The sequence below is a fragment of the Algiphilus sp. genome (assembly GCF_965216485.1).
GTDB lineage: Bacteria > Pseudomonadota > Gammaproteobacteria > Nevskiales > Nevskiaceae > Algiphilus.
The window spans coordinates 170,968-227,486 of sequence record NZ_OZ244162.1 but is presented as its reverse complement, the minus strand read 5'-3'; the positions used below and the strand labels follow the sequence as shown (position 1 = coordinate 227,486).

Sequence of the window (56,519 nt, the reverse complement as noted above, 5' to 3'; positions counted from 1 at the left end):
GACGATGTCCGAGTATTCGAATTCGTTGCCCTTTTCCTTGCCCACGTCCTCGAAGCCGATGGAATAGGTGCGCAGATTGGCGCCGGCTTCGGCCATCAGGCCGACGATCAGGCTGGAATCGACGCCGCCGGACAGCAGTGCACCCACCGGCTCGTCCGAGACCAGGCGGCGATGTACCGAGGTGCGCAGCGACGCCAAAACCTGATCGCGCCAATCCTCGAAGCTGCGCTCGCCGTCGGCGTCATCGCGTTCGAAGGACAGGTCCCAGTAGGCCTTCTCATAGCTCTTGCCGTCCGCCTCGACCACCATCATCGTGGCCGGCGGCAGCTTGCGGATGCCCTTGAGCATGGTATGCGGCGCCGGTACCACCGCGTGGAAATGCATGTAGTAGTGCAGCGCCACCGGGTCGATGTCGCGATTGATGTCCGGCGCCTGCAGCAGCGCCGGCAGGCTGGAGGCAAAGCGCAGCGCGCCGCCATCCCGGCTGTAGTAGAGCGGCTTGATCCCCAGACGGTCGCGCGCCAGGACGATACGACCCGAGTCGCGCTCGAAGAGCGCAAAGGCAAACATGCCTTGCAGGTGATGGACGAAATCCAGTCCCCAGCAGGCGTAGGCCTTCATGATGACTTCGGTATCGCCTTCCGAATAGAAGCGGAAGCCGCGCCGTGACAGCTCCTCGCGCAGCTCCGGGTGGTTGTAGACGGCGCCGTTGAAGACGATGCCCAGACCTAGCTCGGAATCGATCATCGGCTGCTGCGCGCGCTCGGACAGATCCATGATCTTCAGCCGGCGCTGCCCCACGGCCAGCGGCCCCTGGGCGAAGACGCCAGCGCCATCCGGGCCGCGCGGCGCCTGACAGTCGTTCATGCGCGCAATGAGGCCGATGTCGGCCATCTGGCCATCGAAGCGTCGTTCCCCGGCGATACCACACATAAATGCTCTCCTGTTGGCGTATTCAGGCGGTCTGGCGGCCGCCGCGCGCACGGTTTTCCAGCGCGTGGAAAGGCCGTTGCGCCTTAGTTGTCGATTACAAAGTCTACGCCGGTCAGTGCAAGGGACCGTTGCCAGAGCTGGCGTGCGCGCTCTGGATCCTGCGCCATGCGGCGGCTTTGCACGGTGGTGGGATAGCCGCGCATCTGCTGGATGCCGTCCGGCCCGATGAAGTCACCGCCTGCAACCGCGGGCGCTGTCGCCGCGTACAAGCTGGGCAGGGCGCCCATCTGCCCGCTCTGCGCCAGCAAGGTATTTCCGACATGCATGAACATGGCTTCGACACGCGACTGCTTCTGCTCGGCAGCGACGAACTGCAGATGCGTGGCCGCATAGCCCGGATGTGCCGCCACCGCCGTGCAGTTGCGTCCCGCCTGCGTCAGCCGGCGGTGAAGTTCGTTGTGGAACAGCAGATTCGCCAGCTTGCTGTCGCCGTAGGCCTGCCACGGTCTGTAGCGGCGCCGTTCCCAGTTGAGGTCGTCGAGGTCGATGCCGGGTGTGAGCCGATGGGCCTGACTGGAAACCGTCACCACGCGGGCTCCCGCGCGCAGCCGCGGCAGCAGTTGCCCTGTGAGCGCAAAGTGGCCCAGATGATTGGTGCCGATCTGCATCTCGAAGCCATCGGCCGTGCGCGACAGCGGCACCGCCATGACGCCAGCGTTATTGAGCAGGATGTCAATGCCCTCGCCCCGCTCGGTCAGCGTCCGGGCGCAGGTCGCGACCGATCCAAGGTCGGCGAGATCGAGCGCCTGCAGCTCCAGTTCGGCATCCGGCAGTTCGGCCTGGATCGTTTGCCGAGCCTCGGCCCCTTTGTCGAGATTGCGGCAGGCCATGATGACGTGCGCCCCGGCGGCCGCCAGTGCGCGGCTGCAATGCAGGCCGAGGCCGCTGCTTGCGCCGGTGATGACAGCGGTCTTGCCATGCAGATCGCCAATATCCCGTGCGGTCCATCCCTTGGCCATGGCACTCCCCTTCGTGCGAATGGTTCGGGCAGCATAGCGTCCGTGCCGGCCGGGAGTGTGTGCGGTGCGGCGCAGACAGAGGCGGGGAGTGCATGAAGACGATGGTGACCGGGGTGTTGGTGCTTGTTCTGGTAGGCCTTGCCGCGCTGGCCGGGTGGAGTCAGTGGGGCAAGTGGCGGGTGGAGCAGCGTTATCCGCCAGTGGGGGATTTCCTGACCGTTGACGGCCTGCGGCTGCACTACCGCCTGCTGGGCAAGGGCAGTGGCACACCCCTGGTGCTGCTGCACGGCGCCAGTTCCAATCTGCGTGATTTCAGCCGGCTGCAGCCCATGCTGGCCCAGGGGCGTCCCGTGCTGGCTATCGATCGTCCGGGCTACGGCTACAGCCAGCGGCCCGAGCAATGGCCGACCCCGGCGCGCATTGCCGAGCTGGCGCTGGACGCCGCCGAAGCCCTCGGCCTTGAGCGGCCCTTGCTGGTCGGACATTCCTGGGCCGGCAGTGTGGTCATGGCTGGTCTGGTGCATCACGGCGACCGCATGGCCGGCGGCGTGCTGCTGGCTGGCGCAGCCGGGCATTGGGCGGGCTCGGTGGACTGGACCTACCAGGTGGGCGGCGCGCCGCTGATCGGTTCGCTGTTCGCGCACACCGTGGTGTACCCGGCGGGGCAGGCCATGCTGCCGACGGTGGTGGAGCGCGTGCTCGCCCCCAACCCGGTGCCGGAGGATTATGTCGAGGGCATTGGTGCGCCGCTGGCGCTGCGACCCACGACCTTTCTGCATAACGTCGAGGACATGAATCGCCTCAGCGAGTATCTGCAGTCACTGAGCCCGCAGTACGCGCAGATCGAGCAGCCCCTGCTGCTGATCCATGGCAAGGCCGACGAGCTCGTGCCTTTCTGGAATCACGGCGCTCGCCTGTTGCCGGTGGTGCCGCAGGCGCAGACGGTGATGCTGGAGGGGGTCGGCCATGCCCCCCATCACGCCGCGCCGGAGGCGGTGGCGGAGGCCATCGACCGCTTCGCGCTGCAGCAGACGGCGCAGGCGCAGCGCTAGCGGTGCGTGCGGCCACGCACTAGCCCAGCAGCGGCTGCATCCAGGCCGAGATGTCCTGGATTTCCTCAAGACAGACCTGATGCTGCATCGGATAGTCCCGCCACTGCGGCGCATAGCCCCATTGCCGCAATGCCTCGCAGCTGTGCTGGCCGAGCTGGATGGGCAGCATCGGGTCCTGACTGCCGTGGCAGAGCAGAATCGGTACGTCCCGATTCGCGGTGCTGATTTCCTCGGCCAGGCGCTGCTCCAGCGGCAGGTAAGTGGACAGACCGAGCACCCCGGCCAGCCGCTGCGGATGGCGCAGGCCGGTGTGCAGCGCGATGGCGCCGCCCTGCGAGAAGCCCGCCACGATGATCTTGTCACTGGCAATGCCGGCCTCGACCTGCTCGGCGATCAGGGCATCAATGCGCTCCGCGGAGGCGCGTACCCCCTTTTCGTCCTGCGGGCCGTTGCGGTCCAGCGAAATGATGTCGTACCAGGCGCGCATCGCCATGCCACCGTTGAGCGTGACCGGTCGAACCTCGGCGTGCGGAAAGATGAAGCGTACGGCGAGTGCGTCGGGCAGCTTCAGTTCGGGGACGATGGGGACAAAATCATTGCCGTCGGCGCCCAGGCCGTGCAGCCAGATGACGGCGGCGCGCGCCGGATTCGCGGGTTCCAGGGTGACGCCCTGTTCGTTCTCACTGCGGTGGTAGCTCATGGCCTGTCTGCCGATTGATCAGCGCGCGATTGTCAATGCCGAAGCGCCCGTGGGCAAGCGCGCTACACTTTGCCGCCATTTCGTTCTCGCTGATGCCCATGGCACGTCATTGGCCGCTCTTGCTCGTCCTCCTGCTCGCCGGCTGCGGGCAGTCCGGTGATCTCTATCTGCCCGGTTCGGATGACGCGCCCCAGCGCATTAGCGACCTGAACGCGCGCGCCGAGGCGGAGGCGGCCGGCGGTGACGACAATGATGCCGACGACAAGGACCAGGATGACGACGCCGAATCACCGCGCGATGCACGCTGACGACTTCTTTCCGGTGCGCGAAGGCGCACTCTGCGTGGAGGGTGTGCCTTGCGAAGCCCTGGCGCGCGATTTCGGGACGCCGCTGTACGTCTATTCGCGGGCCGCGCTGGAGGACCGCTATCGGGCCTATGACGAGGCTTTTGGCGCGCTGCCGCACCGTGTCTGCTTTGCGGTCAAGGCCAACTCCAACCTGGCGGTGCTGCAGACCCTGGCACGGTTGGGCAGCGGTTTCGACATCGTCTCCGGAGGCGAGCTGACGCGCGTGCTGCGCGCGGGTGGCGATCCGGCCCGAGTCGTCTTCTCCGGCGTCGGCAAGACCGCTGCGGAAATCCGACAGGCGCTGGCGGCCGGGATCGGCTGCTTCAACGTGGAGTCGGTGTCCGAACTGCAGTTGATCGACCGCATCGCGCGGGAGGAGGACCGTTGCGCGCCCATTGCGCTGCGCGTCAATCCGGATGTGGACGCCGGGACGCATCCCTACATCTCCACCGGTCTGCGTGAGAACAAGTTCGGCATCGCCATCGAGGACGCGCCTGCGCTGTACCGGGAGGCCGCGCAGCGCCCGGGTCTGCGGGTGGTGGGGCTGGCCTGCCACATCGGCTCGCAGTTGCTCGACCTCGACCCCATCGAGGATGCGCTCGACCGTCTGCTGGCCTTGGTTGAACGGTTACGTGGGGACGGTCTCAGCCTGGACCACCTCGACATCGGCGGCGGGCTGGGCGTGCGCTATGCCGACGAGTTGCCGCCGGCGCCGGCGGAATACGTTGCCCGGCTGCGCCCCAAGCTGGAGGCCTGCGGGCTGGAGATTCACATCGAACCCGGCCGCAGCATTGCCGCCAATGCCGGCTTGCTGATCACGCGGGCTCTGGCGCTGAAGCCGACGGAGGCGCGCGCCTTTGCGATCGTGGACGCGGCGATGAACGATCTGCTGCGCCCGGCGCTCTACGATGCCTGGCAGGCCATCGAGGCCGTGTCGCCACGCATCGATGAGCCGCAGCAGCACTACGACGTTGTCGGTCCGGTCTGCGAGAGCGGGGATTTCCTCGGCAAGCAACGCGCGCTGGCCATCCGCGAGGGCGATCTGCTGGCGGTGCGCGGCGCGGGGGCCTATGGTTTCGTCATGGCCTCGAACTACAACAGCCGTCCTCGTCCGGCCGAGATTCTGGTGGACGGGGCGCATGCCCACGTCGCCCGTGAGCGCGAAACGGTGGACGACCTGATGCGCGGCGAACACCTGCTGGACTCCGTGGAGACGCCGCGTGGCTAGCGGTCCGCTGATCCTCATCGACGGCTCGTCGTGGCTGTACCGCGCCTTTCACGCGCTGCCACCGCTGACCGCGCCGGACGGCAGTCCGACCGGGGCGATCTACGGCATGGCCAATATGCTGCGCAAGCTGTTCGCCGACTACGGGTGCGAGCGCATCGTGGTCATCTTCGATCCGCGCGGCGCCACCTTCCGCAACGAAATGTACGCGGACTACAAGGCCAACCGGCCGCCGGTACCAGAGGATCTGGAATCGCAGTTCGCCCCCATGCGCGAACTGATCCAGGCGCTAGGCGTTCCGTTGATGCAGATTGACGGCTTCGAGGCGGACGATGTCATCGCCACCCTGGCGCGGCAGGCCGAGGCCGACGGTGCAGAGGTGTTGATCGTCAGTGGCGACAAGGACCTGGCCCAGCTGGTGAGCGACCGCGTCAGGCTGCTCGATACCATGAAGGGGGTGACCTTCGACCCGGCCGCGGTACGCGACAAGTACGGCGTGCCGCCCGAGCAGATCGTCGACTGGCTGGCCCTGATGGGCGATACCTCGGACAACATCCCGGGCGTGCCCGGCGTCGGGCCGAAGACCGCCGCCAAGTGGCTGGATCAATACGGCGATCTCGATCGCCTGCTGGCCGAGCGCGATAGCGTCAAGGGCAAGGCCGGCGAGAATCTGCGCGCCGCTGCGGAGCAGCTCCCGCTGTCGCGCGAACTGGCGACGGTGCGCGATGACGTCCGCCTCGAACAGCGCTGGGATCGCCTCACGCGCAGCGAGCCCGATACCGAAACCCTGGCCGGGCTGTACGAGCAGCTCGGCTTTCGCCGCTGGCTGGAGGCGCTGCGCGAGACGCAGGACGAGGGCGACGATGGACAGACCACCGCCGATACGCCGAAAGCGGCGATCGCGGTCACCACCGTGCTCGACGAGGACGCGCTGGAGGCGCTGCGCAAGGCCTTGGAGACAGCAGAGCTGATCTGTGTCGATACCGAAACCGACAGTCTGGATGCGGTGCGTGCGCGGCTGGTGGGCTTGTCCTTCGCGGTGGAAGCCGGGCAGGCATGGTATGTGCCGCTGGCCCATCGTGGCCTCGACGCCCCCGAGCAGTTGCCCTGGGAACAGGTGCGCGAGAAGCTGGCGCCGCTGCTTGAGGACGCGGAGCGCCCCAAGGTCGGGCAGAACCTGAAATACGACATCAATGTGCTGGCGGGCGCCGGTGTCACGCTGCGCGGTGTGGTGCACGACACCATGCTGCAGTCCTACGTGCTGGACGCCACCGCGCGCCACGACATGGACACCCTGGCCGAAACCCATCTTGGCCACCGCACCATCGCCTACAGCGACATCACCGGCAAGGGCAAGAAGCAGATCGGTTTCGACGAGGTCGCGGTCGACAAGGCGGCCGAGTACGCCGGCGAGGACGCCGACGTCACGTTGCGTCTGCATCAGAGCCTGTATCCGCGGGTGCGCGACGACGACAAGCTGGCCTCGGTCTACCGCGATATCGAGATGCCGCTGGTGCCGATCCTCGCCGCCATGGAGGCGACCGGCGTCTATGTCGACGCCGACGTGTTGGGCGGCATCAGCCGCGAGTTGGGCGAGCGCATGGAGGCCCTGCAGGCGCAGTGCTGGGAGCTGGCTGGCGAGCAGTTCAATCTTGGCTCGGCCCAGCAGCTGCAGCACATTCTGTTCGACAAGCTCGGGCTGCCGGTGTCCGCCAAGACCCCCAAAGGGGCGCCGTCCACCAACGAAGAAGCCCTCGATGCGCTGGCCGATCAGCACGCCCTGCCGGCACGCATCCTCGAGTGGCGCGGCATGTCCAAGCTGCGCAGCACCTATGCCGACGCGCTGCCCAAGAAGATCAATCCCGCGACCGGGCGCATCCATACCCACTACCACCAGGCCGCCACGGCCACTGGCCGGCTGTCGTCCTCCGAGCCGAATCTGCAGAACATCCCGATCCGCACCGAAGCCGGGCGGCGGATCCGCGATGCCTTCGTCGCGCCCGATGAACGCTGCCTGATGGCCATCGACTATTCCCAGATCGAACTGCGCCTGATGGCGCATTTTTCTGAAGATGAGCGCCTGATCGCGGCATTTCGCGACGATCAGGACATCCACCGCGCGACTGCCTCGGAGGTCTTCGAGCTGCCGCTGTCCAAGGTCACCAGCGAACAGCGCCGCGCCGCCAAGGCCATCAATTTCGGGCTGATCTACGGCATTTCCGCCTATGGGCTGGCGCGTAACCTGGGCATCGGCCGCGACGAAGCGGCGGATACCATCGACCGCTTCTTCGCCCGCTATCCGGGCGTGCGCGCCTACATGGACGGCCAGCGCGAGCGGGCGCGCAGCCAAGGCTATGTCGAAACGCTTTTCGGCCGCCGCCTGTATCTGCCCAACATCCGCGCGCGCAACGCCAACATGCGCCAGTACGCGGAGCGCACGGCGATCAATGCGCCGCTGCAGGGCACGGCGGCGGACCTCATCAAACTGGCCATGATTGACGTCTTCCACTGGGCGCGGAAGCACGCCCCGGAGGTGCACATGATCATGCAGGTGCACGATGAGCTGGTCTTCGAAGGCCCCGAGCAGGCGCTACGCGATATGGCGGCGCAGGTCACCGAGCGCATGTGCAACGTTACCGAGCTGCGCGTGCCGCTGGTGGCGGAACCGGGTTTCGGGCGCAACTGGAATCAGGCGCACGCCTGAGGGGCGTCCCGGCTAGCGCCCTTTGAACACGGCCTCGCGCCGCTCCACGAAGGACTGCAGGCCCTCGGCAGCGTCTTCGCTCTCCATCACCGGCACCAGGTCGCGGAACATCTGGTCGATGGCCTCGGCTTCGGGGTGGTGCTGGGCGAAACGGGTGGCCTTGAGGACCCCTTGCACCGCCAGCGGCGCCGCGCGGGCGATGCCTTCGGCGAGCCGCATGGCTGCCTCGCGCTGTGTCCCCGGCGCGACCACTTCCTGCACCAGACCGGTGCGATGTGCTTCCTCGGCGGACCAACGATCACCGGTCAGCAGGTAGCGCTGCGCGTTGGCCCAGCCCATCTGCTGCGGTAGGCGCAGAGTGGCGCCGCCACAGGGGTACAGACCGCGCTGCACTTCGAGCATCGCGAACTGGGTGTCTTCCGCTGCGACGCGCACCTCGGTGGCCAGCAGCATTTCCACACCCCAGGTGAAGCAATAGCCCTGCACCGCCATGACCACCGGCTTGCACCGTCGTGGTCCCGCCAGGCCGAACAGGTCGATTTCTCCCGCAGCGAGCGGAAAGCCTTCGCCCGAGCGGAAGTAGGGCGCCCACTGGTCCAGCTCGACCCCGGCCGTGAAGTGCTTGCCCTCCGCGCAGACCACCGCCACGCGCAGTGCGTCGTCCCGCTCCAGCTCCGCCAACGCACGCCCGATGTCGTGGTACATGGCCACGCTCAACGCATTCAGCTTTTCCGGTCGCTGGATGCGGATTTCGAGAATGGCGCCGTGGCGCTGACAAAGGATGTGAGTCATGGGGAACTCCGCTGCACAAGGGTTGCGGTCGGCGGCGGCTCCCGAGGCCGAAACCAGGCCACAAATCGGGCCAGGCCACGGTGCCGTGCCCAACTAAATATCTTTCAAAAACAAACACTTAATTTCGATTTGCGCGAAATCATCCCGTTCCGGGCAAATTTTCGCGCGGAGTCGGGAACCCAATCCGCTACTCCCTGTCCTATCCAGTGAGCGTTACCCCCTTGACGCTCCTCTGTCTCCACTCCCTGGACAGAGTCCGGCATCCCCCAAAGCCGGAACCGCTGCCGGGCGATTTCCCCCGAGTCGCCCGGCACTTTTTTGTGCGCTTCGGAAAATTTGTGCGTTCGACTATACGCCCGCATCCGAGCGCAGCCAAGCGCCGAGGGTCGCTTGCGCCTCTTCCACGCCGATGCCGCGCAGCGCCGAGAACAGCTGGCAGCTCGCCCGATCGCCCAGGCTGCGCTGTACCTGAAGCTGTACGTTGCGCGCCTTGCCGAACGAGAGCTTGTCAGCTTTGGTGAGCAGCACATGCAATTGCCGCCCGGCCGATTCGGCCCATGCCAGCATCTGCTGGTCATAGTCGGTGAGCGGGTGCCGGATATCCATGATCAGAACCACGCCAATCAGCGGCCCGCGCTTGCCGACATAATCGCCGACGAGCCGGCCCCAGTCGCGGCGCACCCGCTCCGGCACATTGGCGTAGCCGTACCCAGGCAGATCCACCAGGTAGCCGTTGGGCACCGCGAAGACGTTCAGTAGCTGGGTACGGCCGGGTGTCTTGCTGGTGCGTGCCAGGTTGCGACGCTGACACAATTTGTTCAGCGCACTGGATTTTCCGGCGTTGGAGCGACCCGCGAAGGCCAATTCAGGAAGGCCGTCATCCGGAAGCTGATGGTGTTGTGCACATGACCGCAAAAATTCGGCCTTGAGGAAGGGGTTGTCGCTCACGTCCTGCCGCATCGGGTATATTTAGGCGTTGCAACCATACTCGTTTCCGCGCCCGGCGACCCATCGCCAAAGGGGTGCGAACTGTCATCGGAGTCTTGAATGAAGCGCGCCCTGTTTGCCTGCTGTGCCCTTTTTGTGGGCATCGCGCAGGCCGAAGAGCCCTTTACCGGGGGTGACCCCGAAGCCGGAAAGGCGAAATCCGCGACCTGCGCGGCCTGTCACGGGCCGGATGGCAACAGCAGCAATCCGGAATGGCCGGTTCTCGCGGGCCAGCATGCCACCTACATCGTGGAGCAGCTGAAGGCCTACAAGAGCGGAGCGCGCCAGAATGCGTTGATGATGGGGCAGGCCGCCGGTCTGTCGGAAACCGACATGCGCAATCTCGGCGCCTACTACGCGCAGCAGCAGGCCAAGCCGCGCACCGCCAGCGAGGAAGCGGTGGCCATTGCAGAGCCGCTGTGGCGCGGTGGTGACGCCGAGCGCGGCATTCCATCGTGCACCGGCTGCCATGGGCCGGCCGGTCTGGGGAATGCGGGTGCTGCCTATCCGCGCATTGCCAACCAGCACGCCACCTACACCGCCATGCAGCTGCGTGCCTATCGTTCCGGTGAACGCGGCGTGGGCGTTCCGGGTCAGATGATGCAGACCGTTGCCGCCAAGCTCACCGACGAGGAAATCGACGCGCTGGCTTCCTACGCAGCAGGTCTGCAGCCGCGCCGCTGATCGCTCGGCGGAGCCTTGATCCAAAGCCGTTTTCCGTGGGGATAGATATGCGTCGTTTTTTGAGCCGCCTTGCCGCGGTTGCCCTCCTTGTCAGCCCATTGGCTTGCACCGCCCAGCCCGAGACTTATGTCGAGGGCGAGCACTACAAGGAAGTGCGCAACGTCGAAACCTCGGAGCCTGGTGCGATCGCCGTAACCGAGGTGTTCTGGTACGGCTGCCGGCATTGCTACAACTTCGAGCCGCACATCAACGAGTGGAAGCGCACCAAGGCTGAGGATGTGACCTTCGAGCGCCTTCCCACCGCGCTCGGTCGAAGTGCCGGTCGTCTGCATGTCCGCGCCTTCTACACGGCGCAGGAGCTTGAGGTCACGGACGAGGTGCATGGCCGCATCTTCAACGCCATCCACCAGCAGGGACGAAGCCTCGCCTCCGAAGACACGCTGGCCGGTATCTTCTCGCAGGCCGGTATCGAGGTGGACACGTTCCGCAAGACCTTCAACAGCTTCACGGTCGAGAACCGCACGCGACGTTCGGAGCAGCGCATTGCCGACTTTGGCATCGCCAGTGTCCCGACGGTGGTGGTTGATGGTCGTTGGCAGGTCAGCGCGGGGCAGGCCGGAAGCTTCGAGGAAATGATCAGCATCATCAATTTCCTCGTCGACAAGGCGCGCTCGAACAAGGGCTGATCCGGCATGCGGGCCGGTATACCCGCATGTCTCCTCTCTGGTCTCCTTGTCTTGGTGGTGGCCACCGCCGCCTGGTCTGCGGCGCGTGCCCACTCCGTGGAGTCGATCCCCCTTGCCAACGTCGAGCGAAGCTGCGCGCGCATCGAGGCCCGGCTGGCATCCGTGCATCCGGAGCATTGCGCGCTTCCCGCGCTGAAGGCCTCCGGGGTCGCTTCCGTGGAAGGCTGGCCGCTGCTGTATGCCGATTTTCCGCCCAATGGCGCGACGGCGGATGGCCGCCCGGCACTGCGCGTGCTCCTGTTCGGCGGTATCCACGGCGACGAGTTGTCGTCCGTCAGCGTGGTGTTCCAGTACATGGCGGAGCTCGACCAGCGTACCGACCGCACCCAGTATTGGCGCGTGATCCCGGCCCTGAATCCGGATGGTTTATTGCGGCGGCCGGCCACACGCGAGAATGCCAACGGTGTGGATCTGAATCGCAATTTCCCCTCGCCGGACTGGCAGCGGGCGGCTTTGCCGCACTGGCGCACGCAGACGGGCAGCGATCCGCGCCGCTACCCCGGTCCGGACGCCCTGTCAGAGCCGGAAAGCCAATGGCTGGCCGAGCAGATCATCCGCTTTGCCCCCGATGTGGTGGTCGCCATGCACGCGCCGCTGGGGCTGCTGGATTTCGACGGCAGGCGCCATGAGGCCCCCGAGCGTCTGGGCTTCCTGCAGCTGGATCAGCTGGGCACCTACCCCGGCTCGCTGGGACGCTGGGCCGGGGAATATCTGGGCATTCCTGTGGTGACGCCGGAATTGCCGCACGCCGGCATCATGCCGACCGCGCGGCAGGCGGCCGACATGTGGCGCGATCTCGAGCAGTGGATGGTCGAGCATGTGGTTCCGGGTCTGCCGGTCTCTCGGCAGCTCGCGGACAGCGGTCCGGAACAGGTGACGCCGTGGCTGACGCAGCCGCCGCTCCCGGTGCAACTCAGGGGCGTGCTTCCGCACTGATGGCGGTGGGCGTGATCTCGCGTTCCTCCAGCTCGACCTCGCGCTCGATGCGCCAGCTTCCGTCTTCCTGCAGCCGCCAGTACTGGCGCTTGTGCGAAACCGACTGGTAGCTGTCGCTGCGGTATTCCTGTTCGAAGCTGACCAGACGCAGGCCCGGCTCGCCAGGGTAGTCGAAGATCGCAATATCGCGCAGTTCCACCTCGATCCAGCTCTTGCCCGCGTTGACGGCACGTTTGTGCGCGGCAAAGTGTGGGCGTGCGTGCTGTTCGGTCGTGAAGTTGTCGGCGTAGAAGCTCAGATAGTGGTCGGTGTCGCGCTGCGCCCAGGCGTTGCGCCAGGCGTCGATGCGAGCCTGGAATCGCGTTCGCTCGCTCGCCACGGCCTCCCGTGTCGCCCATTGCAGTGACTCCGCCAGCACGACGCGTGTTTCGCCGATGTCGATGTAGTCCTGCAGCCAGGCCATTGCGTCGTTGGACAGGGTCACGCAGCCCTCCGAAGAGCGTGGCACGCGTGCATAGGTGTCCCGCGGTACGCCGTGCAGCCAGATTCCGTAGCCGGTACGGCGGCGGTGGCGATCCCAGTCGTTGGGGTAGTCCACCGGGAAGGCGCCGTGGCCGTAGAGTTCCGGCAGCGAGGCGTCGTCTTTCCACTCGGTGATGCGGTAAATCCCCAGCGGGGTGCGGTTGTCGCCCTCCCGCTCCTTGCCAAAACCGGCGCTGCCCATGGCGGCATAACGGTCGGCGATCAGGCGCAGGCCTTCGGTGCTGTTCTCCAGCACGTAGAGGCGCGCTGCGGACAGGTCCACCGTCAGCAGATAGCGCAGATGATCGGGCAGGGCCAATACGGCGCTGGGCTGCATGTGCCGGGCGTCGTCGAGATGGCTGCGCGCGATACGCAAGTCCAGTTCTTCAGCTAGTGCCTGCAATGCCTCACCGTGTTCGGGCATCAGGCTGGCGGCGGGCACCCCAGCCAATGCACCGAAGATGCGCCCGCGCAGATAGTGGGCGGCGCGGAAGGTGGGTTCGTCTTCGATCAGTGCATCCACTCGATCCAGGGCAAGGCGCGCCTGACCGTTGTCAAAGGCATGCGCTGCTTCGATCAGACGGTCCTCGGGGGATCCAGGAGGGGCCGGTGCGGCGGGTGCATCGAGCAGCAACGGCGGGCTGACCAGCCGCGCCTCGACGTCATGGCTTGCAGCCAGCAGCGCCACGGCGAGCAACCCGGCCGCGCGGACCATGCCGTACTGTTGCGACTGGCAGGCACCAGCCCTCCCGTGCACGCGCGACGGCGCCATTCTCATCGCATGGCGCCCTGGTGGCGGTTGAGCAGGGCTGCACCGCGGGCGCGAGATGCTGCGGCACGATGGTCGCGTCAGATCGACCTTTAGGCTGCAGGGTGATTGTTCAGGCGCATGCGGCGCCCCACGCGACAATGGCATGTCGGCAATCAACGGGCATCAGCGCGTGGTTTCGCGCAGGATGAGCCAGCGGTCATCCACCCGACGCAGGTCAAGCACCTTGGTCGTGACGTCGCTGTAGTTGTCGGATTCGTATTCCTGCTGGAAGGTGACGCGGGCCCGGTCCGGGCTGACAATCTGAATGTCCGGATCGCGTACCCGCACGACGATGCGGTTCGGGCTGCTCACCCGATCGCGCCGCTGCGCCTCCCAGGCCGAGCGGCTGAGACCGCCGGCGGGATCGAAGTCCGGCGCATAGGCATCGAGATAGGCCTCCACCTCCTGCTTCTGCCAGGCCTGCGCCCAGTCGTAGACGGCTGCGGAGATGCGCTCGCGCGTCGCGCGCTCCGCCGTGGAGCTGGGCGCGGCTGCCGCGGGCGTGGCAGCGGCGGGCGGCGCGGCGCGGTCGACGGCCGGGGATGATGCATCCGAGGCGGAGGAAACGGACGATGCGGCAGCGGCGTCGCTGCTGCCGGCAGGGGAGGTTGCAGCGGTCGCAGGCTGCTCGGCGGGGGCGCTGAGGTTGGGGCGCGTGGCCGGCAGACTGGCGCCGAGGCGCTCCATCAATTTCAGCTTCTGTCGCGCGGTGGGATTGCTTTCATCGAGCATCAGCGCGCGGTTGTAGGAAGCCGAGGCGAGTGCCGCATAGATATCGCCCAGATTCTCGTGCGCCGTGGCGTAGCTGGGGTGGGTGGCCAGCGCCGCCTCCAGGGCGTCGCGCGCCTTCTCATAGTCACCCTGCTGGGCATAGATGACGGCAAGGTTGTTGTACGGCTCGGGTAGCTGCGGATAGTCGCGGGTCAGGTTGGCGAAGACCTCGATGGCCTGATCGCGCCGGCCGGTACGTGACAGTGCGAGTCCGCGCAGGAATCGCGCCTCAGCGTCCTGCGGACTGCCTTCGAGATGCGTTTCCAGCACATTCAGTGCCTGCGCGGCGCGCCCCTCGTTGAGCAGGCGACGGGCCTCTTCGGTCGCGGCGAAGGCAAGGGAAGAACAGAGCGCGGCGGCCACAGCCACCACCGTCGGAATCAGGGGAAATCGAGTGACCATGAAGGGGGTCCGGGTAAGCGGAGGGACATTGACGTCGGGCATCCATAGTACCCAACACCTTGGGGATGGCGCAGGCCGCCGAGACTACCTGCGCTTGGGATAGACCGACGGCATGCCGGGTGGCCGAATCTTGAAGCGACGGTGGATCCAGAAGTAATCCGGCAGCGCCATGCGTACGCCGTCTTCCAGGGCGGCGTTGACGCGCCGCGCGTCCTTCGCGACATCGTCACTGGGGAAGTCATCCCAGGCGGGTGCGATGCGGACAACGAGATCGCGGCCCTCACGCCGGGGGTAGAAGGGCACGACGCGGGCGCGGCCATACTCGGCAAGCTTGCTGGTGGCCGACAGCGTGGGGGTTGGAACACCGAAGAAGTCGACAAAGAGCGTGCCCTGCGGCAGGGCCTGGTCCGGTCCGTACCAGATGGCGTCGCCCTGGCGCAGTGCCCGTACCAGAGGGCGCAGCTGTTCGCGCTGCAGCGCGGGCCGACCGCTGTGGCGGCTGCGCAGTGCCTGCATGACGCGCTCGAACACCGGATCGTTGTGGCGGCGATACATGGCGTGGAAGGTCACGCCCGCCTCGCACAGCGCGCGCGCCGCCAGTTCGAGGGTGGTGAAGTGGCCGGTGAGCAGGATGACGCCACCCTCGCGTTTGGCGGCTTCCAAATGCTCCAGGCCTTCCACGCGCAATCGCGGTGCCAACACGCGCGACGGCTTCCACCACGCCGACAGGGTTTCGAAGAAGCCGACTCCTACCGATTCGAAATGGGCACGCACCAGGGACTCGATCTCGTCCGGCCCTTTGTCGGGAAAACACAGCGAAAGATTGATGCGCGTGATGTCGCGGCGCCGTCTGAGCAGTCGGTAACTCAGCCGGCCAAGCTGCCGTCCCAGTCCTCGCTGAATCGACAGCGGCAGCCAGGCGAGGGCGCGCAGCAGCCCCACCAGCAACCAGTGCGGCCAGTAGCGCGGGTGATAGACAGACGAAGGCTTGCGGGAGGACGGCATAGGGGCATGCAGGCGCAGAGCGCACAATGCGCCATGACGCGAAACAGATAGACTGCGAGTGTAAACGCTCCGTTACCCCGCTCCCCAACGCCGACATGCCGAATCATTCCGCGGCCGCGCGCACCGAGCTTTTCGAGGACGGCAAGTTCGCCCTTGTGTGCGACACCCAACGCGTGGCCGAACCGGGTGCCTGGCTCTTTGACCCAGCGCATTACCGCCAGCATTGTCAGGTGCGCGAGCATGTCGCGGGCCGCGGCAGCGTGCTCTTCATTGACAGCGCTCAGTGGCATTGGGTGCTGCGTGGCTATCGCCGCGGTGGCTTGCCAGGGAAGTTCGCGGAGGAGCGCTATGTCTGGCCGGGGCTCTGGCGGACGCGTCCCTTTCGGGAATTCCGCCTGCTTGAAAAGCTGCATGCCGATGGCCTGCCAGTGCCGGCACCGGTGGCCGCGGGCGTCTGGCGCGGGCACGGTACCTATCGCGGCGCGCTGCTCATGGAGCAGATTCGCGCGGTGCGCGCCTTGCGCGATGTGCTCGCCGAGGCACCTCAGCTCCCTGCCTTCTGGAATGCGGTCGGGGTGCTTATCGCGCGCCTGCACCGTCTGCGCGTGCATCATCCCGACCTCAATGTCAGCAATCTGCTGGTCGATGACCACGGCGGGCTGCATCTGATCGATTTCGATCGCGCCCGTGAAGCCGCACCAGGCTGGCTGCTGCATCTGGGGCTCGCGCGTCTGCGGCGCTCCCTGCGCAGGGCACGCGACAGCGCCGCGGTCATTCACTATGACGACGTCAGTGACTGGCAGGCCCTGATCGACGGCTACCAGCACGCGGGTGCCTGAGCACGATGTTGCGCCTGCTCTATCGCATGCTGCTCAATGTTGGTGTCTGGCCCGCCACACTGATGCTGACGCTGCGTGCCCGTCGTCAGGGCGATGCCGCCGGCCGGTGGCCCGAGCGACTGGGCTGGGTGCGCCGCATGGAACGTCCCATCGCCGTCTGGGTGCATGCCGCTTCGCTGGGTGAGGTGGTGGCTGCCCGGCCGCTGATCGACGCCTTGGTGGAGCGCCACGGCGAGGGCGCCATCTGGATCACCACCATGACCACCACCGGCTCCAAGGCCGTGCGGGAGATCTGGGGGCAGCGCGTCCGCCACAGTTACGTGCCTTTCGATCTGCCCAGCATGCTGCGCCGTTTCCTGCACCGCGTGCAGCCGCAGGTATGTCTGGTGCTGGAAACCGAGCTGTGGCCCCATCTCTTTGCCACGCTTGCGCAGCGGCGGATTCCGCTGTTCATCGCCAATGCGCGCCTGTCGCCGCGCTCGCTGCGCGGCTATGGCCGCATCCGCGGGAGCATTGCGCAGGTGCTGCAGCAGGTCACCCTGGTGGCCACCCAGAGCGAAGCCGACGCCTTGCGCTTCCGCTCCTTGGGCGCACCCAACGTCGTCTGTGCCGGCAACATCAAATTCGATCTGACCCCGCCGGAACCCGCCCTGGCGCAGGGCCGACAATGGCGCGAGGCGCTCGGCACGCGTCCGGTCTGGATTGCCGCGAGCACCCACGACGGCGAGGAAGCTGCCGTGCTGGCCGCCCATCGCGACCTGCTGCGTTGGTACCCCGAGGCCTGCCTCATCCTGGTGCCGCGCCATCCCCAGCGCTTTGCGTCCGTCGCGCGCGCGCTGGACCGTGACGGCTGGCGCTACGCCCGTCGCAGCACTTTCGCGGACGCTGCAGAGATCGCATCCGATATCCCGCTGCTGCTGGGGGACAGCACCGGCGAGATGTTCGCCTACCTGGCAATGGCCGACGTCGCCTTCGTCGGCGGCAGCCTGGTCGAGATCGGCGGGCACAATCTGCTGGAGCCGGCGTCCATCGGCTTGCCCGTGCTGTTCGGGCCGCACATGTTCCATTTCGTGGATGCGCGACGGCTGCTGGTCGACGCCGGCGGTGCACAGGAGGTGGCCAGTGCGCAGGATCTGGCGGTGGACATTGCCGCCTTGTTCGCCGAGCCGGAACGGCGCGCCACCATGGGCCAGGCGGCGGCCGAGGCAGTGGCCGCCAACCGCGGCGCGGTGGCGCGTCATCTGGCGCTGTTGGACGAAGTCCGCGCAACCTGGCCGCCCACAGCAGGCTAGCGCTAGCCTGCCGCCATGGCAGGACTGATCGAGACACGACCGGAGGGGCTCTACTGCGCGGCGGGGGATTTCCATATCGACCCGTGGCGGCCCGTGCCGCGCGCCGTCATCACCCACGCCCACGCCGACCATGCGCGCGCCGGTCACGGCGTCATCTGGTGTGCGCGCGAATCGCTGGGCGTCATGCATCAGCGGCTGGGGCAGGCGGCGCCGATCCGGCCGCTGGATTGGAGCGAACCGCTGACCCTGGGATGCACACAGGTATCGCTGCATCCCGCGGGGCACATCCTGGGATCGGCGCAGGTGCGGGTCGAGGCGCGCGAGGGTGTATGGGTCGCCTCGGGTGACTACAAGCGCGATCCGGACGCCACCTGCACTGCTTTCGAGCCGGTGGCCTGTGACACCTTCATCACCGAGGCCACCTTCGCGCTTCCGGTCTATCGTTGGCCCGACCCGGCCGACGTCGTGGCGGACATCTTCCATTGGTGGCAGCAGGCAGCCAGCAACGGCCAGCCTGCCGTGCTGTTCTGCTATGCCCTCGGCAAGGCGCAACGGGTGCTCAATGGGCTGCTGGCGCATACCGGGCAGACGGTCTATCTGCATGGGGCGATGACCCCGCTGGTGGCGGTGTACCGCGAGGCCGGCGTGGCGATGGTGCCCACCGAAGCGGTATCCGCACAGCCGCGCGACCACGACTGGCAGGGCCAACTGATCATGGCGCCCCCGAGTGCCGCCGGCACTTCCTGGATGCGACGTTTCCGCGGGGCGACCACCGGCTTTGTGTCTGGCTGGATGCGGGTACGCGGCAATCGACGGCGGCGCGGCTATGACCAGGGCTTCGTGCTGTCGGATCACGCCGACTGGCGCGGCCTGGTCGACAGCATTCGGGAGACCGGCTGCCAGCGCGTGCTGGCCACACACGGCCACAGCGACACCCTGGTGCGCTATCTGCGCGAGCACGGCTGGCAGGCAGCCGAACTGGGTACGCCTTTCGAAGGCGAGGCCGACGGATGAAGCGCTTCGCGCAGCTCTACGAGCAGCTCGACGCCACCCGCGCCACCGGCCGCAAGCTGGCATTGATGGCCGACTACTTCCGTCACAGCGATGACGAAGCCGCCGCCTGGGCGCTGTACTTCCTGACCGGGCGCCGCCTCAAGCGCCTGCTGCCCCCGGCCCGGCTGAAAGCCTGGGCTGCCGAGGCCGCCGGCGTAGCCGACTGGATGCTGGCTTCCAGTCACGCCCACGTGGGTGATCTGGCGGAAACCATCGCCCTGCTGTTCGACGATGGCGGCGCGGGCGACCCGGCGCTGGTTTCGCGCGAACTGGGCGCCTGGGTGGCCGAACTGCGCGCGCTGGCACAGGCCGACGAGGCCATCATCGGCACCCAGCTCGCCGTCTGGTGGCGCGGGCTGCCCCTGCGCGAAAGCTTCCTGCTGACCAAGCTGCTGACCGGCAGCCTGCGCGTCGGGGTGTCCACCGGCCTTGCCACACGGGCCTTGGCCCAGGCCTTGGAGCAGGACGAAAACCTCATCGCCCAGCGCCTGATGGGGGACTGGCAACCGGATGCCGCGCTGCTCGCCCGTCTGCGCGCACCGCCCGACGCCGGCACCATCGCCTCCCAGCCCTATCCCTTCTGCCTGGCGGCACCCTTGGAGGACGCTCCCGTGGAGCTGGGTGCGGTGACGGATTTTCTCGTCGAGTGGAAGTGGGACGGCATCCGCGCTCAGCTCATCCGGCGCGAAGGGCAGGTCTTCGTCTGGTCGCGCGGCGAGGAGTTGCTGGCGGGTCGGTTTCCCGAGATCGAGGCGGCGGCCACGGCCTTGCCCGACGGGACGGTGCTGGACGGGGAAGTGGTGTGCTGGCGCGATGGCATCCGGCCTTTTGCCGAATTGCAGCGGCGCATCAACAAGCAGAAGCCCGGCCGTCGTCTGTTGGAGGAGGCGCCAGTGCGCTTTCTCGCCTATGACTTGCTCGAGGCCGAAGGGCGCGATATCCGCGACCAATCCACGCGGGCGCGGCGCCACACGCTGGAGCGCAGCGTTGCCGCCGCCGAAGCGACCATCACCGTTTCACCGCTGGTGCGCGCGGGGGATTGGGCGAGCCTGGCACCGCTGCGCGCCGAGGCGCGTACGCGCGGGGTCGAAGGGCTGGTGCTGAAGCACGCGGATGCGCCCTATACGCGCGGACGCCGCCGCGGTGTGTGGTGGAAGTGGAAGGTCGACCCGCTGACTGTGGATGCCGTGCTCGTCTATGCCCAGGCGGGCCACGGCCGGCGCTCCAATCTCTACACCGACTACACCCTGGCGGTCTGGGACGGTGACGCCTTGGTGCCGGTGGCAAAGGCCTACTCCGGCCTCACCGACAAGGAGTTGACGCAGATGGACCGCTGGATCCGTCAGCACACCATCGAGCGCTTCGGGCCGGTGCGCAGCGTGCAGCCGCTTCAGGTCTTCGAGATCGCCTTCGAAGGCATCCAGCAGAGTAAGCGCCACAAGGCCGGGGTCGCGTTGCGCTTTCCGCGCATCCATCGCTGGCGTCAGGACAAGCCGGCGGCGGAGGCCGACCACCTGCAGGCCCTGCACGCGCTGCTCGATACCGTCACGCCCTCTTGAAGTTTGCTAGCGCGTGCTGCGCCATCCCTGCGCCATGTGCAGCGCCAGCGCGGCCCAGATGCAGGCAAAGCCGGCTAGCCGTGCGGCATCGAAGGGCTCCTTGTAGAGCAGCACGCCGAGCAGCAGTTGGCAGGTCGGCGCGAAGTACTGCATCAGTCCCAGGCTGGCGAGTGGCATGCCGCGCGCCGCCAGTGCGTACAGCGCCAAGGGCAGGGCGGTGACCGCGCCGCCACCGGCGAGTAGCAGCCAATCGACCGGAGGATGCTGGGTGGGCAGGCTCAGCATCATCACCGCCAGGGTGGCGGGCAAAGCCCATAGGCAGGTTTCGGCGGCCAGACCGGTCACCGCATCCACATCCAGATGCTTGCGCACCAGTCCGTAGAGGGCGAAGCTGCTGGCGAGGCACAGGGCAATCCAGGGCAGGCCGCCGGCGCGCAGCGTCAGCCAGAGCACGCCAGCGGCAGCCAGCCCCACCGCCATCCAGCGCACCCGATCCAGGCGCTCGCCCAGCACCACCACCCCCAGCGCCACCGACATCAGCGGGGAGATGAAATAGCCGAGACTGGCCTCGACCACGCGCTCCTGCGCCACCGCCCACACATAGATGCCCCAGTTGCTGGCAATGACGCCGCCCGACAGGCACAGCATGGCCCACTGCCGCCGGTCGAGCTGACGCAGATTGCGCAGCTGACCGCGGATGAGCAGGAAGGCGAACACCGCCACGAAGCTCCAGAACAGCCGGTGCGCGGCCACCTCGAGGGCTGGCACGTGCGCCAGTGCCTTCCAGTAGACCGGGAACAGCCCCCAGATGCCGAAGGCACCGACGGCGGCAAGGATGGCGGTTTGGCGGCTGGGTGCAGGCATCCATGCAGCGCGACTTGGACGTCGCACGGTTCGTGAAAGAGGCGCGCGCATCATAGGCGGATGGTCCAGTGCCTGCTTTCCACCCACGATATCGATGGCTTCTTCGAGGCCCGCCAATGGCAGGTCCTGCCGTTCCAGCATGCGGCGTGGCAGGCCTATGCCGATGGAGCATCCACGCTCATTCACGCCGCTACCGGACAGGGCAAGACCCTGGCGGCCTGGTTGGGGCCGCTGTCCGAGGCCTGCGATGCGCAGGAACCGCTGCGTGTGCTGTGGCTGACGCCAATGCGGGCACTGGCCGCCGACACCCAGGCGCAGTTGCAGGCCGCCGCCGATGCCCTGCAGGTGCCTTGGCAGGTGGGGCTGCGTACCGGCGATTCTTCCAGCAGCCAGCGCAGTCGCCAGCGCAAACGCTTGCCGCAGGCATTGGTGACCACCCCTGAATCGGCATCGCTGCTGCTGTCCTACGGTGATCTGCTGCCGCAATGGCGTGGATTGCGCGCCATCGTGGTGGACGAGTGGCACGAACTGCTGGGCAGTAAGCGCGGTGTGCAGACCGAGCTGGTGATGGCGCGGCTGCGCCAGTTGGCGCCAGAACTGCGCACCATTGGTCTGTCCGCCACCCTGGGCAATGTCGAGCAGGCGGCCCGGGTGCTCGTCGGGCCGTCGGGTCGCGTGCAACGCATCAGCGGTGAGGCCAAGGCGCCGCCCACCATCGAAACCCTGTTGCCCGACACGGTGGAACGCTTTCCATGGGCGGGGCACATGGGACTGTCCAACGTCGAGGCGGTGGCGCAGCGCCTGCAGCACACTGGCAGCAGCCTTGTCTTTACCAATACCCGCGCGCAGGCGGAGCGTTGGCACGATGCTCTGCGCGAGCATCTTCCGGGCCATGCCATCGCGTTGCATCACGCCTCGCTGGACCGCGCCGCACGCAGTGCGGCAGAGCAGGGCATCCGCGACGGTACGCTGCGCACCGTCGTCGCCACCAGCAGCCTCGATCTGGGCGTCGACTTCGCACCGGTGGAGTTGGTGGTGCAGATCGGTGGTCCCAAGGGCGTGGCGCGGCTGCTGCAGCGTGCGGGCCGCTCTGGCCACGCGCCCGGGCGCGGTAGCCACATCCTTTGTGTGCCCGCGCACGCCCTCGAACTGGCCGAATTTGCGGCCGCGCGCGATGCCATTGCCAGCGGCACCCTGGAAAAGCGCGAACCGCTGCGCAATTGTCTGGATGTGCTCGCCCAGCATGTATGCACGCTGGCCCTCAGTGGTCGCGTGCGTGCCGAGGAGATTCGCGAACACGCCACAGCGACGCATGCCTTCGCCGAACTGGATGACGCGCGTTGGCAGTGGGTGCTGGACTATGTCCAGCGCGGTGGGGATGCCTTGCAGGCCTATCCGCAGTACCGCAAGGTGGAGCAGGATGCGGAAGGCGTCTTGCGTATCCCTGATGCCACCATTGCACGCCGTCATCGCATGGCCATCGGCACCATCACCGCAGACGCGCACATGCAGGTGGCCTGGATGTCCGGTGGGCGCATCGGCCAGGTGGAAGAGCGCTTCATTGCCGGCCTGCAGCCGGGGGATTCCTTCCTCTTCGCTGGTCGGGCACTGACTCTGGTGCGCGTGCGCGACATGACCGCCTACGTGCGGGCCGGACGCAGCCGGCGCCTGGTGCCGCGTTGGGCGGGAGGACGCATGCCTTTGTCCTCCACCTTGGCGGATGCGCTGCTGAATGGCTATGCGCAGGCCGACGCGGGAATGGCGCAGGGAGTGGAAATGACTGCGTTGGCACCCTTGCTGGCGCTGCAGCGGGACTGGTCGGCACTGCCCGGCCGCGACCATCTGCTGGTCGAGCAGGTGCGCTCGCGCGAGGGCACGCATTGGTTCGTCTTTCCCTTTGCCGGCCGCCACGCCCATGAGGCGCTGGCCGCGCTGGCGGGCTGGCGCTTGTCGCAGCAGAGCCCGGTCACCGCCACGCTGACCGCCAACGACTACGGCTTCGAGGTGCTGGCACCGGAACTTCCCGCCTTGAGCGAGGCGCTGCTGCGCCAACTGATGACCGCCGAGGGGCTGCACGCCGATCTGCTGGCTGCAATCAACGGCACCGAGCTGGCCAAGCGGCATTTTCGCGAGATCGCGCGTGTGGCCGGTCTGGTGTTCGAAGGCTATCCGGGACGCGGCAAGAGCACCCGACAGGTGCAGGCGTCGAGCGGGCTGATCTTCGACGTGCTGTCGCGCTACGATCCCCAGAACTTACTCATGCATCAGGCCCAGGAGGAAGTGTTGCGTCAGCAGCTCGATCTGTCCCGCGCCCGGCAGGTGCTCGAGCAACTGCCGCGCCAGACCGTTGTGCTAGCCGCTCCACCGCGGTTGACGCCGCTCGCCTTTCCCTTGTGGGCCGAGCGCATCAGCAGCCGGGTGTCGAGCGAGGACGTGGCCACGCGGGTGGCGCGCATGGTCGCCAGCCTGGAGCAGGCGGCGGATCGCCGCCGCCGACGCGCACTGCGCAAGGCGGGCTGATGGCAAGCGCGCTCCCGATTGATCTTGCCGGTACGGCCTGCCTGCTGGACGGTCGCCGCGCACTGTATTGGCATGCGGCGCAGACGCTGGTGCTGGCGGATGTGCATCTCGGCAAGGGCGAAGCCTTTCGCCGGCAGGGCGTGGCCATCCCCAGCGGTCACACCCAGGCCGATTGCGACGCCATCGAGGCGCTGCTGGAGGCCTACCGCCCGCAGCGGCTGGTGGTCTGTGGCGATCTCTTCCACGACCGCATCCGCGGTGACGAAGGCTGGTTGGGGGCGCTGCAGGCGCTGTGCCATCGTCACCGGCAACTCGCCTTCGATGTCGTGCTCGGCAACCACGACCGCAAGAGCCGCGCGCTGCCCGAGCTTGGCATTCGCTGGCACGCCGAGCTGGTCGTCCCACCCTTCGTCTTTCATCACGAGCCGCAGACCGACCCGCGCGGCTACGTACTGGCCGGGCACCTGCATCCGGTCGTTCGCTTGCGCGGCATGGGGGATGCACTGCGTCTGCCGGTGTTCTGGCAGCGGGCCGACCAGGCCATCCTTCCGGCCTTTGGCAGCTTTACCGGGGGCATGCCTGTAGAGGCGGCTCCCGCGGAGCGGCTCTATGCCCTCTCCGAAACATCCATCACCCCATTGGCCGCCGGGACAGGCGCGGCCCTATCCAAAGGAGCAAGCCGATGCGTGTTTTGATAACGGGCGGTACCGGTTTCGTGGGGCGTCCGCTGTGTGCGCACCTGCTGGCACAGGGGCACCAAGTGGTGGTCTGGTCACGCACGCCGCAGCATGCGCTGACCCTGCTTCCCAAGGGGGTGGCCACGGTGGCGGAGCCGGAGGATGCCCGCGGCATCGACGCCGCCATCAACCTCGCGGGAGAGAACCTCGGCTCCGGTCGCTGGACGGCGGCGCGCAAGCAGCGCTTCCTCGACAGCCGCCTGCATATCACCCGTCGCCTGGTGGAATGGATGGAGCAGGCCGGGGTGAAGACGCTGATCTCCGCCTCGGCAATCGGCTTCTACGGCGCACGGGGCGACGAAGTGGTGAGCGAGGACGACATGCCCTCTGGTGCAATGCAGGGTGGGCTCGATATCTGCTCAGCCTGGGAGGCCGAAGCCAAGCGCGCCGCTGCGTTCGGTGCGCGGGTGGCCATCGTGCGCATCGGCCTTGTGCTGCATCCCGAAGGCGGCGGACTGCAGCAGATGCTACTGCCCTTCAAGCTCGGCATCGGCGGTCCGATGGGGAGCGGACAGCAATGGTGGAGCTGGATTCATCGCCACGATCTGGTGCGGCTGTTCACACATCTGCTGGAGAAGGAGGACGCCTCCGGCGAGTTCAACGGCACGGCGCCCAATCCGTTGCGGCAGCGGGATTTCGCCAAGACGCTGGGCCGTGTCATGCGCCGTCCGAGCTTCATGCCCACACCGGCCTTCGCCCTCAAAATCGCGTTGGGGTCCATGGCCGAGTTGCTGACGCAGGGCCAGCGCGTGTTGCCGCGGCGCACGCAGGAAAGCGGCTTCTGCTTTGAATACCCTGAACTGGAAGGCGCGCTGCGCGACCTGCTGCAACGCCCTGAGGAGCGCGCCGCCTAGGCAGCGCCAGGGTCTTGGCGGTGGGCCGCGGCCGCCTCGCGGATGGCGGCGCGGGCCTCGCTCGATTTGCGGCGTAGATTGTTGATCTGCATCTTCAGCCGAGGGTGGCCGGCAAAGCGGTCTTCGTGCCGATCCAGAAAGTCCCAGTACAGCGAGGTAAAGGGGCAGGCCTTGGGCCCGGTCGCCTGATCGGGACGGTAGCGGCAGTTGCGGCAGTAGTTCGACATGCGGTCGATGTATTTTCCGGAAGCCACGTAGGGCTTCGATGCCATCACACCGCCGTCGGCCCATTGGCTCATGCCGATGACGTTTGGCAGCTCCACCCATTCGACCGCGTCGACATAGATGGCGAGATACCAATCGTTGATGGCGCGCGGCTGCACGCCCAGCAACAGCGCATAGAGGCCGGTCACCATCAGACGCTGGATGTGATGGGCGTAGCCATAGCGCAGGGTGCCGTCGAGGGTATCGGCCAGGCAGGCCATACCGGTCTGGCCGGTCCAGAAGAAGTCGGGCAGGGGCTGCTGCGCCTCCAAGGCGTTTTCGTCCCGGTAGCCCGGCATGCGTGCCCAGTACAGACCGCGGACGTACTCGCGCCAGCCGAGGATCTGGCGAATGAAACCTTCGACGGCGGCAATGGGCGCATGGCCATCGCGCCAGGCTGCTTCGGCGTCGGCACAGGCGCGCATCGGGTCGAGCAGCTTGAGATTCAGCGCGCAGGCCAGACGCGCGTGGAACAGCCAGGGTTCACCGGTCCACATCGCATCCTGGAACTGACCGAAGCGGGGCAGGCGATGCGTGATGAAGTCTTCCAGTGCGGCTTCGGCCTGTTCCGCCGTGACCGGCCAGTCGAAGTGCTCCAGGCTGCCGGGGTGGTCCGGAAAATGCTGATCGACGTCCTTGATCACCTGCTGCGTGCAGGCATCCGGCGCGAAGCCCACCGGCGGAGGCAGACGGCCCGGTCCGTCCCGACCGAAGCTGTCGCGATTGTCGGCATCAAAATTCCACTGCCCGCCCGCGGGCTCCTTGCCCTCCATGAGCAACCCGGTCTGCTGGCGCATGCGGCGGTAGAAATGCTCCATGCGCGGTTGCTTGCGTCCTTCCAGCCACTGCGAGAACTCCACGCGCGTGCAGAGAAAGTGGGTGTCCGCATGCACCTCCAGCGGGAGACCGCGTGCCTGCGCGCAGGCGTCGAGCGCCTGCTGAACGTCGTATTCCCCGGCCTCGGTCATGCGCAGTCCGTCCACGGCCATTTCACTGAGCGTGGCGGCAAGGGCGCCATCAAGGGTGTCATGGGTGTGGGAACCCAGTGGCAGGTAGTGCACTCGCCAGCCGCTTTCTCGCAGTTGCTGGGCAAAATGCCGCATGGCGCTGAGGAACACCGCGATGCGGGCCTTGTGCGACCACACCTTGTTGCCCTCGGCGACACACTCGCACATCCATATGGTGTCGCGGGCGGGGTCCGCCGCCTGCAGCGCCGGATTCTGCAGGGACAGCTGGTCACCGAGGATCAGGACCAGACGGCGTGCGTCTTGCGCGCTCATGAGCTGGCGCTGCGCCGTTGTCGGCGACAGCGCTCGGAGCAATAGCGTACTTCCTCCCACACATCCGCCCATTTGCGACGCCACTCGAAGGGCCGCTGGCATACGACGCAGGTCTTTTCGGCCTTGGGGGGGCGACGACGGCGCGCGCTGGACTGTTTCATGCCCGCATTATCAATGGGGCTGCGCGCGCCTCGTCGTCCTGTCTGGCTCGACTTCGACAGTCGATCCGGCCGTACGAGGTCGCTTGGGGAACATGCAGCCTGGAATCGGGTTCAAAAAAATACAACCAAGTACAAGCGGAGTGACTTGATACCCATCCGTCGCTACCTGCAACAGCACACCAATCCTCCCGTATTCCTGCTCTCCACTGCACTGGTACTGCTCTTCGTCGGCTGGGGGGTGGTCGCGCCCACCCAGTTGGGCGCCGTCGCCGAGCGTCTGATGGCGCTGATCACCACCTATTTCGGGTGGTGGTATGTGCTTGCCGTGACAGGCTTTCTGGTCTTCGTTCTGGTGCTGCTGGTGTCTCCCTATGCACAGTTGCGCATTGGTCCGCACGACGAGCCGCCCGACTGGAGTACCTGGGGCTGGTTTTCCATGCTGTTCACGGCCGGAATGGGCATTGGCCTGGTGTTCTATGGTGTTGCCGAGCCGATCTTTCACTTCACGCAACCGCCGGTAGAGACCGCCAGCGCGGCAGACGCCGCGATGCGAGCACTGCAACTGACCTTCTTTCACTGGGGTGTGCATCCCTGGGCGGTGTACATCGTGGTCGGTCTGAGCATGGGCTATTTCTGCTTCCGTCAGGGCCTGCCGCTGCGGCCGGCCGCTGCCTTCTATCCGCTGATCGGGCGGGCGATCTACGGACCCATCGGCCATCTTGTCGATATTCTCGCGGTCTTCGGCACCCTCTTCGGCCTTGCGACCTCGCTCGGTCTAGGCGCGATCCAGATCAATGCCGGCCTGCACGCGGTCTTTGGCGTTCCCATGGCAGCGATGTGGCAGGTTGCAATCATTGCTGCCATCACCGCCGTGGCAGTGGCTTCGGTAATGGCAGGGCTGGACGCCGGCGTGCGACGGCTCTCGGTGGTCAACATGTTCTTGGCCATCGCCCTAGCAGTACTGGTTTTCGTTATGGGGCCGACGCTCTTTGTGCTTGAAGTGCTGCCCAGTGCCACCGGTCAATACCTGCAGCATCTGCCTGAGCGATCCCTGCAGACCTTCGCCTTATCGGAATCCGGAAGTGCGTGGATAGGGAATTGGACCCTGTTCTACTGGGGTTGGTGGATTGCTTGGTCGCCCTTTGTGGGCATGTTCATCGCCCGGATCAGTCGCGGACGCAGCATCCGTGCATTCATTCTGGGGTGCCTCCTGGCGCCCACCGGAACCTCGATTGTCTGGTTCACGATCTTCGGTGGAACCGCGCTCCACAAGATGATGCAGGGCGGCAACACCGCTCTTGCGGAGGCCGGCACCACCGACGCCATGTTCGTGCTGTTGCAGCAGCTATCGATGCCCGATGCGGTCATGACGGTCGCCGCCTTGCTGGCCGTGCTGGTGGTGGCCATCTTCTTTGCCACCTCTTCGGATTCCGGTTCGTTCGTGGTCGATATGCTGACCAACGGTGGTGATCCCCATCCGATCTGGCAGCAGCGTCTGTTCTGGGCCGTGACGGAAGGCGCCGTGGCGGCCATTCTGCTGGTGGCCGGTGCTACCACGGCGGGCAATCCGCTTTCCGCGTTGCAGACGGCGTCGGTCACCTCGGGCCTGCCTTTTTCCGTGGTGCTGGTCTTCATGTGTTGGGGCTTGTGGCGACAGCTGCAGCGCGATGGCCCGCCCGTAACACCCTCCGCGGCTGGGCGCTGACGCAGTCCCAATCCCACCGACCGGAACTGTCGACTTTTTCCGACTAGCCGGTCAGGTCCGCGCTGCGCATCATGGTCACCGGATCGTGGAGAAATGTCGAGGGGACCTGGATCCCCTACGGCAAGGAAGGCAGGGATGCACGGACAACGGCAGGATGCCGCAGCGGAGGCAGTGCTTTTTCGGACCCCGGATGACGCGGGCCCCGGCGAAGAGGCGGGGCCTTTCGTGGAACTCGACGCCCACGGGCAAATGCTTACGGTGAATGGGGGGCGGCAGTCCTACGCCAGCCTGTTCAGCGCCGACGCCTGTGCCGAAGGGCGGCCGGAAGAGCTGCTTCGACTTGCTCGGCGACATGGCTTGGTGCGTGATTGCGTCCTCCGCAGGGACGCGGGTGGCATCGCGCGCCAGCAGCGGATTGCCCTGCAGGCGCTGCGCGACGCGCAGGGCAATCTCGTGGGCTTTCGCGAGTTCCAGCTGCGCTAGCTCGCGGAATCGCCCATTGCAGGGCGGGGCCAGCGCGTAGCTTGTATCATGCGCGTGATACGCGCCTGTAGCTCAGCTGGATAGAGTGTCGGCCTCCGAAGCCGAAGGTCGCAGGTTCAAGTCCTGCCAGGCGCGCCAATTTCCTGTCGCATCGGGCACAGGACTTTCCCCTGCGACGATGTCGCAGGTTATTCGGACCATCCCTGGCCCTCACCCTCCGGGCTCCCTGCGGTCGTACAAAAAGCCCGTCCGGGGCTTTTTGACCAAGTCCTGCCAGGCGCGCCAATCTCCTGTCGCATCGGGCACAGGACTTTCACCTGCGACGATGTCGCAGGTTATTCGGGCCATCCCTGGCCCTCACCCTCCGGGCTCCCTGCGGTCGTGCAAAAAGCCCGTCCGGGGCTTTTTGACCAAGTCCTGCCAGGCGCGCCACTTTTCTGCCGCATCGAGAACAGGACTTTCCCCTGCGACGGCGTCGCAGGTGATTCGGGCCATCCCTGGCCCTCACCCTCCGGGCTCCCTGCGGTCGTACAAAAAGCCCGTCCAGGGCTTTTGGTCAAGTTCAGCCCTGCACGCCGTTCTGCTGCCGAGTCAGGAACAAGGCGCTGTTCGAAGACGCAGTGCATGGCCGGCGTACACGCAGCGCCCGCGTTGCCGGATGTGCTCTAGCACCCCGGCGTTGACCCTGCAGCACACTCCAGGTGTAGCGTTGCGCCTTTGTCGCGGAGAGAGCAATGGATGTCATCGCAGGTGTGTTGGTGGCTTCGGCCTCTATTGCGCTAGGTCATGGGATGGGGCTGCACCGTGAGCGCAGCTTCTATCCCCTTGTGATGATCGTGATCGCGCTGGCCTACGTGCTGCTGGCGGCGAGTGACGATGCTTTCGTCATTGCCGGCGTCGAAAGCCTGCTGGCGCTGGTCTTTGTCGCGGCCGCGTTTGTGGGTTACCGCGGCAATCTCTGGATTGTGGTGGCGGCGCTCATCGGCCATGCCGGATTCGATCTCGCGCATGCGGCGCTCTGGCCGACGCCCGTCGTGCCTACCTGGTACGCCGGCTTTTGTCTGGCGGCCGACGGCCTGCTCGCGCTGCATCTGGCGCTACTGTTGCTGAGCGGCCAACTTCAGGCAGCGGCCAGACCGGAGCAGCAGGCAACGGCCTGAATGAACGGGAATCCGTCGCGAGCCTATTGGTAGCGGTGTTGCTGCAACATCAACAGGCGATCCGGATGAAAGGCGGTAAGCGCGGCCACCACGGTGCCGTTCAGAAAGGCTTCCGGAAACACGAACAGTGGCAGATAGCGCAGGTAGTCATGGACCAGCTTGTCGGGCGTGTAGACGTCCCCTGCCCATAGCAGCAGCGAGACACTGAGACCCGCCGCCAGCACTGATGCGCCCGCCCCGAAGAAGCCACTGATGAAGATGAAGCCGAAGAAGTTGCGCAGCGCGAGCCAGCGTTCGAACAGCATCACGCCATGGCTAACCAGCGCAGGCACCAGTACGCAGATCAGCGCATTGGTGCCAAAGCTGGTCCAGGGTTCCACGCCCATGAGTGCGGTGACCGCGAGTGCCATGAGGCCAGCGAGGGTGGCCAGACCCCAGCCCATCATGAGCGTCAGCACGGTGATGCCGAAGATGTGAATGGCGAGCCCGGGCGCGATGCCGGCCCGCATCTGCCACAGGAAGCCGAGAGCGACCGCAGCGCCGAACAAGACGTGCTGCAGCCCGGCGTCGTGTATGAGGCGTCGCCACGGCGTCGCGCGCAGGGCCATCACGATGCACACCAGCGCGATCACGTTGGTGAAGTACCACAGACCGGTTGGCAAGAGATTTTCCGTCATGCCCATGACGGCGCTCCCGAACCGCGTGCGCGGCTCTTCGCTATCGACTGGATGAGATTAGCAACCGCGGCTGCGGATGTCCGGAGCTAGGCTGCCTGCTGTCTCAGATAGGCGGTAAAGCCTGGGCCCGGGTGCAGCGGGCGAGAGCGGCCCGCGAGCACGGACGCCATGATCTCCGACCACCGGTAGGATTCCAGCGTGTCCCCTTCGATGGGGGCAAAACGCAAATCGCCGCCGGTGTGGGGCACGGCCTCGAGTCGCGCAAAACGTCCGCGGTCACCCGCCTTGAGCGCAATCCGCCACCAGTCTCCAGCGCGCAGCTGCCGGCTGAGCCAGTCGTCCGCTCGCTCCTGCTTGGGGGCGGCCGAGGTCGCCTGCGCGGCCTCCGCCAGCGGCGTCTGGGGGGCTGAGGACGGCTCTGATGGCGTGCTTGCCTGCGGGGGCGCCGCATCGCGATCCTGAAAGCGCTGGTCTCCCATGAGTTCGTCCAGCGACACACTGGCTTCGCAGGCGGCCGCAAAGCGGTCGCGCAGCCGCGCCATGATGCGGTTGAGCGCCTCAAGCTTGGCGCCCGCCTGGCGCAGCGTGTGGGCGGTGTGTTCGGCAAGTCCTTCGAATTCGTCGCGGATATCGACTGCGCTTTGCGGGTCCAGGCTGTCCGCCAGCTGGTCGAGCAGCTCCAATGCGCTGTGCATATGCTTGGATTGCACGCCCTTGCTGACCCAGACCCAAGCCAGATAAGGGATCATGACGGTGCGCAACCAGGCGTCTCCACCGCGAACGAGTGTGCGGGCATTGACGGCCGCGTCGACCTGGTCGCCGGCGTAGCGGCGCGCCTCCTCCAGCCGTCGCTCCGAGCGCATGCGACGGGTTTCCGCCAGTGACGCCTGCACTTGCTCGACCTGCGGCAGGCGTTCGCGCTGTGCATCCAGATTTCGCGGCAGTTGCGCCGCTTCCGCCAGACGGGAAAAGACCTCGTGCAGTTCGGACACAATGGCCGTGGCCTCGTCGTCCTCGCCGTGTTCGATGGTCGTTCCGGTGGCAAGCAGTTGATCGAGCAGTTCGCGGATGCGGTGGTGCGGATCGGTCAGAATCTCCGGTTGCGCGGCGCTCAGCCGCATCAGGGGGACCACCATGGGTTGCAGCAGTGCCTGGGCCTGCTCGGCGTTGCCTGCAATGCCGGCGTATCCGCCAAGCAACTGGTCCACGCGTTGCAGGTGGGATTGCGCAAAGCGCTGTGCCGACTGCATGGCATCGTTGACCATCGACGACTGACCTCCGGGACTGCCTGCCGCGGTGGCGCCGCCTGCGTTGGGCGCGTAACCACCGGCAGCGCCGGGGAAGCCGCCGCCGGCGGGCGGCATGCTGTGGCCTATTCCCGGTGTGGTGCTGGCGTGTCCTGCTGGACCGTAGCCGGCCAATTGCTGGGCAAAGTAGCCGCTGAGCTGTCCCGGGTCGGTGAGAAAATGGGGTGGTCCCGCGTCTTCACCACCGAGCGCGCGCATGGGGTCGGCCATGCCGCCGCTGACCGGGTCGTGGGGCGAGGGTTGTGAGCGTTCGTTGCGCGTGTCTTGTGCGGTGCTGGCGCGCGGGTCGCGGCGGGGGTCGGCGCGGTAGGCCGCAATCCCCGCTGCGCAGAGGTCATGCTCGATGAGCGAATAGCCGGCGGTGAGCGCCGGGGTGGCACAGCGCTCGAAAAGCTTGAACAGGATGATCTGCATGCCGGCGTCGAGCTCGAGGGTGGCGGCGGCATCGCGGAAAGTGGCGGCGATGTGCTGCGTTGAAATCCGCCACGCGAGGCCAGCGCTGCGCGGATGCTTGTCTACATCGATCCCCGACTCGCGGTCGAGCGTCTGCAGGCGCTGGATGAGGTCACTGCGCAGGGCTTCCGAGTGGTTTGTTACCGTGGTGACGAAGTTCTGCACGGCGCACTCGAGTTCCTGCTGCTCGTCCGACTTCAGCTCAAGGGTGAGCTCGGGCAGGGCGTCTTCGTCGTGTTCGGCCGGATCGCTGCCCTGGTCGAAGTGCTCGAGGAAGGTCTCCACGAAGCGCTCCCGGCGAAGTCGCAGCATGCGCATGAGATCGATGCAGTCCTGCGTCGTCTTGTTCTTCAGACTCTGGGTATAGGCCCAGTCGAAGAGCACATCGTCAGCGGCACGCAACGCGCTTTCGACCGCCTCGCGCAACTGATCTCGGAAGCGCGAAACGATCGACGTTCGCAGTGCCTCGAAATCCTTGTTGGTGCTCGAGTCGTTGGTCATGACCAGGCCAAGGGCGCGTGATGGGCGTGCGCAGTTAACGCGCACTGGGCTGGACAGTCATACGCCTGTTTTATGCACTGCGCATGACTGGGCCGCTTCAGTGGTTGCGGTCTCCGGCTGAGCGGCAGCCAGGCCTGATGGCGGGTTCGCCGCCACGCGTGCCGCTCGTCACCGCCCCCGTTTCGGTGTCGAATGCCCTGCATCGAATAGTTGTTCAAGTGTGTGCTGGCCGCATCATGTGGTTTTACAACGCGGCATGCAATACGGCCACGAGCTGATCGATGTCGGCGCGCTGCGTGTGCAGGTGCGGCGCGATGCGCAACCCGGAGCCACGGCGCGCACAGACAATGCCGGCATGGCTGAGTGCCTGCTGTGCCGCGTCGACCTGCGCGGGGGGGATACGCAAAGCGGTGAAGTGTCCGACATGATCCGGGGTGATGAGCGCAGACAGGCCATGCGTGGCCAGGCGCTCGTCAAGGTATTGCGTCAGTGCGTGAAGCTGATGCGCGACGGCTTCCACACTCCATTGCGCCAACTGCGTCATGGCCGCCTCGGCCATCGGTATCGAGATCGGGTGCGCGCTGCCGCCAGCGTCGAAGCGCGCTGCGCCAGGCCGATACGGGGGCGGTTGGGCACTGTCGCCGCCAAACTGCTCGCGTTGTTCGCGGGCCAGCCAAGTCTCCTCTATAGGCTTGCCATCGTGTCGCCACCGTGGCGCCGCCCATAACCAACCCAGGCCGAGGGCTCCGAGCAGCCACTTGTGGCCGGCGCTGACTACGAAGTCGGGTTGAATGGCATCGAAGTCGAAAGGCAGCGCGCCCAACGACTGGCTGGCATCCACAACCAAGGCGGCGCCGTTGTGGCGGGCTGCGGCACCGATGGCGGTCAGATCCAGGGGCGCGCCGTTGGTCCAGTGGCAGGGGACCGCGCTGACCACCGCCGTATCGGCGTCGATGTGGCGCAGCATTGCAGCGGTCCAGCTCTCGCCCTGTGCGGGCGCAACGTCGACACAATGCGCTGAGGCCGCCTCGGCGGTGCGTTGCCAGATGGTGCGGTTGGAAGGATATTCACCCGCCATGAGCAGAATCTTCTGGCCGGCTTCGACGCGCACATTGTGCGCGGCGATCGCTTCGCCGTAGCTGGCCGCGGGGATGAACGCGAGCGCCTCTGCTTCGGTGGTCAGGGTCGCTGCGGTCAGCGCGCGCAGCGACTCAATGCGTTCGAGCCACGCCTGCATGTTGAAGGCCCAGGGCCGCGCGCTGCCCTTGACGCTCTCGTGCGCAGCGTCGTTGACGCTGTGCAGGCGCGGGCCGGCGCCTGCCGCGTTGAGGTAGATCACATCATCGGGGAGATCGAAGAGCGTGCGTGGAACGTTGAGCATGCGGGGCTTCCAGGTAGGAGTGGTGCGGCGCGCGTCTTGGCCGTGTCGAGTCCCTTGGTGCTATGGCGACCGGTGCCGGGGTCGATAGCGTATCCTCGAAGGACATAACAAGGGACAGCGCAACACGCGCGCAGGCGACATGGCAAACGAGACGAGGCAGCGTTCGATCGCGACGGGAGCGGCGAACACGCTGCTCCAGCGTTACCAGGCAGTCCGAGATCAGACCATGCAGTTGGTCGCGCCCCTTTCCGAAGAGGACGCCTGTGTGCAGTCTATGCCGGCGGCCAGCCCCGCCAAATGGCATCTGGCGCACACCACCTGGTTCTTCGAGCAATTCCTGCTGGGCCGCGACGGGGAATACGCGCCCTATGCAGCAGGTTGGGACTACCTGTTCAATTCCTACTATCAGTCGGTCGGCCCCATGCACGCCCGGCCGCAGCGCGGCATGCTCACCCGGCCCAGCCTGGATGCCGTTCGTGCTTACCGCGCCGAGATCGATGCGCGCATGATGGCGTTGATCGCACGCGATGACGATGCCGATACCGTGGCGCGCATCACCCTGGGGTTGCACCACGAACAGCAGCACCAGGAGCTGATCCTCACCGACATCAAGCACCTGCTCTCGCTGAATCCGCTCGAGCCCAGCTACCGTGAGCTCGGACTGAATGCAGTAGGCAGCGCGCCTGCGCTGCACTTCGTGGAAGGCGATAACGGTGTGACCGCTATCGGGCATGAGGGCGAAGGCTTCGCCTTTGATTGCGAAACCCCGCGTCATCAGACGATGTTGCACCCGCACGCACTGGCCAATCGGCTCGTTACCAATGCGGAGTTCCGTGCCTTCATCGAAGACGGCGGGTATCGCGAACCCACGCTGTGGCTTTCGGATGGTTGGGACACGGTCTCCAGCCAGGGCTGGCAGCATCCACTGTACTGGTCTGACGATCTGGAAAGCGAGTTCACGCTGGCCGGTCGGCGTACCATCGACCCGCATGCGCCCGTCGTGCATGTCAGCTATTTCGAAGCCGATGCCTTTGCGCGCTGGGCGGGCGCACGCCTGCCCAGCGAGGCGGAATGGGAGCACGCTGCCAGCGGCCAGCCAGTGAGCGGCAATCTGCTCGACAGCGGACGCCTGCATCCGCGCGCCGCCAGCGATGGCGAGGGCCTGCTCCAGCTCTGGGGGGACGTCTGGGAATGGACGGCGAGTCCCTACGTCAGCTACCCCGGCTATCAACCCTTGCCTGGCGCCCTCGGCGAATACAACGGCAAGTTCATGTGCGGGCAATTCGTGCTGCGCGGCGGCTCGGTCGCCACCCCGGCGGATCACATCCGGGCGAGCTACCGCAATTTCTTCGGCCCTGCGGATCGCTGGCAGTTCACGGGTATTCGACTGGCGAGGGACCTGTGAACAGAAGCTCCGTCATGGCCGTGCCGGCACCGCAGGAACCCGCACTGGAAGACTTTGCCGGTGATGCGCTGGCTGGCCTGTCTGCGACCCCCAAAACGCTGCCCTCGAAGTATCTGTATGACACGCGGGGTTCGGAGCTCTTCGAAGCCATCTGCGAGCAGCCGGAGTATTACCCGACACGAACCGAGCTGGCCATTCTCAAGCGCGAAGCGAACGCGATGGCCGAAGCCGTGGGCCCGCGCGCGATGGTTGTGGAGTACGGCAGTGGCAGCGGCATCAAGACGCAACGTCTCCTGAGTGCGCTGGCCGATCCCGTGGCCTATGTCCCCATTGAGATCTCGCACAGCGCTCTCAATGCCAGCGTGGCCGAACTGGCGGCGCAGTTCCCGCACATCGAAATGCTGCCGCTCTGCGCCGACTTTCTTCAGACGGTGCCATTGCCGGAGCCGGAGCGGGCGGCGGAGCGGGTACTGATCTTCTTCCCCGGGTCGACGCTGGGGAATTTTGCCAATGAGGCCGCAGTGGAGCTGCTTGCCACCATGCGTGCCGAGATGGGCGAGAACGGCGCGGCGCTGGTTGGCATCGACCTCAAGAAGGACCCCGCCATGATCGAGGCGGCCTACAACGATGCCGCCGGAGTGACCGCGGATTTCACGCTGAACCTTCTGGACCGCATGAATCGCGAGCTCGACGCCAACTTCGATCGCGGTTGCTTCTCGCACCGTGCGCGCTACAACGCGATCGCCGGACGCATTGAAACGCATATCGTCAGCGAGATTGCGCAGACGGTGCTGGTGGCCGGTCGGTCCATCGACTTCGCCGCCGGAGAGGGCATTCTGGTCGAGTACAGCTGCAAGTATTCACAATCCGATTTCGCCGCCATGGCCCACCGGGCCGGGTTGGTGGTGACGCGCAGCTGGACCGATCCCGAAAAGCGCTTTGCACTGCAGTTGGTGGAACCGCTGCCGGAACTCGCCGTCTAGCGCAGTGTGGTCGGCACGCCGCACCTTGACTCTGTAGTGGACTACAGGCTGTAGCATCGCCGGGGTTCGAATGGAGGCAGACCATGCCCAAGGCAACCATCGGTGGTGTCGCGCGTGCCAGTGGGGTGGCGGTGGAAACCATCCGCTACTACGAAAGAGCCGGCCTTTTGCCGGCACCAGCGCGCAGCGCGGGCGGTTATCGACTGTTTCCGGACGGAACGGTGGCGCGCCTGCGCTTCATACAGCGTGCCAAGCGGCTCGGCTTCACCTTGGATGAGGTGCAGCGCCTGCTCAGCCTGGCCGATAACCGGGCGGCAAGCAGTGAGGTACGGGCACTCGCCGCCGAGAAGCTGGCCGGCATCGAAGCGCGTCTGCGCGACCTGCAGCGCATGCGCGATGCCCTGGCCCATCTGATTGCGGATTGCGATGGCCACGGCAGCACGGCGGGGTGTCCCATCATCCAGGCCTTGGCCGACGATGACGAGGTCGCAACGCACGGCCAGGCTGCTGCGGACTGAGGGCAGCGCCGCGCGCACCAGCACGGTCAGTCTTCGATCAATAGTGTCGGAGGGTGGGGCGCCGTGATTCGGCGCCCCATGGCGATAGGGGCGATGTGCGGGAGGATGCTCCCGCCAGCCTCTTGACCGCGCATTCCGCAGCCACGCCGGTGCAAGCAAGCCCATGCGCTCAGACACGCGACCAGCCCCTGCAAGCCCGGCATAATGCGCGCATGCGAAATCTGAGGCGTCCATTCCGGAGCGTGGCTCAATGGCTGGCACTGTTTGCCGTGCTCAGCCAGGCGCTGTTGCCGGTGGCCCATGCGCAGCTGATGGCGCGTAGCGGCGATCACCCGCTGGCGCTGTTCGCCTGCGGTACGGGTTCCGCGGATTTCGTCGACGCACTGGCCGCGCTGCTGCCGCCTGAATTGCTGGCGTCACAGAACGACGATGGCGCAGGGGCCGCCAATGGCGCCTACGAATGCCCGGCCTGCGCGGCCCTCTCTGCCAGTGGCCACGGGATAGCGCCCAGCATTGCCATCCATTGCACGGGGCAGGCAAAGGGCTCTGGCGCGCTGGCTCAGCAGGCCAAAATGCTCGCCCGCGGGCACGATAGCCTGCGGCCGCCGGTGCGGGCGCCACCGGTCTGATCTTCCGCCGCCCGCGGCGGCAATGCTGCTTTTCCGCATTCCCTTTGTCGTGCGCCCGCCGATCGGGTGCGACCTATTGAGATCAGACCATGTTCCTGAAGTCTTCACGCGGCAGCCTGCTCGCCGCCGCGCTTTTCCTTCCCTTGACCGCAGCCGTGGCCGGCGGAGAACACGCGGCAGCACGGGCAGACAGCCATGCCCCTATCGGCGTGATGGGCGACCACGTCCACAAGGCCGGCGAGTTCATGGCCTCCTATCGCTACATGCGGATGGAGATGTCCGGCAACCGCATCGGGCGCAAAGAGGTCAGCCCTGAGTTCATCGTGCAGAACGTGCCCAACCGCTTCGATGGGCCGGGCACCTTGCGTGTGGTGCCCACCGAAATGACGATGGAAATGCACATGCTCGGTGTGATGTATGGCTGGACCGACACTGTCACCCTCATGGCCATGCTGCCGGTCGTGGCCAATACGATGCAGCACCTGACGTTTCAGGGGATGTCGGGCACCGACCGCCTTGGCACCTTCGAGACCAGCAGCGAGGGCATCGGCGATATCGGTCTCTTCGCCCTGTTCCGGCTGCATGATGACGGCCATCAATTGCTGGTGGGCCGTATGGGTTTGCGTGCACCCACCGGTTCGGTCGACGAAACCGCGCAGGTGCTCACGCCGATGAACACCCGACCCACGCTCCGCATGCCCTATCCCATGCAGCTCGGTAGTGGGACCTATGCCGTGACGCCCGCGCTGACCTGGCGCCGCTACCTGGGTGCGGCCAGCATCGGTGCCCAGTACGACGGCGTGCTGCAGCTTGGCCGCAACGACGAGGGCTACACGCTGGGCGATCAGCACGCGCTTGGCGCATGGGCGGCCTATGGCTGGGCGCCCTGGGTTTCGACCTCGTTGCGCGCGCGCGCCAGCAGCCGTGAAAGTATCCAGGGCCTGGACCGCCGCATCATGGCGCCCATCCAGACGGCGAATCCGGACTTTCAGGGTGGCGACCGCATCGAGGCCGGCGTTGGTGTAAACCTGCTCGGCGTGGATGGACCGCTGCGCCATCACCGCCTGGCAATGGAGATGCTGTGGCCCTTCTACCAGGATCTCAATGGTCCGCAGATGGAGGCGGACTACACGCTTACTGTCGGCTATCAGTACGCCTGGTGATGGTAGGGGCGCGTGGCCTTCGGGCCGCGCGCCAGACTGCGCGGGTGTCTTGGCACCGGCGCTGCCCTAGTGAATGGGAGACGCCTGATACATCGCCGCTACGCCTCTGGGTACCTGGTGCGGCGGGTCGGCGAGGATGCGGTCCAATGCCGTGGCGAGGGCCAGTTCAGGGTCATAGGGATGCACGCCGACGCGCAAGGTGCGACCGGTGCGGCGTGCCAGAGCCAACTGGCCGCGGTTCCAGGTGTGGAGAGCACGGGCACGCCATGCCGTGTCCGCTTCGAAGCCCACCAAGGGCTGCGCCTCCAGCCGGCCACTGTCGGTATCGATGACGCCGGTGGTGACCTCGATATGACGGAAAGGCAGCGCGCGCAGCGTGCTGCGCTTGACGGCACCCAATGCCCAGGCAGGCGGCACATACAGTGCGGGGGATGGCAAATCCTGTTGCACAAACCAGTCGTGGCTGGCCTGCATCAGTCGAGCGATACCCGCGGCATCCAGCGCTAGATGCTCGGCAGCGTCGCGTGAAATCAGTGCCGCGTGCAGACGGTGTCGGAGCCCTCGAATGTGTCGCGCACGGTGGAACCAGCCGTGGGCGGCCAGTGCATGTCCATCCGTATGCCAGGCGCGGAGCTGCGCAATGGCATCGGCATTCCAGTGACGGCCCGGCACGACCAGCAGCGTGGCCGGAGGCCATCCATGGGCACGGCTGCGCGCGATGATATTCGCGACCCGTTCCAGCGTCTCCGGCATGACATCATGGATCGACAGCCAGGCACGCAGCCCAGAGCCGTGCTGCGCGCTCATCGCGCAGGGGCGTGCTGGTCGAGCAAGGAGACCCAATGTGCCAGGGTTTCGGTGTTGAGCCGCTCGGCTGCTTCCCGCGCGCGCTCGGCGCTGTCCTGACGCGCAGCCGGTGATTGCTGCTGCACGCGGCGAATGGTTTCGGTCAGGCTGGATTGGCCGTGCAGCGGGATCAGCCCGTCGCGCAAGGAATGCCAGCTATGGATGCCGGCATTCTCGGCCACGATGGCCGGGCGGCCGCGCGCCATGGCTTCCAGCGCAATCGACCCGAAGGTTTCCAGGCGTGAGGGCAGCAGCAGCAGATCGGAGGCGTCCAGCAGTGTGCGCAGGGCATCGCGATCGAGCCAGCCCACCATCTCCACGTTCGGTAACGGGCGGGTCTCGCGCTCCAGTTGGCGGCGCATCGGGCCATCCCCGGCGATGACAAAGCGAAGATCAGGCAGTGCGCGAGCGGCTTCGATGATGGTGGGAATATTCTTTTCGGGTGCCAGGCGGCCGGCGAAGACCAGCTGCCGCAGCGGTCCGCGCAGCGGTTCCACCGGCGCTTCGATGAAACGGGTGGGCAAGGGCGTACCCATGATCTGGACCTGTTTGGCTCCCAGCTTGCGCACGGTATCCACCAGACGGCTGCTGTGCACCAGCGTGGCGTCCGCTTGGCTGCACAGCAGACGATTGACGTTGGTCAGGAAGCCGTTGGCGATGCCGCGCGAAATCGGGTTCCAGTACAGGCTGGACAATGCCTCGAACTCGGTATGGAAGGCAGTGAAGAAGCCGCAGCCCATGCGCCTGGCGAGGGCCAGCCCGAGCAGCCCGAAAGGCCCCGGCGTGATGGATACCACTACATCCGGGCGCATGCGCATCATCTTGCGCCAGAGACCGGGGACATTCGGGGTCAGCAGGCGCTGCGTGGGATCGCCCGGCAGAGGCACGCTCAAGCCACTGAAGAGGCGGCGCTTGCGCGTCGGTTGAAAGATCTCGACCGCATCCACCTGGTGGCGCAACTGGGCGATGAGGTCGCTGTAGTAGCTTCCGGCGCCATTGCGTTCGGGTTCGGCATCCGAAAAGAAGGCCACGCGCAGATGCCGCGCCGAAGTTGGCGCCCCGCTGGTGGCGCTACGGTCATTGGATGCTGAAGCAAGCGAGCTGTAGGCGAATTCCATATCAGGACACCTTGCGTGCGGAGAATGGGGCGGTAGCCGGGCGGGCGGCCTGGGCGCGCATGCGCTCATAGCAGGCCTGCATCTCGCGCAGCAACGCGGGATCGGGGCGGTCGGCCTCGGTCACGTCATGAACATGGCGGCTGCTCTGGCCACGCGATGCCACGTCGTCGGCACGATCAAAGGCGGCCGCCAGGGCTTCGCCGGTGTCAACACCAATGCTTTCGAGTGCACGCCGCAGAGTCTGTCCGGGCGCGGCGCGCAGATCGGTTTGGTCGACAGCCACCATGCGGTCTGAATGGCGTTGCAACTGCGCTTCGAGATGGCGGTATTGCCCGGCAAAGCGCTCGGCAAAGCGGGCACCGAGGTGCTTGCGCTCCGGGTCAACCGCAAACAGCCGGCGCCCGGGTTCAATGGCACTGATCTGCGAGGCAAGGGCGGAGGCGGGTTCGCGCAGGCAGATGATGAAGCGCGCATCCGGGAAAGCGTCCGCCAAGGCACCGGCCCAGGACGCAAAGGCAGCGTTCTTGCTGAGCAGCCGGCGGTGGCCTCCAGAGGCGTAGCAATGCTTCTGCAGGACCTTTCGGTAAGCCTGCATGAGGGTGTCGCGTTCGGTGGCATCCGCTTCCCGGTCGAGGGCAGTCAGTCGCCACAGCGCCAGCGTGTCCGGGAACGCAATGGCCATGATGAAGCAGGCCGCGAAGGGCAACAGGGCGAGATAGTCTTCCTCGGCGTCGTCCAGACCCACTTCGTGGATGGCATCGAAGTCGCCGGCAAGCCAGCGCGTAAGCGCATCGCGCAGCCGCCGCATCGGTGCGCCGGCAACACGATCCACACGACCAAGGCCCTGCCAGAGCAGGCGCTCGCTGATGGAAGGCGCCAGGATCGCCTGCCAGGTCGACATGGTGGTGAAGCGATCTCGGTCCTCGGCCAGAAGGCGGTGCACGAAGGTGGTGCCGCTGCGCGGAATGCCCAGTACGAAAAGCGGTGCTTGCAAGGATTCCTTGTGGGCGTCGCGGAAGCATGCGGCATCCAGACCGAAGCCCAGCCAGTGGCAGGCCTGCACGGTGAGATAGGGCGGGAGTCCGGCGGCCAGCATGGCGGCGCGGCGCAGATGGAGCGGTGCCATCGGCTGCCCCGGTCGCAGCGCATCGCGCAGCATGGTCGCGTGGATGCGCAGACTGCGCCTGAACGGCCCGCTCATCGCGGCGCTCCACGGTGGCGCGTCGACTTGTCCAAGGTCTGCAGCATGGCGCGCACAGTGCCCGCAGCCGGTTGCAACCGTGTTACAGCAAAATGGCGGCTGGGTGACACCAGTGTAAAGGCGCAGCCGTGGACGAGGCCAGCCGCGCAGCCACTGCTGCGCCGCGCCCGGCAGGGCCGGACGCGGCGGGGATTACATCACTGCGTCGCGACGCGCTTGATGTTGCCCGGTGTGAAGTGCCGTGGGCTGAAGGAGACGTCCGTCTCGAACAACGGCTCCTCGTTGCTGATTTCCTGCACGAGGTAGCGGTTTGCCTGCAGGTCGTAGACGGTGGAGCCGGCCGTGGCGACGGCGTCCTTCCAGACGATCTGAATCGGATGGAGTTCCTGAATGCGCCACAACTGATCGCGCTGGTCGTAAACGTCGACAGCGAGGATGGTCCAGGTGTCCTCATCCACGTAGAAGGTACGGCGCTTGTAGATGTGGCTGGTGTCCTCGCGCAACTCGGACTCCACCACCCAGACACGGTGCTTTTCGTAACGCGTCAGGTCCTGGTTCAGGTGACGATCGTTGGTGAGATCGTCGTAGCTGTTCCGGCTGTCGGCCAGCTTGTAGGAATTGTAGGGCACGATCATTTCGCGCTTGCCCACCAGCTTCCAGTTGTAGCGATCGGTGGCGCCATTGAACATGTCGAGCTGGTCGTTGGTGCGCAGGCCATCCGATCCCGTGCCGGGATTGTCATAGGCTACGTCCGGCGCGCGTCGAACGCGGCGTTGACCCGCGTTGTATTGCCAGGCGCGGCGCGCTTCCTTGATCTGGTCCAGGGTTTCATGCACCAGCAGGACATTGCCTGCCTGCCGCGGCGGACCGATGACACGCTGAAGGAAGTAGATGCCCACGTTTTCCAGCTCGTCGACGGTCACTCCTTCGTTGCTGTAATGAAAACGGATGTCTTCCTGCAGCTTGAAGGGGGTGTACATGCCGTTGGACTGCACGGCCAACTGTACGTTGTACCGCTGGATCGATTCGGTGCGATAGCGCAGCTTGTGATTCCACATAACCGCCTTGCCGTTATCGGGCAGCGGGAAGGGGATGCCGGTCGTGGCGTCGTTGATGCTCTCGCCTTCGTTGCTCAGATAGGCACGCTCGGCATTGCGCTTGTTCGCCTCATAGATGAATTCCGGCGCGCGTCCGCTACGGTGCGTCTTGTAGAGCGGCATCTTGTAGCTCTGCGGGTAGCGCTTGAGCAGCGCCTTCTGGCCCTCGGTGAGGAATTCCGCATAGTCCGCCATGTTGTCGGCGGTGATGATGGCGATGGGCTCTTCCGAGGCGAAGCGTTCATAGCTTTCGAGATAGCGCTCTTCGCCCTCAGGAGGACGCGGGATCGCGTAGCCGCCATCCCATGCCGGAATGGAGCCATCCGCGTTACCGGCCTTCATGGCACCCATGGGCGTGAGGTCCTGCCCCAGGCGCTCCACCGGGCGATCCGGCGGGCCATCGGCGGCGTGAGCGGGCAGGGCCAAGGCGGCCACCAACGTCAAAATCGTGCGATGCATATCGTGTCTCCTCGGGCCGCACCTCAAAGGGTGCATGTCATTGTCAGGACAGGATAGCGCGCCTATTGCCTGACGCACAGCCCGTGTATCGCACGGATGCCTACCGCAGGTCGCGCGTCAGGCTTCCTGCGGTGCGTCGAGCGGACGGAAGCGGACGCCCTGCATATGACAGGTGACGATGGCGGTGCGCAGTGCCTTGATCGCATTGGGACGCGGAAAACTCTTGCGCCAGATCAAGGCGACACGGCGCTGGGGTGCCGGATCGGTGAAGGGGCGCGCCACGAGATATTGCTGACTCTCTTCTGGCCGGTTCTCGTGGCTGCTGCGTGGCAGCACGCTGATGCCAATGTCGCTGGCCACCATGTGGCGGATGGTTTCCAGACTGGATCCCGTCTGCGGGCGAGGGCCCGGCGCATTGCTGTCGATGCACTTGGGGCAGGCCTCCACCACCTGTTCGCGGAAGCAGTGACCCGGTCCGAGCAGCAGCAGATGCTCTTCCCCCATCTCGTTGGCCGATATGGCTTCGCGATCGGCCCAGCGGTGGTTCTGCGGCAGCAGCACGATGAAATCCTCGTCGTAGACTGACCAGACGTGCAGGTTGCTGGATTCGATGGGCAGCGCGACCAGCGCTGCATCCAGTTCGTTGTCCTGCAGCTGTTCCAGCAGCTGTGCCGTGAAATTCTCTTCCAGGATGAGGGGCATGCGAGGGGCGGTCTCGCGCAGCATCGGCACGAGGTACGGAAGCAGATAGGGGCCGACGGTATAGATGGCGCCCAGTCGCACCGGGCCGACCAGTTCGTCCTTGCCTTCCTTGGCGAGATCCTCGACCAGTGCCGCCTCCGCCAGCACGCGCTTGGCCTGTGCGCAGATGCGTTCGCCCACCAGGGTCGGGCGCACTTCACCTCGATTGCGCTCGAACAGCGTGACGTCGAGCGTTTCCTCCAGCTTGCGGATGGCGACCGACAGCGTGGGTTGCGATACGAAGGAACGCTCGGCCGCACGCCCGAAGTGACGCTCCTTTTCCAGATTGACCAGGTATCGCAGTTCAGTAAGGGTCATGCGTGGGAGAGCCAGTCCTGAGCGGGAAGAAAGTCGTGCAGCAAGGCCGCTTCATCGCTGCCCTCGGGCGGATGATAGTCGTAGCGCCACTGCGCTTGCGGCGGCATCGACATCAATATCGATTCGGTGCGGCCGCCCGACTGCAGACCGAAGAGCGTACCGCGGTCGTAGACCAGGTTGAATTCCACGTAGCGCCCGCGACGGTAGCACTGCCAGTCGCGCTCACGCTGGCCGAAGGGCATGTCGCGACGGCGCTGCACAATGGGCAGATAGGCATTGGGATAGGCCTCGGCCACGGCCTGCATGATGCCGAAGCAGTGGTCAAAGCCACCGGCGTTCAGGTCATCGAAGAAGATGCCGCCAACGCCGCGTGCCTCGTTGCGATGGCGAATCCAGAAATAATCATCGCACTGCTTCTTGTACTCGGCATACAGCGTGTCGCCGAAGGGCGTCAGTGCATCGCGCGCGGTCTGATGCCAGGCCACGCAGTCCTCGCGAAAGCCGTAGTAGGGCGTCAGGTCGAAACCGCCGCCGAACCACCACACTGGGGCCTTGCCGGGTGCCTCTGCGACAAAAAAGCGGACATTCGCGTGGCTTGTCGGCACATAGGGATTGTGCGGATGCAGGACCACCGAAACCCCCATGGCGCGAAAGCTGCGCCCGGCCAGTTCGGGTCGCGACTGCGACGCCGATGGCGGCAGTGCCTTGCCGTGCACCACGGAAAAAGCCACGCCGGCGCGCTCAAAAAGCGCGCCCTCGCCGAGCACGCGCGTGTCGCCACCACCACCCTCGGCGCGATCCCACTGGTCGATCTGGAAGCGCTGCGCGCCATCGGCTTCCGCCAGTCGCGCGCAGAGCCGATTCTGATAGTCGGCCAGAAAGGCCTGGACGGCTTCCGGCTGGGGAGAATGAGACATCAGCGCACCTGCTGGCCGGAGCGGACGTCGCGGATGGTGGACGGCCGGCCGAGGCCGCCGAGGGCCCCGGGTACCAGATAGTCGAGCACATTCGGGAACTGACGCCGCACCGCGGTGGCGCCGTCCGCGGGTGGTTGCCCGCTGCGGTTGGCGCTGGTCGAGACGAGCGCTTCTCCCCAGGCCTTACACAGACGCACCGCTACCGGATGATCGGTGACGCGGATCGCGATCCGGTCGCTGTCCCCGGTGATCCAGTAGGGCGCGTGCGGGTTGGCGGGGAACAGCCAAGTGGTCGGTCCGGGCCAGCTCTCGAAAGCACGCTTGAGTGCACTGCGCGAGGGCAGGGTGACCCAGGCTTCGAGGGCGTCGAAATCGTGGCTGATCAGAATCAAGCCTTTGTCGACCGGCCGTTGCTTGGCGGCCAGCAGGGCCCCCACCGCTGCCGGATTGCGCGGATCGCAGCCGAGGCCCCATATCCCTTCGGTGGGGTAGGCGACGAGGCCGCCACGCGCCAGCACTGCGGCTGCCTCGCGATAGGCGAGTGCCAACATCAGTCGTTGTGGGTGCTATTGGCCGGAGCGTCTTTGCCGGAGGCCTGTGCACCGCTGGATGGGTTGCTGGATGCCATGCTGTTGGCCGTTCCCTTCTTGGTCGCCGCCGCCTTCTTGGCAGCAGACTTCTTCGTCGACGCCTTCTTGGCGCTGCTCTTCTTCGCCGCTAACTTCTTTGTAGCCGATTTCTTGGCGGCGGACTTCTTGGCGCCCGCTTTCTTGGCGGCAGATTTCTTTGCTGCCCCCTTCTTGGCAGCGGGTTTCTTCTGCTTCTCTGCTTCCAGCAGCGCCTGGCATTCCTCCAGGGTCAGGGCTTCGGCATCGCTGCCCTTGGGCACGCGGGCGCGCAGTTTGCTCTGCCCAACATAGGGCCCGAAGCGCCCCTTGACGACGCGAATCTCGTGCTCCGGCCAGTGCTGCAGCGTGGCGGCCTCCAGCGCTGCCTGTTTGGCCTCGTACAGTTCGATGCAGCGTTCGCGCGTGACCTTGTAGGGGTCGTCGTCTTTCTTCAGCGAGACGAATTCATCGCCGAAGCGGGCATAGGGGCCGAAGCGCCCGATGTTGACGACGATCTCGGTGCCATCATCGGTAGTGCCCAGGTGGCGCGGCAGCTTGAACAGCTCGAGCGCCTCTTCCAGTGTGATGGTGTCGATGCGCTGGTTGGCGCGCAGCGAGGCGAACTTCGGCTTTTCTTCATCGTCGCGCGTGCCGATCTGCACGAAAGGTCCGTAGCGCCCGAGGCGTGCACTGACCGGTTTGCCGCTGGTCGGGTCGGTGCCGAGGGTGCGGCCTTCATTGACTTCGCTGCGGGCGAGATCCTTCTTTTCCTCGACGCGCTGCGCAAAGTCCTTCCAGAACGAGGCGAGCAGCGGCTGCACCGTCTTCTCGCCGCGGGAGACCGCGTCGAGATCGTCCTCCAGCCGTGCCGTGAAGTCATAGTCCACGTAGCGAGAAAAGTGGTCGGTGAGAAAGCGGTTGACGATCATGCCGACGTCGGTCGGCCAGAAGGCCTTGCCTTCCATGCGCACGTACTCGCGCTGCTGCAACGTGCCGATGATCGACGCATAGGTGGAAGGCCGCCCGATGTCGTATTCCTCGAGGGTCTTGACCAGGCTGGCCTCGGTGAAGCGCGGCGGCGGCTCGGTGAAGTGCTGATCGGCCGCGACGTCGTGCAGCGTGACCTGCTCGCCCTCGACCAATTCGGGCAGGCGCTTGTCGTCGTCGTCTCCACGGGCGTCGTCACTACCGCTCTGGTAGACAGCCAGGAAGCCGGGAAAGACCAGTACCGAGCCGTTCGCGCGGAAGGCATGGTTGCCTGCCGTGAGCTCGGCGCTGACCGTGTCGAAGACCGCCGAGGCCATCTGGCTGGCAACCGCACGACGCCAGATGAGCGTGTACAGCTTGAGCTGATCCTCGCTCAGATGGCTGCGGATGCACTCCGGCGTGCGCGTCAACGAGGTCGGCCGAATGGCTTCGTGCGCTTCCTGTGCGTTCTTGGACTTGGATTTGTACTGGCGCGGCGACTCTGGCACGTAATCCGCGCCGTAGCGTTCACCCACCATCTGGCGGATCTGTTGGATGGCCTCACCGGCCAGGCTGACCGAGTCGGTACGCATGTACGTGATGAGGCCAACGGTTTCGCCGCCGATATCCACGCCTTCGTAGAGCTGCTGCGCAATGCGCATGGCGCGGGTCGAGCCAAAGCCCAACTTGCGGTTGGCTTCCTGCTGCAGTGTGGAGGTCGTGAAGGGCGGCGATGGGTTGCGTCGACGCTGCTTCTTGTCAACCGAGCCCACCTTGAGCTGACCCGAGGCCGCCGTGAGGATGCGCTCGCGTGCCGCAAAGGCGTTATCGCCCTCGGTCAGGGTGAACTGCTCGGCCTTCTCGCCGTCGAGGCGCAACAGCTTGGCGCTGAAGCCCTGCGCGTCCTTCTCCACCTGCGCGGTCAGCGACCAGTATTCCTGCGGCACAAAGGCCTTGATTTCTTCCTCGCGCTCGCAGATCAGGCGCAGCGCCGGCGACTGCACGCGGCCGGCAGACAGGCCGGGCGACACCTTGCGCCACAGCAGCGGAGACAGATTGAAGCCAACCAGATAATCCAGCGCCCGCCGCGCCTGCTGGGCGCTGATCAAGTCGTCGGAAATGTCACGCGGGTTGGCAATGGCCTTGCTCACCTCCTGCTGCGTGATCTCGTAGAACACGACTCGTTGCACGGTCTTGTTCTTGAGCGCCTTCTTTTCCTTGAGCAACTCGAGCAGATGCCAGGCGATCGCCTCCCCTTCGCGGTCGGGGTCAGTGGCGAGTACCAGCGTGTCGGCGTCCTTGAGCGCACTCATGATGGCGCGCACGTGCTTGGCGTTGCGCTCGATCATCTGGTAGTGCATTGCAAAGCCATCGTCGGGGTCGACAGCGCCGTCCTTGGGCACCAGATCGCGCACATGGCCGTACGAGGCCATGACCTCATAGCCAGGGCCGAGGTACTTCTTGATCGTCTTGGCCTTGGCGGGTGACTCCACGATCACCAGGCTTTGGGAGGCGGTTTCCGTAGTCATGGCGGCGAGCTTATACGCGGCCAATCGCTGGAGTGTCAAAGGACCGTGCACCGTTTCGACAGCTTTCGTGCGGGCCTTCGGCGTCGGCCAGCACCAAAAATGGGGCGGGGGTATGGTTTCTGGACCCTGATTTCCCAGCGAATTTTGGGGACGCCGGGCCGCTCAGTGCCGAATGTTGCGATCACGCGATGCAGCGCCGCTATCGGACGGGTACCTCGAACGGCGTCAAACCCTCTCTCTGACGCGGCGATCCGGGAGCGGCGCGCCCCTAGGCGTCAGGTGCTGAACCCGGTCAGGCTCATCCGTATCAGACTCGCCTGGTTGGTGGTGCCCGTCTTCTGATAGATCGCCCGACACTGCGATTTCAGGGTGTTCATGGTGATGCTTGAGGCTTCGCAGATCTCTTGCATCGACATCCCCTCGATGAAGCTTTCGAGCACGCGGGTCTCTGCCGGCGTGAGTGCGTAGGCCTGCGCGACGCGCGCTGCAATGCCCTCGCTATCGGGGCGGAATCGCCGGATGATGACGGCAACGGCTGGGGCGCGGTACCCAACGGGCAGTTTGGCGGCGCTCAGTCGCTTCAAGTGGGGCGTCACGCATGCCGAATACTGCACGTTGCCGTGGTACCAGACGACGGTTTCACCGTGCAGGACCTGCTCGGCCTCTATCCGGTCGAGGCAGCGCCATAGCCCTTTCTGAAAAGAGCGGTTCGCCTCTTCGGCGCGGAGATGGAGGCGCCCTGCGTAATGGTAGATGGCACCTTTGGACGCGCTCAGCCACTGCTCGGCCAGCGCATTGGCGTAGACCACCGCGCCGCGAACATCAAGAAACAAGACGGCGTCGCCTCGGGCCGCCTGGAGGGCGCCAGTCAGTGCCTCCTGTACCTCGTGGCCACCAAAGCGGCTGGAAATTTCCAGCGACTGGACGATATGTGGTTTGAGCGCACGCATGCGCTCGATTTCTCCAAAGCCGAAGTCGTCGTCCTTGCCATTCCTGTAGACCGAGAAAATGGCGGTACTGCCATCACTGACGGGGACCGCCAGCGCCATCACATCGCGCCAGTCGGCCTCCACGCGGCGCAAGCCATCGTTGTAGAAGGCGGAACGACGAAACTGTTTTGCAGGCACATACTTGGTGCCGATGTGCAGGTCGCTGTGAGGTTCCGCTTCCACGCAGGCCCACCACGGGTCCATTTCCTCCAGATCGAAGCCGACGATCGAGACCAGCGCCCGCGCGTCATAGCCATGGGTGGTGGCGATGTCGATCATCGTATTGGGCAGTTGGATGAACTCCAGGGCGGCGGCGCATCCACCGACAAAGTCGCCTACCGTCTTGAGGGCCGCCGGCCATTGATCGGGCGTCATTGCCGCACGGTACAGCGCAAAGACTACCGAACTGAGATCCACCGACCTTATCCCCCACCCCTACAACCCTGAGCTCAACCCTAGTCGAAAGAGGGGTTTCCGTCCAGATAGTTAGGAATGGGCATCTGAGTTTCGAGAAAGTCTTGTGATCGTTCGCAGCGGGAGAAGAGTCATCAGGGGCAGCCCGACATAAGGTCGGGCTGCCCAATATGCAGCATGCCAATTTGCGCACCGATCGTTGTCGTGTGGACTGAAGCGGCGTGCGTGCCGCAAGGGGTGTCTGAATGCGCGCTATCCCTCGCGCACAAACTCCCCCTCGTTGAATGTCGTTGCTCTCGGTGCTTGTCCTTCGCATCCGAGCAGAAAGCGGTCTTGCTCGACACGCACGATGCACAGGTCGGTCAGCACACCCGCCTCGAAGATGTCGAGTTCGGTTGCCGGGCCGCCGTCCTCCGCGACGGTGTCCTGGCCGACCGAAATCGTGAATGCCTCGGTATAGGGAGAATCTGCGCTGGCTTGTCCGGAGCAGGTCGTATTGCCTTCGTAGAGTGATTCGGTCACCGTCAGGCCGGTGCCCGAAAAGAGCCACGAGCCGGAGAAGGATTCCGGCGTCCCGTCATCCGATTCGCCTCCGCTGCAGGCGAAGGACCAGCTTCCCTGCAGCTCCTGCAGGACGTTGCCGCTGTCTCCATTTTGCTGACCATCACCAGCAGCATTCATGCTGCCGCTGAAGTTGAATCGGCCTTCGTCAGAGCGGGCGCTCAGATTGAAGTTGGCTGCGTTGACCCCGATTGAGGTGAAGGTCACCTCGACGTCGGTGGGATTCAGTTCGCAGTCCACATTGGAATCGTTCTCGCAGTTGGTCAGCTCGCGGTCATAGCCGTCACCGCCGAATTCGATGTAATCCATCCGGTCGGCGGTCAATGCCTGCCAGTGGAAATTGTTGATGTCATTGGGGTCGAAATCGTTGTCCGGATTAGGCGCGAATCGCACGGACCCCGTGCCATCCGCGTTGAAAGTCCAGGTTTCGATATCGCTGTCCGGGGCGTTCACATCGAATACACGATCCGCTAGGAAGGCGTACAGGTCGGGGGCCGCTGCCGTCATTCCGCCGGTCCCGGAGTCACTGGCTTGGGCGTTACCGCTGTTGTCGAAAAAGGTCAGCGACCATGCAAAGTTGGCGCTGTTTTCGGAGATCGCCGATGGCGTCAGGATGAATACGTAACGGCCGTCATCATCCGCATCCTCGGTCATGAGTCTGCCTTCCTCGTCGATCGACCATTCCACCAGGTAAGTGTCGGTCGTCGAGAAGTTGTTTTCCTCGCTGGGACTCCACGTTTCGGTGGCCGTACCGTCACTGCGGAAGGTGTACTGGAACAGTTCGATGAACTCGCCATCAAACAAGGCTGTTCCTTCAACACCGGAAATGTAGAAGGCGCGGTCATTGAAGAAGGCCTCGGTAAAGACGGGGCCGTCATCCGCGGTGGATTCGATGTCGAAACAGGTTCGCTCCGCTTCCGACACGCGTTCTTCTTCGTCGACTGCGACGATCTCCACGCAGAAGGTGCCATCGGTGATGTTTTCCGGAATGCCAATCGCCAGCCTCTCGGAGAGACTGACCTTGTTCCGCGTTTCCTCCAGCAGGTTGATGGCGAGGAAGGAATCGGCCCCCACCACCTTGAGCAGCAAGCTGCCCAGCGGCGACGCGGAATCAATCTTGAGATCGATATCGACGGTATCGCCGTTGCCAGCAGATCGGCTTTCCGCGACAGGAGTAATGACCGGCTCACTGCCGGTGGTCGTCTTCGTGGGTAGGTCACCCTCAATCTTCTGACCCAGCTTCTCTCCAAAACGTACGACAAGCGCGTCGGTCAACGCATTCTCGTTGGTGACGTCGATCAACCCGTTTTCGGAGCCACTGCCGCTGCCTCCGCCACCCCCTCCGCATGCGGACAAGCCCGCGATTACCAGTAGGGCGAGTGTCTGTGGCAGTGCTGACGAAAACCTCATTTTGTTTTCCTTATCTATTGATGAGTCGTCACCAGAATCCATCCGTGTGTGGATGAGCGTCATCACACCATGGGGTGATGACGCTGCGGGCGAGCGCGCATCAAATGGTGTGGCGTCGCTGTTTTGCGCGATTCCTGGCCACCTTTGGTCCAGAAGCGGGCAACGCGCGACCTCGCTGTGGTTCTGCACATAGTGGTAGGCGCTCTGACGAAACGGGGGTTCAGGGCGCGTGTTGCGGAAACGGTGGAACCTGATCAAGTACGAAGGGATACAAGAAATGAGCGTTTTGAAGCAATCGGCAGCGGTTCTGGCTTTGGGGGTTGTGCTTTCCGCGTGTGGCGGCGGCGGGGGCAATGGGGGAGGCGGTGCCGGTGCCATTGACCCGGCAACCGAGCCGAGTGCGGTCATGGAGGCCATTCTCATCAAGGTGGATGGCCGCAACGCCATCCTGCGGGATGGGGATCCGCCCGCGCCGACCAATGCCGGAGGGGAGCCGGTACTGAGAGCGGCCAGCGATGTCATCGCGGTGCCCTCAGGCGGTGACGCTTCGTTGAGCCTGGATTTTGAAACCAGCGCCGCCGTCGAAGCCGTCTTCGCCAAGGTGGTGGGGGCGGATCGCTTTGCGGAAGTCCTGCTGGCTTCTCAGACCCAGTCGCTTGGTACGAAGACCATGGAGCAGTTGGTCCTGGACCTGGCGGTGCCATCAAACATTGGTGCGGGCCGCTTCTGTGTGGAGATCAGCGGTCGGGATGCACAAGCGCTGGTGTCGAACACGGAGACGGTCTGCTTCGACGTCGACGACTCAACGATCAAGGCCTTGCAGGGCACCTGGGACTTTGCCTGTAATCCGGCGAGTGACGGCAGCGAATCCTTTGAAGGATCGTGGACCTTCGATGGCACCGATGTGCTCGTGACCGAGTCGGTTTGGCCCAACGATGCCTGTCTCGGCTCGCCTGAAAACACCTATAACGAACAGCTCACCGTAGCCGTGGGTAATCAGGTGCAAGCCGCGGACGGTGAATCGGCCAATGAGTTTGATATCCGCAACCTGAGCGAGAATGACCGCTTCTTCACTCTGATTCGCGTGGAAGGGGGCGGTTTCCAGCTCGCATTGGCGCCGGCTGGATCCGGCGGCAGCGCCGAAACCCGCGCCAACTCCTTTGCATCCAGCGTGGACTTCACGCGCCGGCCGGAATCGGTCAGCTCGGCAAGGGCCTGCTTCAATCCGGTTCTGTGGCAGGAAGGCACGGAAGTGGTTCAGACCGTGCGCTACGAAGGCCGCAATGACGGTGACTTCGGTGGCACGCCTGGAGAGCTGGAATTCTCCGAGGAATTCACCGAAACCCGGATCACCGACGGCGAAGTCACCTTCGACGGGCGTACGGCGATCCAGATCCGCTCACTCGGCACGCAGGATGGAGGGCAGGGCGATTCCGTCGACGAGTTCACCTACTTCCAGGTCGACTTCGCGCGCCCTTCGTTTGCTCTGGTAGGTGACGAGAACAGAGATCCATCAACCGGGTCGATCATCGATAGCGAGACACTGAGTCCTGCTGCGCTGCTGGCTCCCTTCGATCTCGCCGAGGGCGAGAGCGTGACGCAGACCATCGTGATCGAAGAGAACGATGTTGCGAATAACGAAAACGAAACCAACACGGTGATCGCAACCACGACCTATATCGGTCGCGAAACAGTCCAGATCGACGGCCGCAGCATCGATACCTGTCGCTTTGATACCAATCTGACGGATGGGGACGGTGACGGCCTCGCCGACGGCGAGGATGCCGAAGACCCCTTTGTGACGCACTATTCGGTGGAGTCGGGTCTGGAGGTGCTCTTCTACGAACTCGAGCCCGACAACGGCGTGCGCACCGACCAGGTTGAGGTGCTTGCTGCAACCATCAACGGGGTGACGGTCGACGACTGAGGTGCATCTGCTCGCCGCCCAGGGCGGCGAAGATGAGCAGGCCCGCCTCGGCGGGCCTGCTTTATTTGCGGCCAGGCGAAGCAACGCTTTCAGAGGGCCCAGCTCACGGCTGAGCGGCGTTGGGCAGAACTTTGCCACTCGCGGAGACCGTAACGTTTCGAGTGCGAGTAGGGGCAGCGACTCGCGACGCTAGATCCCCACTGCGTGGGGCCCCTCCACGCTGCTCGCGCTGTTAGTGCAAGAACTCCCCATCGTAATAGACCATTTCTTCGACCTGGGCGAGGGCGTCTTCGGCGCCGGGCTGGTTGATCAGCACCAGCAGCACGACCCACTTCACGCGCTCCAGATCGATCTCGTCGTCGATGCTCATCAGGCGGTCGATGACGAGCTCACGGCCCTGTGGGCCAAGTAGCCCGAGCTGTTCGAGATAGAGAAGGAATCCTTGCCCTTCGGCACCGATACGGGCGCGCTCGATGTTGCTGTACAGACGAATGGAGCCGGAGGCCGGGTTGACCAGGTTGTCACGCCGCTCCGCCAGATCATTGAGCCAGGAAAAGGCGTGGTTGACTTCCTCTTCCGGGAAGCCCGCTCCCATCAGTTCAACGCGAAGGGCGTCGTAGTTGGAGGCATCGGCGAATTCCTGCTCCACGTAGTTTTCGTAGAGGTACATGAGGACGTCGAGCACACTTTCCTTGATATTCACAGCGGCCTTCCTGCAGTCGGGGAGGAGGTCATCATCGGGCGCGACCGAGACGGGAGAAGTTGCCACCTGGCTCGCTGGCCACCAAGCCTGCAAGCTCAAGTTCCAGCAGCGCACTGCTCAGGGCCTGGATATCCAGACCGGTGCGAGCTACCAGCTGATCAAAGGCCGTGGCGTGGTCACCAACCGCAGACAGCGTCTTGGCGGCCGCACCCGACAGCGCAGCGCTGGCGTGGGGCTTGATCACGTCCGGCAGTGTATCAGGCACGTGTGTCGTATCGCGGCCGAGCGCAAAAAGCACGTCCTGCACACTTTCCACGAGCTGTGCGCCGTCGCGGATAAGGGCATGGCAGCCCCGTGCCTGCGGATGGTGAATGCTGCCCGGAATGGCAAAGACCTCGCGCCCATTCTCCGCAGCCAACCGTGCGGTGATGAGGGAGCCACTGCGTTTGGCCGCTTCCACCACCAGGACGCCGAGACTGAGTCCGGCGATGATGCGGTTGCGCCGCGGGAAATGGGCGGCCTGGGCGCCAGTGCCTGGCACGAATTCGGAGATCAGCAAACCGTGCTCGCCGATGCGGTGGGCCAGGGCGCGGTGGCGGGCGGGATACACCCGGTCCGGGCCGGTACCGGCCACGGCGATGGTGCTCCCTCCGACATCAAGGGCGGCTGCGTGCGCCGCGCCATCGATGCCCGAGGCCAGACCACTGGTGATGCAGAGGCCGGCGCGGGCGATCTCGCCGGCAAAGCTGCGCGCATGCTCCAGGCCCTGACGGCTGGCGGCGCGTGACCCCACCACCGCGAGCTGGTCGCGCGCGAGCAGGCTGACATCGCCCAGGCAGAACAACGCCAGTGGCGGACGCGGGATTTCGAGCAGTTGCGGCGGATAGCGCGGGTCATCCAGGCTGATCAGCGTGCGCTGCGGCCCATCCAGCCACGCCTGACAGCGCGCCAGCGCGGCCGCATCCGGTTGGCGCAGGCCGTCGTGCAGCGCTTCGGGCACGCCTGCCCTGGTCCATCCCGACGGGCCGGCTGCCAGTGCCGCATCGGCGGAGCCGTAGGCCTGCAGCAGACGCATCCCGGTGACTGGCCCGACACCGGGCGCAAGAAGCAGTGTCAGCCAGGCGTCACGCTGGGTTGCGTCTGCGGTCACAAGCCTTGGTCGGGCGCGCGAACCTCGTCGTGCAGGAGGATGGTGCGCTCGGCTTCCATGACCAGGGCCTGCGCCAGATCGTCGGCGACGCGGACGACGAGGAGTTCGCCGGCATACTGCGCGGGCAGGCGAATGCTGCCG

General features: G+C 65.5%; 50 protein-coding genes and 1 tRNA gene (2 of these 51 only partly in view). 24 read left to right on the top strand and 27 right to left on the bottom strand.

What is annotated here, in order from left to right; genetic code table 11:
* Positions 1-933, bottom strand: partial view of an N-acetylglutaminylglutamine amidotransferase gene (locus ACOOFO_RS01035; protein WP_420427808.1) — the 5' portion only. It extends 837 nt beyond the left edge of the window; only the first 933 of its 1,770 coding nucleotides appear in the window; its start codon is at positions 931-933; its stop codon lies beyond the left edge, outside the window.
* A gap of 83 nt (positions 934-1,016) precedes the next feature.
* Positions 1,017-1,952: an oxidoreductase gene (locus ACOOFO_RS01030; protein WP_420427807.1), complete on the bottom strand. Its 936-nt coding sequence runs from the start codon at positions 1,950-1,952 to the stop codon at positions 1,017-1,019.
* Positions 1,953-2,044: 92 nt separating this feature from the next.
* On the opposite strand from ACOOFO_RS01030, the gene ACOOFO_RS01025 reads away from it, so the two are divergent.
* Positions 2,045-3,004: an alpha/beta fold hydrolase gene (locus tag ACOOFO_RS01025; protein ID WP_420427806.1), complete on the top strand. Its 960-nt coding sequence runs from the start codon at positions 2,045-2,047 to the stop codon at positions 3,002-3,004.
* A 19-nt stretch (positions 3,005-3,023) separates the two neighbouring features.
* Here ACOOFO_RS01025 and ACOOFO_RS01020 read toward each other — a convergent pair whose 3' ends face one another.
* Positions 3,024-3,704, bottom strand: a complete 681-nt coding sequence (locus ACOOFO_RS01020) for an alpha/beta hydrolase (protein ID WP_420427805.1) — start codon at positions 3,702-3,704, stop codon at positions 3,024-3,026.
* 98 nt (positions 3,705-3,802) lie between these two features.
* Between ACOOFO_RS01020 and lptM the strand changes: the two genes are divergently transcribed.
* The 3 genes from lptM to polA are packed head-to-tail and all read left to right on the top strand — an operon-like array spanning position 3,803 to position 7,980.
* Entirely contained in the window at positions 3,803-4,012 is a 210-nt protein-coding gene (gene lptM / locus ACOOFO_RS01015; RefSeq protein WP_420427804.1) for an LPS translocon maturation chaperone LptM, read from the top strand.
* Positions 3,978-5,279 (top strand): diaminopimelate decarboxylase, encoded by a 1,302-nt coding sequence (gene lysA / locus ACOOFO_RS01010; protein ID WP_420427803.1) that lies wholly within the window; start codon positions 3,978-3,980, stop codon positions 5,277-5,279. The genes lptM and lysA overlap by 35 nt, the downstream gene beginning before the upstream one ends.
* The gene (polA, locus tag ACOOFO_RS01005; RefSeq protein ID WP_420427802.1) at positions 5,272-7,980 is read left to right on the top strand and encodes a DNA polymerase I; all 2,709 of its coding nucleotides are present in this window, start codon (positions 5,272-5,274) and stop codon (positions 7,978-7,980) included. Before lysA ends, polA begins: the two co-directional genes overlap by 8 nt.
* 12 nt (positions 7,981-7,992) lie before the next feature.
* On the opposite strand, the gene ACOOFO_RS01000 is transcribed toward polA, so the two are convergent.
* The gene (locus ACOOFO_RS01000) at positions 7,993-8,772 is read right to left on the bottom strand and encodes a crotonase/enoyl-CoA hydratase family protein (RefSeq protein WP_420427801.1); all 780 of its coding nucleotides are present in this window, start codon (positions 8,770-8,772) and stop codon (positions 7,993-7,995) included.
* Positions 8,773-9,120: 348 nt separating this feature from the next.
* Positions 9,121-9,720 (bottom strand): ribosome biogenesis GTP-binding protein YihA/YsxC, encoded by a 600-nt coding sequence (yihA, locus tag ACOOFO_RS00995; protein ID WP_420427800.1) that lies wholly within the window; start codon positions 9,718-9,720, stop codon positions 9,121-9,123.
* 99 nt (positions 9,721-9,819) lie between these two features.
* Here yihA and ACOOFO_RS00990 point away from each other — a divergent pair, with 99 nt between their 5' ends.
* From ACOOFO_RS00990 to ACOOFO_RS00980, 3 genes are read left to right on the top strand one after another with little or no spacing between them, the layout of a single operon-like run.
* Positions 9,820-10,443, top strand: a complete 624-nt coding sequence (locus ACOOFO_RS00990) for a c-type cytochrome (RefSeq protein WP_420427799.1) — start codon at positions 9,820-9,822, stop codon at positions 10,441-10,443.
* A 47-nt stretch (positions 10,444-10,490) separates the two neighbouring features.
* Positions 10,491-11,129 (top strand): thiol:disulfide interchange protein DsbA/DsbL, encoded by a 639-nt coding sequence (locus ACOOFO_RS00985; RefSeq protein WP_420427798.1) that lies wholly within the window; start codon positions 10,491-10,493, stop codon positions 11,127-11,129.
* 54 nt (positions 11,130-11,183) lie between these two features.
* On the top strand, positions 11,184-12,125 hold the full coding sequence (locus tag ACOOFO_RS00980) for a M14 family zinc carboxypeptidase (protein ID WP_420429823.1): 942 nt from the start codon (positions 11,184-11,186) through the stop codon (positions 12,123-12,125).
* Here ACOOFO_RS00980 and ACOOFO_RS00975 read toward each other — a convergent pair.
* From ACOOFO_RS00975 to ACOOFO_RS00965, 3 genes are all read right to left on the bottom strand, one after another.
* The gene (locus ACOOFO_RS00975) at positions 12,103-13,362 is read right to left on the bottom strand and encodes a L,D-transpeptidase family protein (RefSeq protein ID WP_420427797.1); all 1,260 of its coding nucleotides are present in this window, start codon (positions 13,360-13,362) and stop codon (positions 12,103-12,105) included. The genes ACOOFO_RS00980 and ACOOFO_RS00975 overlap by 23 nt on opposite strands.
* Before the next feature lie 219 nt (positions 13,363-13,581).
* Positions 13,582-14,631: a tetratricopeptide repeat protein gene (locus tag ACOOFO_RS00970; RefSeq protein WP_420427796.1), complete on the bottom strand. Its 1,050-nt coding sequence runs from the start codon at positions 14,629-14,631 to the stop codon at positions 13,582-13,584.
* Between the two features lie 84 nt (positions 14,632-14,715).
* Complete coding sequence (locus ACOOFO_RS00965; protein ID WP_420427795.1) at positions 14,716-15,636, bottom strand: hypothetical protein; 921 nt, start codon at positions 15,634-15,636, stop codon at positions 14,716-14,718.
* Between the two features lie 95 nt (positions 15,637-15,731).
* Between ACOOFO_RS00965 and ACOOFO_RS00960 the strand changes: the two genes are divergently transcribed.
* The 4 genes from ACOOFO_RS00960 to ACOOFO_RS00945 are packed head-to-tail and all read left to right on the top strand — an operon-like array spanning position 15,732 to position 20,379.
* The gene (locus ACOOFO_RS00960) at positions 15,732-16,475 is read left to right on the top strand and encodes a 3-deoxy-D-manno-octulosonic acid kinase (RefSeq protein ID WP_420427794.1); all 744 of its coding nucleotides are present in this window, start codon (positions 15,732-15,734) and stop codon (positions 16,473-16,475) included.
* A gap of 5 nt (positions 16,476-16,480) precedes the next feature.
* Positions 16,481-17,767 carry a lipid IV(A) 3-deoxy-D-manno-octulosonic acid transferase gene (waaA, locus tag ACOOFO_RS00955; protein WP_420427793.1) on the top strand — a complete coding sequence of 429 codons (1,287 nt, stop codon included), beginning with the start codon at positions 16,481-16,483 and terminating at the stop codon, positions 17,765-17,767.
* A 15-nt stretch (positions 17,768-17,782) separates the two neighbouring features.
* Positions 17,783-18,781, top strand: coding sequence for a ligase-associated DNA damage response exonuclease (locus ACOOFO_RS00950; RefSeq protein ID WP_420427792.1), 999 nt, complete (start codon positions 17,783-17,785; stop codon positions 18,779-18,781).
* Positions 18,778-20,379, top strand: coding sequence for an ATP-dependent DNA ligase (locus ACOOFO_RS00945; RefSeq protein ID WP_420427791.1), 1,602 nt, complete (start codon positions 18,778-18,780; stop codon positions 20,377-20,379). Before ACOOFO_RS00950 ends, ACOOFO_RS00945 begins: the two co-directional genes overlap by 4 nt.
* Before the next feature lie 6 nt (positions 20,380-20,385).
* On the opposite strand, the gene rarD is transcribed toward ACOOFO_RS00945, so the two are convergent.
* Positions 20,386-21,243, bottom strand: a complete 858-nt coding sequence (gene rarD, locus ACOOFO_RS00940) for an EamA family transporter RarD (RefSeq protein WP_420427790.1) — start codon at positions 21,241-21,243, stop codon at positions 20,386-20,388.
* A gap of 60 nt (positions 21,244-21,303) precedes the next feature.
* Between rarD and ACOOFO_RS00935 the strand changes: the two genes are divergently transcribed.
* The 3 genes from ACOOFO_RS00935 to ACOOFO_RS00925 are packed head-to-tail and all read left to right on the top strand — an operon-like array spanning position 21,304 to position 25,354.
* Entirely contained in the window at positions 21,304-23,763 is a 2,460-nt protein-coding gene (locus tag ACOOFO_RS00935; RefSeq protein WP_420427789.1) for a ligase-associated DNA damage response DEXH box helicase, read from the top strand.
* Complete coding sequence (gene pdeM, locus ACOOFO_RS00930) at positions 23,763-24,458, top strand: ligase-associated DNA damage response endonuclease PdeM (RefSeq protein ID WP_420427788.1); 696 nt, start codon at positions 23,763-23,765, stop codon at positions 24,456-24,458. Before ACOOFO_RS00935 ends, pdeM begins: the two co-directional genes overlap by 1 nt.
* The gene (locus ACOOFO_RS00925) at positions 24,446-25,354 is read left to right on the top strand and encodes a TIGR01777 family oxidoreductase (protein WP_420427787.1); all 909 of its coding nucleotides are present in this window, start codon (positions 24,446-24,448) and stop codon (positions 25,352-25,354) included. Before pdeM ends, ACOOFO_RS00925 begins: the two co-directional genes overlap by 13 nt.
* Here the strand turns inward: ACOOFO_RS00925 and ACOOFO_RS00920 are convergent.
* A complete protein-coding gene (locus ACOOFO_RS00920) occupies positions 25,351-26,898 on the bottom strand; it encodes a cryptochrome/photolyase family protein (RefSeq protein WP_420427786.1) in 1,548 nt (515 codons plus the stop codon). The two genes, ACOOFO_RS00925 and ACOOFO_RS00920, sit on opposite strands and share 4 nt — an antisense overlap.
* The gene (locus tag ACOOFO_RS00915; RefSeq protein WP_420427785.1) at positions 26,895-27,059 is read right to left on the bottom strand and encodes a DUF2256 domain-containing protein; all 165 of its coding nucleotides are present in this window, start codon (positions 27,057-27,059) and stop codon (positions 26,895-26,897) included. The genes ACOOFO_RS00920 and ACOOFO_RS00915 overlap by 4 nt, the downstream gene beginning before the upstream one ends.
* 145 nt (positions 27,060-27,204) lie before the next feature.
* Here ACOOFO_RS00915 and ACOOFO_RS00910 point away from each other — a divergent pair, with 145 nt between their 5' ends.
* From ACOOFO_RS00910 to ACOOFO_RS00895, 4 genes are all read left to right on the top strand, one after another.
* On the top strand, positions 27,205-28,764 hold the full coding sequence (locus tag ACOOFO_RS00910; RefSeq protein WP_420427784.1) for a BCCT family transporter: 1,560 nt from the start codon (positions 27,205-27,207) through the stop codon (positions 28,762-28,764).
* A gap of 135 nt (positions 28,765-28,899) precedes the next feature.
* On the top strand, positions 28,900-29,247 hold the full coding sequence (locus ACOOFO_RS00905; protein ID WP_420427783.1) for a hypothetical protein: 348 nt from the start codon (positions 28,900-28,902) through the stop codon (positions 29,245-29,247).
* Between the two features lie 61 nt (positions 29,248-29,308).
* A tRNA-Arg gene (locus tag ACOOFO_RS00900) sits at positions 29,309-29,385 on the top strand.
* A gap of 596 nt (positions 29,386-29,981) precedes the next feature.
* A complete protein-coding gene (locus tag ACOOFO_RS00895) occupies positions 29,982-30,407 on the top strand; it encodes a hypothetical protein (protein WP_420427782.1) in 426 nt (141 codons plus the stop codon).
* 23 nt (positions 30,408-30,430) lie between these two features.
* On the opposite strand, the gene ACOOFO_RS00890 is transcribed toward ACOOFO_RS00895, so the two are convergent.
* From ACOOFO_RS00890 to ACOOFO_RS00880, 3 genes are all read right to left on the bottom strand, one after another.
* Entirely contained in the window at positions 30,431-31,090 is a 660-nt protein-coding gene (locus ACOOFO_RS00890; RefSeq protein WP_420427781.1) for an energy-coupling factor ABC transporter permease, read from the bottom strand.
* A gap of 80 nt (positions 31,091-31,170) precedes the next feature.
* Positions 31,171-33,345 (bottom strand): DUF1631 family protein, encoded by a 2,175-nt coding sequence (locus ACOOFO_RS00885; RefSeq protein WP_420427780.1) that lies wholly within the window; start codon positions 33,343-33,345, stop codon positions 31,171-31,173.
* Between the two features lie 244 nt (positions 33,346-33,589).
* Entirely contained in the window at positions 33,590-34,726 is a 1,137-nt protein-coding gene (locus tag ACOOFO_RS00880; protein ID WP_420427779.1) for an aminotransferase class V-fold PLP-dependent enzyme, read from the bottom strand.
* A gap of 139 nt (positions 34,727-34,865) precedes the next feature.
* On the opposite strand from ACOOFO_RS00880, the gene egtB reads away from it, so the two are divergent.
* The 5 genes from egtB (at position 34,866) to ACOOFO_RS00855 (ending at position 39,424) form a co-directional block, all read left to right on the top strand.
* Positions 34,866-36,131: an ergothioneine biosynthesis protein EgtB gene (gene egtB, locus ACOOFO_RS00875; RefSeq protein ID WP_420427778.1), complete on the top strand. Its 1,266-nt coding sequence runs from the start codon at positions 34,866-34,868 to the stop codon at positions 36,129-36,131.
* Between the two features lie 14 nt (positions 36,132-36,145).
* On the top strand, positions 36,146-37,114 hold the full coding sequence (egtD, locus tag ACOOFO_RS00870; RefSeq protein ID WP_420429821.1) for an L-histidine N(alpha)-methyltransferase: 969 nt from the start codon (positions 36,146-36,148) through the stop codon (positions 37,112-37,114).
* A gap of 83 nt (positions 37,115-37,197) precedes the next feature.
* A complete protein-coding gene (locus ACOOFO_RS00865) occupies positions 37,198-37,632 on the top strand; it encodes a heavy metal-responsive transcriptional regulator (protein ID WP_420427777.1) in 435 nt (144 codons plus the stop codon).
* 242 nt (positions 37,633-37,874) lie between these two features.
* Positions 37,875-38,261: a DUF2946 family protein gene (locus ACOOFO_RS00860; protein ID WP_420427776.1), complete on the top strand. Its 387-nt coding sequence runs from the start codon at positions 37,875-37,877 to the stop codon at positions 38,259-38,261.
* Between the two features lie 89 nt (positions 38,262-38,350).
* On the top strand, positions 38,351-39,424 hold the full coding sequence (locus tag ACOOFO_RS00855) for a transporter (protein WP_420427775.1): 1,074 nt from the start codon (positions 38,351-38,353) through the stop codon (positions 39,422-39,424).
* 66 nt (positions 39,425-39,490) lie between these two features.
* Here the strand turns inward: ACOOFO_RS00855 and ACOOFO_RS00850 are convergent, their stop codons facing one another.
* The 10 genes from ACOOFO_RS00850 to ACOOFO_RS00805 form a co-directional block, all read right to left on the bottom strand.
* A complete protein-coding gene (locus ACOOFO_RS00850) occupies positions 39,491-40,231 on the bottom strand; it encodes a polysaccharide deacetylase family protein (protein WP_420427774.1) in 741 nt (246 codons plus the stop codon).
* Entirely contained in the window at positions 40,228-41,388 is a 1,161-nt protein-coding gene (locus tag ACOOFO_RS00845; RefSeq protein ID WP_420427773.1) for a glycosyltransferase, read from the bottom strand. The genes ACOOFO_RS00850 and ACOOFO_RS00845 overlap by 4 nt, the downstream gene beginning before the upstream one ends.
* Position 41,389: 1 nt before the next feature.
* Entirely contained in the window at positions 41,390-42,589 is a 1,200-nt protein-coding gene (locus ACOOFO_RS00840; RefSeq protein WP_420427772.1) for a sulfotransferase family protein, read from the bottom strand.
* 197 nt (positions 42,590-42,786) lie between these two features.
* Positions 42,787-44,145 carry a DUF1329 domain-containing protein gene (locus ACOOFO_RS00835; protein WP_420427771.1) on the bottom strand — a complete coding sequence of 453 codons (1,359 nt, stop codon included), beginning with the start codon at positions 44,143-44,145 and terminating at the stop codon, positions 42,787-42,789.
* A gap of 117 nt (positions 44,146-44,262) precedes the next feature.
* Complete coding sequence (locus ACOOFO_RS00830; RefSeq protein ID WP_420427770.1) at positions 44,263-45,204, bottom strand: hydrogen peroxide-inducible genes activator; 942 nt, start codon at positions 45,202-45,204, stop codon at positions 44,263-44,265.
* Entirely contained in the window at positions 45,201-46,121 is a 921-nt protein-coding gene (gene hemF / locus ACOOFO_RS00825) for an oxygen-dependent coproporphyrinogen oxidase (protein WP_420427769.1), read from the bottom strand. The genes ACOOFO_RS00830 and hemF overlap by 4 nt, the downstream gene beginning before the upstream one ends.
* Complete coding sequence (locus ACOOFO_RS00820; RefSeq protein WP_420427768.1) at positions 46,121-46,672, bottom strand: L-threonylcarbamoyladenylate synthase; 552 nt, start codon at positions 46,670-46,672, stop codon at positions 46,121-46,123. The genes hemF and ACOOFO_RS00820 overlap by 1 nt, the downstream gene beginning before the upstream one ends.
* The gene (locus ACOOFO_RS00815; protein ID WP_420427767.1) at positions 46,672-49,224 is read right to left on the bottom strand and encodes a DNA topoisomerase I; all 2,553 of its coding nucleotides are present in this window, start codon (positions 49,222-49,224) and stop codon (positions 46,672-46,674) included. Before ACOOFO_RS00815 ends, ACOOFO_RS00820 begins: the two co-directional genes overlap by 1 nt.
* 275 nt (positions 49,225-49,499) lie before the next feature.
* A complete protein-coding gene (locus ACOOFO_RS00810; RefSeq protein ID WP_420427766.1) occupies positions 49,500-50,492 on the bottom strand; it encodes a helix-turn-helix transcriptional regulator in 993 nt (330 codons plus the stop codon).
* Positions 50,493-50,879: 387 nt separating this feature from the next.
* Positions 50,880-52,661: a hypothetical protein gene (locus ACOOFO_RS00805; RefSeq protein ID WP_420427765.1), complete on the bottom strand. Its 1,782-nt coding sequence runs from the start codon at positions 52,659-52,661 to the stop codon at positions 50,880-50,882.
* Positions 52,662-52,875: 214 nt separating this feature from the next.
* On the opposite strand from ACOOFO_RS00805, the gene ACOOFO_RS00800 reads away from it, so the two are divergent.
* Positions 52,876-54,525: a hypothetical protein gene (locus ACOOFO_RS00800; protein ID WP_420427764.1), complete on the top strand. Its 1,650-nt coding sequence runs from the start codon at positions 52,876-52,878 to the stop codon at positions 54,523-54,525.
* 232 nt (positions 54,526-54,757) lie between these two features.
* On the opposite strand, the gene ACOOFO_RS00795 is transcribed toward ACOOFO_RS00800, so the two are convergent.
* The 3 genes in view from ACOOFO_RS00795 to ACOOFO_RS00785 are tightly spaced (at most 31 nt apart) and all read right to left on the bottom strand, a layout consistent with a single transcriptional unit that may run on beyond the window.
* The gene (locus tag ACOOFO_RS00795) at positions 54,758-55,228 is read right to left on the bottom strand and encodes a DUF494 domain-containing protein (protein WP_350165593.1); all 471 of its coding nucleotides are present in this window, start codon (positions 55,226-55,228) and stop codon (positions 54,758-54,760) included.
* Positions 55,229-55,259: 31 nt separating this feature from the next.
* Complete coding sequence (gene dprA / locus ACOOFO_RS00790) at positions 55,260-56,378, bottom strand: DNA-processing protein DprA (RefSeq protein ID WP_420427763.1); 1,119 nt, start codon at positions 56,376-56,378, stop codon at positions 55,260-55,262.
* Positions 56,375-56,519: the final stretch of a LysM peptidoglycan-binding domain-containing protein gene (locus tag ACOOFO_RS00785; protein ID WP_420427762.1), read on the bottom strand. 869 nt of this gene lie beyond the right edge of the window; the window shows 145 of its 1,014 coding nt (coding positions 870-1,014); its start codon lies beyond the right edge, outside the window; its stop codon occupies positions 56,375-56,377. Before ACOOFO_RS00785 ends, dprA begins: the two co-directional genes overlap by 4 nt.

Coding starts and splice junctions, on each gene's coding strand:
- ACOOFO_RS00800 (WP_420427764.1), top strand. CDS start 52,876: ATGAGCGTTTTGAAGCAATCGGCAGCGGTTCTGGCTTTGGGGGTTGTG.
- ACOOFO_RS00805 (WP_420427765.1), bottom strand. CDS start 52,661: ATGACGCTCATCCACACACGGATGGATTCTGGTGACGACTCATCAATA.
- ACOOFO_RS01025 (WP_420427806.1), top strand. CDS start 2,045: ATGAAGACGATGGTGACCGGGGTGTTGGTGCTTGTTCTGGTAGGCCTT.
- ACOOFO_RS01000 (WP_420427801.1), bottom strand. CDS start 8,772: ATGACTCACATCCTTTGTCAGCGCCACGGCGCCATTCTCGAAATCCGC.
- egtB (WP_420427778.1), top strand. CDS start 34,866: ATGGCAAACGAGACGAGGCAGCGTTCGATCGCGACGGGAGCGGCGAAC.
- ACOOFO_RS00975 (WP_420427797.1), bottom strand. CDS start 13,362: ATGGTCCGCGCGGCCGGGTTGCTCGCCGTGGCGCTGCTGGCTGCAAGC.
- ACOOFO_RS00885 (WP_420427780.1), bottom strand. CDS start 33,345: ATGACCAACGACTCGAGCACCAACAAGGATTTCGAGGCACTGCGAACG.
- ACOOFO_RS00990 (WP_420427799.1), top strand. CDS start 9,820: ATGAAGCGCGCCCTGTTTGCCTGCTGTGCCCTTTTTGTGGGCATCGCG.
- ACOOFO_RS00835 (WP_420427771.1), bottom strand. CDS start 44,145: ATGCATCGCACGATTTTGACGTTGGTGGCCGCCTTGGCCCTGCCCGCT.
- egtD (WP_420429821.1), top strand. CDS start 36,146: ATGGCCGTGCCGGCACCGCAGGAACCCGCACTGGAAGACTTTGCCGGT.
- ACOOFO_RS00905 (WP_420427783.1), top strand. CDS start 28,900: ATGCACGGACAACGGCAGGATGCCGCAGCGGAGGCAGTGCTTTTTCGG.
- ACOOFO_RS00960 (WP_420427794.1), top strand. CDS start 15,732: ATGCCGAATCATTCCGCGGCCGCGCGCACCGAGCTTTTCGAGGACGGC.
- ACOOFO_RS00840 (WP_420427772.1), bottom strand. CDS start 42,589: ATGAGCGGGCCGTTCAGGCGCAGTCTGCGCATCCACGCGACCATGCTG.
- ACOOFO_RS00950 (WP_420427792.1), top strand. CDS start 17,783: ATGGCAGGACTGATCGAGACACGACCGGAGGGGCTCTACTGCGCGGCG.
- ACOOFO_RS00880 (WP_420427779.1), bottom strand. CDS start 34,726: ATGCTCAACGTTCCACGCACGCTCTTCGATCTCCCCGATGATGTGATC.
- ACOOFO_RS00985 (WP_420427798.1), top strand. CDS start 10,491: ATGCGTCGTTTTTTGAGCCGCCTTGCCGCGGTTGCCCTCCTTGTCAGC.
- pdeM (WP_420427788.1), top strand. CDS start 23,763: ATGGCAAGCGCGCTCCCGATTGATCTTGCCGGTACGGCCTGCCTGCTG.
- ACOOFO_RS00830 (WP_420427770.1), bottom strand. CDS start 45,204: ATGACCCTTACTGAACTGCGATACCTGGTCAATCTGGAAAAGGAGCGT.
- ACOOFO_RS00820 (WP_420427768.1), bottom strand. CDS start 46,672: ATGTTGGCACTCGCCTATCGCGAGGCAGCCGCAGTGCTGGCGCGTGGC.
- lptM (WP_420427804.1), top strand. CDS start 3,803: ATGGCACGTCATTGGCCGCTCTTGCTCGTCCTCCTGCTCGCCGGCTGC.
- lysA (WP_420427803.1), top strand. CDS start 3,978: ATGACGACGCCGAATCACCGCGCGATGCACGCTGACGACTTCTTTCCG.
- ACOOFO_RS01030 (WP_420427807.1), bottom strand. CDS start 1,952: ATGGCCAAGGGATGGACCGCACGGGATATTGGCGATCTGCATGGCAAG.
- ACOOFO_RS00845 (WP_420427773.1), bottom strand. CDS start 41,388: ATGGAATTCGCCTACAGCTCGCTTGCTTCAGCATCCAATGACCGTAGC.
- ACOOFO_RS00945 (WP_420427791.1), top strand. CDS start 18,778: ATGAAGCGCTTCGCGCAGCTCTACGAGCAGCTCGACGCCACCCGCGCC.
- ACOOFO_RS00865 (WP_420427777.1), top strand. CDS start 37,198: ATGCCCAAGGCAACCATCGGTGGTGTCGCGCGTGCCAGTGGGGTGGCG.
- ACOOFO_RS01020 (WP_420427805.1), bottom strand. CDS start 3,704: ATGAGCTACCACCGCAGTGAGAACGAACAGGGCGTCACCCTGGAACCC.
- ACOOFO_RS00915 (WP_420427785.1), bottom strand. CDS start 27,059: ATGAAACAGTCCAGCGCGCGCCGTCGTCGCCCCCCCAAGGCCGAAAAG.
- rarD (WP_420427790.1), bottom strand. CDS start 21,243: ATGCCTGCACCCAGCCGCCAAACCGCCATCCTTGCCGCCGTCGGTGCC.
- ACOOFO_RS00855 (WP_420427775.1), top strand. CDS start 38,351: ATGTTCCTGAAGTCTTCACGCGGCAGCCTGCTCGCCGCCGCGCTTTTC.
- ACOOFO_RS00895 (WP_420427782.1), top strand. CDS start 29,982: ATGGATGTCATCGCAGGTGTGTTGGTGGCTTCGGCCTCTATTGCGCTA.
- ACOOFO_RS00815 (WP_420427767.1), bottom strand. CDS start 49,224: ATGACTACGGAAACCGCCTCCCAAAGCCTGGTGATCGTGGAGTCACCC.
- hemF (WP_420427769.1), bottom strand. CDS start 46,121: ATGTCTCATTCTCCCCAGCCGGAAGCCGTCCAGGCCTTTCTGGCCGAC.
- ACOOFO_RS00970 (WP_420427796.1), bottom strand. CDS start 14,631: ATGGTCACTCGATTTCCCCTGATTCCGACGGTGGTGGCTGTGGCCGCC.
- waaA (WP_420427793.1), top strand. CDS start 16,481: ATGTTGCGCCTGCTCTATCGCATGCTGCTCAATGTTGGTGTCTGGCCC.
- ACOOFO_RS00920 (WP_420427786.1), bottom strand. CDS start 26,898: ATGAGCGCGCAAGACGCACGCCGTCTGGTCCTGATCCTCGGTGACCAG.
- ACOOFO_RS00810 (WP_420427766.1), bottom strand. CDS start 50,492: ATGATCGACATCGCCACCACCCATGGCTATGACGCGCGGGCGCTGGTC.
- ACOOFO_RS00965 (WP_420427795.1), bottom strand. CDS start 15,636: ATGCCGTCCTCCCGCAAGCCTTCGTCTGTCTATCACCCGCGCTACTGG.
- ACOOFO_RS00935 (WP_420427789.1), top strand. CDS start 21,304: ATGGTCCAGTGCCTGCTTTCCACCCACGATATCGATGGCTTCTTCGAG.
- ACOOFO_RS00890 (WP_420427781.1), bottom strand. CDS start 31,090: ATGGGCATGACGGAAAATCTCTTGCCAACCGGTCTGTGGTACTTCACC.
- ACOOFO_RS00850 (WP_420427774.1), bottom strand. CDS start 40,231: ATGAGCGCGCAGCACGGCTCTGGGCTGCGTGCCTGGCTGTCGATCCAT.
- ACOOFO_RS00925 (WP_420427787.1), top strand. CDS start 24,446: ATGCGTGTTTTGATAACGGGCGGTACCGGTTTCGTGGGGCGTCCGCTG.